The sequence below is a fragment of the Caballeronia sp. LjRoot31 genome (genome assembly GCF_964253885.1).
Taxonomy (GTDB): Bacteria; Pseudomonadota; Gammaproteobacteria; order Burkholderiales; family Burkholderiaceae; genus Caballeronia.
Genome location: NZ_CAXURX020000003.1, coordinates 516,424 through 572,968, shown reverse-complemented (window position 1 = coordinate 572,968; position 56,545 = coordinate 516,424). Strand labels below are relative to the sequence as shown.

Here is a 56,545-nt window from a genome sequence, read left to right as displayed (position 1 = left end):
TTTTTCGTCGCAGGTTCTGAAGGTGCCGCGATCGCTCCGCAGGTAATCAATAAGGAAGGAGAACACGTCGTCTTGAAACATCAAATCAATGCCTTTCGTGACACCGGTCTCAAGAACATTCTGGATGCCAACGGCATTGAAGAAGTGGTAATTGCCGGGGCAATGAGTCACATGTGTGTCGACGCCATCACCCGGGCATCTGTCGACTTTGGCTACAAGGCCACGGTCATACATGATGCCGTTGCTACGCTTGACATGGAATTCGGCGGCGTCAAAGTTCCTGCTGCACACGTGCATGCGGCCTTCATGGCAGCGCTTGCCTTCGGCTATGCAACGATGCTGTCCACGGACGAATACATCGGCGCTTAGTTCACGTCGAAAATCGGTCTCGCGTCTTGGGCGATGTTCGTTGAGTGACTCTGTTCACCAGGCACTTACTCGCCGCGCAGATGCGCGATGAGCAGGGCCGTCACTTCGTCCGGCGCTTCGCGGGGCGGAAAGTGCCCCACGCCGTCCAGTACCATCCGCCGATACCCGCCCGTGAAGTGCCCCTCCATCCCTTCCGATGAAGCCGGTTCGTCGCAGAAATCGGCGCCGCCCTGGATCATTAGCGTCGGTGTCGAAAGCTGGTCGATGGCCGCCAGTTTTTCCCGCAGCATGGCATACGCCGGATCGGACGCTTCGCCCTCACGCCAGCGCCGCCGATATCCGTTGAGCGTGATGGGCACCCAGTCGGGGTTGTCGAAGGCGGCGGCGGTCCGAGCGAATTCTGCGTCGTCGAACCAGCCGGGCGGCGACCACGTATCCCATTGCAAACGGGCGAAACCTGTGGGATCGGCGGCGACCGCTGCGGGAGCGGCATCGAGCGCCATAAACCATTGATACCAAAACTTCCGCGCCTGCGAGAAGTGGGGCAACTCGAACGCGCCTTTCGGCTGGAACTGCAGTGCGAGCCCGGCGATACGTCCAATGCGCCCGGGAAACAGCGCCGCCAGCGTATAGGCCGCGCGTGCGCCCCAGTCGTGGCCGATGACATCGAAACGATTTATTCCCAGGACATCGGCCAGATCGATCACGTCTTGCGCGAGGGCCACGCCGGAACCGTCGCGCACCGTTTCCGCCGACAGAAAGCGCGTGTTGCCGGCGCCGCGCAAGTCCGGAGCAATCGTGTGAAAACCCGCCGCGGCGAGACGCGCCGCTACGGGCGTCCAGGCTCGCGCGGCATCAGGCCAGCCATGCACCAGCATGACCGGCGGCCCATCGGCCGGTCCGGATGCGGTGTACGCAATTTCAAGTTTAGCCGTGCGTGCCAGCAGCTTCCGATCGTCCATGCGTGTTCTCCATGAGATTGGCCCATTGGCCCGCTACGTTCGACACGTAAATGCTGCCACGTATTCCTGAGCTTCGCACGCTGGTGCGTGACGCCCGTCGGCGTGTTTGCACAGCGCACCGTTTCGTGAAAAAGCAACTAACGATCTGCCCCGCCACGCCCACGCGAATTTGCCATCTGCCATCTGCCGTCGCCTGATCGAGGCGCCTTTGAAATTCATCAAAACAGGTTCCGCAGAGAAGGGGGTTTTCAGCCTTCGATATGAACCGTATGAGACGCGCCCTGCATCGCGTAAAATTTCCCCTTCGATACAAACACAAGACGAGATGCGTCGCGTATGTCGCTCACGTCACTTAACCATGCAAACGCCCGAGATCAAACCTGGCCCGAAAGAGAGCGAAGGCGTTGCCGTCATCGACCGTGCTTGCGCGATCCTGTTCGCATTCAGGCCGGACGATGAGTCGTTGACACTCGCTGAGTTGGCGGCGCGTACCGGGCTCTACAAAAGTACATTGCTTCGCCTCGCGGGCGCGCTGATCCAGCACCGCTTGCTGCTGCGTCTCGACGACGGCCGCTATCAGCTCGGCGCTGCCACCTTCATGCTCGGCGCGTTGTATCAACGCAGTTTGAATCTCGGCGATATCCTCGTTCCGTTGATGCGCGAACTCGCTGAAATCAGCGGTGAAAGCGTGTCGTTCTATGTGCGTGACGAAGCGGTGCGTGTGTGTTTGCATCGCGTGGATTCGACGCATGCCGTGCGCTATCACGTGCGCGAGGGCGATGTCTTGCCGCTGGAAAGCGGTTCGGGCGGGTTGGCGTTGCTTGCGTTCGGCGGCGCGGAAGGCGAAGTGTTCCAGCGCATTCGCGACGACTTCTACTGTGTTTCCATGGGCGAGCGCGACCGCGAGACCGCCGGTGTTTCGATGCCCGTCTTTGGCGTGCGCCAGACCGTGCGTGGCGTGTTGACGCTCGCGGGTCCGAGCTCACGAATCGATCAGGCGTTCGTGGCGCGCAACATTGGCGCGTTGTTCGATTGCGCCGCCCGTGCGACCGATGCGCTCGGCGGCGACGCGCGCGCGTTGCGCAATGCGCAACGGCACGCAGCCAACGTTCAAACCAAATGACGCTCGGGCTTGCCGGTGTATGTGTAGGCCATCTGACGCGGCATCGGACCTTTATTGCGCTCGTTGCGCCCGCGCTGTTCCCAGGCATGCGACAGGATCCCGACCGCACGCGATAAGCAGAACACCCCGCGCGCCAACTCCGGCGCGAAGCCGAGTTCCGCATAGATGACGGCTGTTGCGCCGTCGATGTTCATCGGCACGGGCTTGTTTTTCCGCTGCTTCAACAACGCTTCAATACCGCGTGCAACCGCCGCGTATCGTCCGCTGATTGCGCCTTGCTCGACGCTGGCATCGACTAAAGCCAGCAGCTTGACCGCACGCGGATCGACGGGATGAAAGCGATGCCCGAAGCCCGGCAGATACTTGCCCTTCGTTTCGATGAACGCATCCACGCCTTGCGCCACGGCGTCGCCTGGAGCTACGCCCGCGTCTCCGAGCGCGACGATCGAATCGTATAGCTCGACTGCTTGCTGGCCCGCGCCGCCGTGGACATCATCGAGCGCATTGATGGCCGACGCCATCGCGCCATTCAACGGCAAACCGCAACTCGTCGCCATGCGTGAGATCGCGATGGACGGCGCGTGTGGACCATGATCCACCGACGCCACGAGCGCCGCTTCGAACAAGCTCGCCTGCGCTTTATCCGGTAACTCGCCGCGCAGCATCAGCCAGATCATCTGCGGGAAACTGACCGCGCCGATCAGCTCCTGAATCGGAAAGCCGCGCACGTTGATCGATCCCGGATGGATATCGATGATCGACGTGCTCCAGTAATCCGCGGCGAGCGTGGCGGCGTCAAAAGCTTGCGTCATGTCAGATCACTCCTTCGGCGCGCAGTTCGTCGATCTGTGTGTCGTCGAAACCGAGCGTGGCAAGATGCTCGCGCGTGTTGGCGGACAACGCGGGCGCGGGGGTGGAGGGTGCGGTGTCCGCATCGGAGAAACGGAAACCCGCTCGGGTGACGCGCTGCCGGGTCGTGGCGTCGTTGCTGTTGAATTCGCGCACGAATTCACGCGATACCAGATGCGGATGCGCGAGGATTTCCGGCACCGACATCACGCGTCCTGCCGGCACGCCGGCCTCGGTAAACTTCGCATCCCAATTCATCGCGCTGTCCGTCGCCAACGCTGCTTCAATCTCCACCTTCAACGCCGCGCGATTCACCTTGCGCGTGTTGCGCTCGGAAAAGCGCGGGTCATCGGGGAGATCCGGGCGGCCGATCAGCGTGCACAAACTCACGAACTGCTTCGTTTCGTTTGCCGCGATGTTCAGCAAACCATCGCCCGTTTTGAACGTGCCCGAGGGAGCCGCCGTGAAGTTTTCGTTGCCCATCGGCGCGGGGGTGACGCCGGCGTTCAGGTAATTCGACACGACCCAGCCCATGGTCGAGAGCGTAGCTTCGAGCATCGATACATCGAGCATCCGGCCGCGTCCATTCGCGCGGGCATCGACCAACGCCGCGCAAATGCCGAATGCCGCAGTCAGGCCGCCGACCGTATCCGAGACCGGATAACCCACGCGTAGAGGCGCGCTGTCGGCATCTCCCGTCACACTCATTACGCCGGAAATTCCCTGGATGATCTGATCGTAAGCCGGCCGCTTGGAAAATTCGCCATCCTTACCAAAACCGGAGATCGCGCAATATACGAGCTTCGGATTGATCTCGTTCAAGGCCTCGTAACCCAGCTCCAGCCGCGTCATCACGCCGGGCCGGAAGTTCTCCACGAGGACATCCGCCGTCTTGACGAGCGAGCGCAGGATTTCCTTGCCGCGCGCATCTTTCAGGTTCAGCGTGATCGACTGCTTGCCCGCATTGACGGCCACGAACGACGTACCCATGTCGCGCGCGGACGCGTCTTTATCGGCGCCGAGACGCCTTGCCAGATCGCCGCCTTCCGGGTGCTCGACCTTGATTACTTCGGCACCGAGCAACGCGAGTTGATACGCGCAGAACGGCCCGGCCAGCACATTCGATAGATCCAGCACCCGCACGCCGGTTAACGGAAGCGTCATGTCAAAACCTCATGTTCAAAGCTAAAAAGCCGATGCAAGACGTCATTGCGAAATTTCATCGAGATTGCGATTGTTGGTACGCGGCCCGAAGATGCCGATTGCGCCCATCACCATCACCATCGACACGCTGATCAAGGCGAACACGCCGGTTACTTCGAAGTGGCGCAGCGCGAACGCGATCATGAAGCCGGAAAACATGGCTGAAAGACGCGAGATGGAATACACCAAACCCACGGCGCGGGCACGCAGGCGTGTGGGAAAAAGCTCGGTTTGATACGCGTGATACCCGACGGAAAGCAAGGTGCCGCAGAGCGTGATCAGCACGCCGAGGATCATCAACATGACCGGCGATGTCTGGGTCGCGAACAAGCTGCCGAACACCACGATTCCGAACGCCGACAGCACGATCAGCGTTTTTCGTTCAATCCGGTCCGCAATCGCCATCCCGATCAGCGGTCCAAACGGATTCGAGATCGCGATGACAAACGAATACAGCAGGCTGTGCGTGATCGTGACGCCTTTGGAGACGAGCAGCGTCGGCACCCAGGACGCGAAACCATAGAACCCGATTGCCTGGAAGAAATTGAAGACGAGCATGGTGATCGCGCGTTTGCGATACGGCGGCTGCCAGATTTCGCTGAACGCGGCCTTCGTCGTGGCCGGTTCGACCGTTGCAACGGGCGTCGGCAACGCGCGTCCATATTGCGCCGCGACCTTTGCCTCGATTGCCTGCAAAACCTTCTCCGCTTCCGCCGTGCGGCCTTGTTGCGCGAGCCAACGGGGACTTTCAGGTACGCGCCGGCGGATCGCCCAGACCACGATCGCACCCAGTGCGCCGATGATCACGACCCACCGCCATCCGTCCAGGCCGAACGGCTTTTGCGGCACCAGCCACCACGCCAGAAACGCGACCGAGGGCACCGCTGAATATTGAACGAGGTGCACGAACGCGAATGCGCGGCCGCGCAGATGTTTGGGGACGAGCTCGCTGACGTAGGTATCGATGGTGACAAGCTCCACGCCTACGCCAATGCCTGCAATCAGCCGCCACAGGTTGATTTCGGGCGCGGTGGTCTGCAGCGCCATGATCAGCGTTGCTGCCGAATACCAGAGCAGCGAGACGGTGAAGACCGTGCGGCGGCCGTATTTATCGGCGAGGCCTGCGAGGAAGAATGTGCCGATGAACAAGCCCGCAAATGACGCCGCCACGAACGCGCCGAGTCCCGAGACGCCGAAGAAGGACGCTGTCGTCGTGGAATAGAGGCCGCTTTTGACGAGGCCCGGGCCCACGTAGGCGGTGAAAAACAGGTCGTAGAATTCGAACCAGCCGCCGATGGACAGCAGGAACACCAGCATCCAGATGGACCGCGTTGCGGGTAGCCGGTCGATGCGGGCGTTGACGCCGAATGTTGTGGCGCCCGCGCTGGCGCTTGAATTAGGCGACCCGTGTGCCGCGTCGATTGGCAGGCTTGCCATTGAACCCTCCTATGGGCGTCGTGCTTTGTGTTGTTCTGTCTGATAGAACGTCGTTCTGTTTGTTGATGGCGCGAGAATAGTGCGTGAGGAGGTCGCGGGAAATCAGGGGTTTTACCTAGGCAGGGGAGAAATGCCGCGGGGGGGGGGGCGAGGTGCTGGGTTTTGGGGGTAGTGGTTGGGGTCAGTGGTTGGGTGGTCGGTTCTGGGGTTAGCGGTCGGGGTCTATGCCGGGTTGGTGCTTTCGGCCGTGGTGGTCTGCGAGAGTCGGATTTTCTCTTTATCACTATTAGCCACTGTGCGTGGCGGCACGTCATTTCTTTGTCCAAAGCGACAAAGAAACGAAGCAAAGAAAACGCTTTTAAACCACGCTACCCTAAGTGTCCACAGCGTGCAGTTTTCATTCATGGGTGCCCCAAAAGCACGGTGCTCGCCAGAGCGAAGGATGTGTGAAACCCTCCTTCTCGCGAATCCTGACACGAACACGCTTCGCCCCGTACGCTCTCGGGCAAGCACCATTGCCAAGGAACCCGCACGGCCCTACGGGTATTTACGGCTGCGGTTTTTTGATGGGTTAGCCACCTGGTCTGTGCGACCGTATTCATAGGCCACAGCTTCATGCGTGTTTGTGTTTACTGCTTTCAGTTTTTGTGAATTGGCTGCGCGTTCTGTATAGCTATTTTCGTCGGTTACGGCCTTACGCATTCTGCAGCATCGTTTCTTGGCGGGTTGGCGACGTGGTTCGAGGTGTGTACAAATTCGGTGGTTGGTCGTCCGCGGATAGCGCGGAGTGCTCCTTGGGCAGATTCAGTCACTGGTGGCGAAGCGTGTGGGTATCCGTGTTCGGAGAAAGAGGGGTTCACACATCCGTGGTTCTGGCGAGCACCGTGCTTTTGGGGCACCTATGAATACAAACTGCACGCTGTGGACACTTAGGGTAGCGTGGTTGAAAGCGTTTTCTTTGCTTCGTTTCTTTGTCGCTTTGGACAAAGAAATGACGTGCCGCCACGCACAGTGGCTAACAGTGATAAAGAGAAAATCCGACTCTCGCAGACAGCTAAGGCCGAAAGCACCAACCCGGCATTAACCCCGACCGCTAACCCAGAACCGACCACCCCGGCATAAACCCCAACCGCTAACCCCAGAACCCACCACCACAGCACCGCCCGCCCACGACCATCCCCAAAAACCGACCAATCCCGTCCACCGGCGCGAGCGAAAAACCACTTCTCATTGATCGGGCGCGCCAGCAAGAATCCACGCGATAACGGTACGCAAGTCGGCGTCGCTAATACCGGGGTTCGCCGGCATGGGGACTTCTCCCCAAACGAACGCCCCGCCGTTGCGGACTTTGGCGAACAATTTGTCGGGCGCGGTAGCGTCCCCGTGATACTTCTTCGCGATCTCCCGGTACGCCGGTCCGACGACCTGCGAATCCACGGCATGACAGGACAGACAGTTGTTCTTCTGCACGATCGACAAGGCAACCGCACCGTCCGGCGCCGCTTGCGCCACCCTTGCCGGCAGCATGAATGCCACTAATGCTACGAATGCCGCTAACAGCGCGCCGCAAGACCATCTGGCCCATGTTCGTCCGGTCATCGGTTTTATCATCGGTCAGCTCGCCACCTTGTCAGTCGCCGTCGCTGCCACGTGGCTGCGAAAATCCATCGATGCATTCGCCCTCAGCCCTTGATATCGAAGACAGGTGACGCGCAGGAACGACGCAAAATTCGTCGTTTCGCCCAGATGCTGCGTGATCTCCTCGTGCAACTTCGCGATCAGCTGGTTGGTCGTCATGTCGTTGTCGGCGGCGAGTTCGGACAAGGTCTGCCAGAACAGGTTTTCCAGCCGGATGGTTGTCGTCACGCCGCTGATGCGCACCGAGCGCGCGCGGCATTCATAGAGAATCGGGTCGGTTTGAGCGTAAATCCTGCACATGGACAACTCCTCACAATGAAGAAGGAACCACCGGGCGGCGGCTCCTGCGGCTCCCGCGTTTACTTTGGCAAGCCTCTAGATGTTACGGCGTTTCATCTGGTCCGCGATGTAATCCGATTGCCGGATCGCCAGCGTCACAATAGTCAGCGTCGGATTTTCGGCCGCGCTCGTGGTGAACTGACTGCCATCCGAGATAAACAGGTTCGGCACATCGAAGGTCTGGCCGTGCTTGTTGCAGACGCCATCACTCGCTTTCGCGCTCATCCGGCAAGTGCCCAGATTGTGCGTGGACGGGTAGGGCGGCGTGCGCAGTGTCTTCACTGCCCCAGCTGCCGCGTAGATTGCTTCGCCTTGCTTGAACGCATGATCGCGCATGGCGATGTCATTCGGGTGATCGTCGTAATGGACGTTCGCCACCGGCAACCCGACCTGATCCTTCACGTCATGATTCAGCGTGACGCGGTTGGTTTCACGCGGCATGTCCTCGCCGACAATCCACATGCCGGCGGTATTTGCGTAGTTATCCATATAGTACGTAAAGTCCGATCCCCATGCGCCCGGATCGAAGAACGCGGCGGCGAACGGCAGGCCGAGCGAGATGGTTTCCATTTCATAGCCGCCCGCAAAACCGCGCTTCGGATTGAATTCAGCTTCGTCCGTGATAATGCCTGCCATCACCGTGCCACGATAAAAATGCACGGGCTCCTTGAACACGCCGAATACCGAGCCCGTCGTGTGCCGCATGTAATTGCGGCCCACCTGGCCCGAGCTGTTCGCGAGCCCGTTCGGATGCTTCGATGATTCCGAGAGCAACAACAGGCGCGGTGTTTCTATCGAGTTTCCCGCGACGCATACCACCCGTGCGCGCTGACGCTGCTGTTTGCCGTCGGCATCCATGTAGACCACGCTGCTCGCTTTCCCGGCGGCGTTCGTCTCGATACGCATCACATGCGACTCCGGCCGCAATTCGAGCCTGCCCGTGGCTTCGCCTGCGGGAATCTCGGTATAGAGCGTCGACCATTTCGCGCCTGACTTGCAGCCCTGGAAACAGAAGCCGAGTTGCATGCAACGGCCACGCCCAGCGCGCGGCCGGCTGTTGATCGCCATGTGGCCGGTACTGCAGTTCTTGTAGCCGACCTTCGTCGCGCCGTCGTACATGATCTTGAAGTTGTTGTTGCCCGGCAGACCCGGAATGTTGTTCGTGCGCGTGACGCCCATCTTGTCTTCGGCGCGTGCGTAGTAGGGTTGGAGATCGGCGAGCGTGATCGGCCAGTCGAGCAGGTTCGCCTGATCGATGGAACCGTAAGTTGTACGCGCCTTGAACTCATGCTCGTGAATCCGCAGCGACGCGCCCGCCCAGTGCGTGGTGGTACCGCCGACCGTCTTGCAGATCCATGCGGGCAGCTCCGGGAAGTCCTTGGCAACGCGCCAGTTACCGGACGTGGTGCGTTTGTCGGTCCAGGCGAGTTGCCCGAAGGACTTCCATTCATCGTTGATGAACGTGGCTGACGACTGGCGCTTGCCGGCCTCCAGCACGACCACTTTCACCCCTTTCTGACATAACTCGTTCGCGAGCGTCCCGCCGCCCGCGCCCGAACCGACGATCACGACAACGGAGTCGTCGTTGTAGTCGAACTTAGCCATGCTTGCCTCCTCGGCAGTATCAGATGTGCGCCACTGTTCCGACTATCACGCGACCGGCGGACTTGCGTCGGCGGGCGGATTGGGCAGCCAGGTCAGGTCGTTGAAGCCGCGATACACGTAGCCACCCTTGCTGAACGCTTCACCTTCGTAACCGAAATGGGCAAACGCCATCTCGTTGTTGTAGAGCGAGGTGACGCACTGGCCCCGCACGAGCAGGACGAACGGATCGGTCTGATTGGCTTCGACAATGGCGGTTCGCTGCGCGTCCGAGAGGCTTGCGGTGTCGTTCCATTTACCGGACGCGGCATCGTTCAGTTTCGCCACGCCGATCTTGATGACATCGATGGTCTTCGGGTCGGTGGCTTTTGCGTCCACGTCCTTGACCGCAAGCGCGTAGACCGCGTCCGGCAGCGTCTTGTGCGGATAGAGCGTGCGTGCGAGCACCATGATGGCGTCGGCCTGGTTCTGATCGATATGGTTCAGTTCCACGGCCCAGGCGCGGCTTGGCGCCAGCAGGGCGATCGGGGTGCCGGCCGCGAGCAAACCAGTCAGGACGACGGAACCTTGGAGGAAGTGCCTGCGGCTCACGCGCGCAGACGATACAGCGGGGATCGTGTCGCCAGTCGATCCGGTGAAGGTCTCGGCGACGACTACGGCAATGGGGATTGCCTTGGGCATGATTTGTCTCCTTTTATATTGTGTACCGCGCCAACGTCAGTTCATACGTAGTGACCCTCCCTGGATAACACCTCGATCTTGTAGCCATCGGGATCGGTGATGAAGAAAAAGCGTGCGGCGATGGCGCCGTTGTGGGTCAGCGATTTGAGGTCGCCGGGTTGTAGGCCCTGGGTTAGCAGGCGGTCGCGGAATGCTTCGATATCGTCGACGGCGAATGCCACGTGGCCGTAGCCTGTGCCATGCGTGTAGGGCTCGGTTGTGCCTTTGTTCAGCGTGAGTTCGATCTCAGCGCCGGTGTCGGGATCGCGGAGGTAAACGAGCGTGAAGGTATCGAAGTCAAGGCGGTGCGACTCGCGCATTCCGAACGCGTTTTGATAGAACGCAATGGAGCGATCCAGCGATTCAACGCGAATCATGAGGTGAAGGAATTTGGTCATGCCGGAACTCGTGTCATAACGTCGCTTCAGTATGCAACGTTGACACAAAAGCGGGTAATAGCGGGTTATTACCGGGGCTTGGTTTCGTCGGGTTAAACACCTAGAGGGTTGGGTTTTCGCTCGCGCCGGTGGACGGGGTTTGAGGGGTTTTGCTGTGGTGGGTGGGGTCTATGCTGGGGTGGTCGGTTCTGGGGTTAGTGGGCGGGGTCAGTGCCGGGGTGGTCGGTTCCGGGGTTAGCGGTCGGAGTCTATGCCGGGTTGGTGCTTTCGGCCTTAGCGGTCTGCGAGAGTCGGATTTTCTCTTTATCACTATTAGCCACTGTGCGTGGCGGCACGTCATTTCTTTGTCCAAAGCGACAAAGAAACGAAGCAAAGAAAACGCTTTTAAACCACGCTACCCTAAGTGTCCACAGCGTGCAGTTTTGATTCATAGGTGCCCCAAAAGCACGGTGCTCGCCAGAGCGGAGGATGTGTGAAACCCTCCTTCTCGCGAATCCTGACACGAACACGCTTCGCCCCGTACGCTCTCGGGCAAGCACCATTGCTAAGGAACCCGCACGGCCTCACGGGTATTTACGGCTGCGGTTTTTTGACAGCTTAGCTACGTGGTCTGTGCGACCGTATTTGTAGGCCACAGCTTGATGCGTGTTTGTGGTTACTGCTTCAGTTTTTTGTGAATTGGCTGCGCGTTCTGTACCGCTATTTTCGTCGGTTACGGCCACCCGCATCTTCGCGACCTCGTTTCCAGCAGGGTTGGCGACGAGCTTCCAGGTGCGTACAAATTCGGTGGTTGGTCGTCCGCGGATAGCGCGGGGTGCCCCTTAGGCAGGTTCAATCACTGGTGGCGAAGCGTGTGGGTATCGGTGTTCGGAGAAGGAGGGGTTCACACATCCTTCGCTCTGGCGAGCACCGTGCTTTTGGGGCACCTATGAATGAAAACTGCACGCTGTGGACACTTAGGGTAGCGTGGTTGAAAGCGCTTTCTTTGCTTCGTTTCTTTGTCGCTTTGGACAAAGAAATGACGTGCCGCCACGCACAGTGGCTAATAGTGATAAAGAGAAAATCCGACTCTCGCAGACCACTAACGCTGAAAGCAGCAACCCGGCATCAACCCCGACCACTAACCCCAGAACCGACCACCCCGGCATCAACCCCAACCACTAACCCCCGCCTAACCCCGTTTATCTCACGCTCATTTGCCTTCGCCGACGGCATCAAGGTGTGGGCGTTTCAACTTTTAACCTGAGCCTTAATTCAAGTCCATTGCTCCAGCAATGGACCTTCGCGCCCTCCAACGGGATCGCTGCGCGGAAACGGCAACGCTTCCATTGCAGCGATTTCTTCCCCGGATAGCGCGTCACGCCGGATATCCCATTGCTGGCCCTCGGGATATGCGCCGACGACCTGAAACCGTCCCTCCGTCGCTTGCAGGCAGTGGCCGCTTCCTGCTGGAAGCAGCACGACATCGCCAGCTTCCAGTGAGACAACCAGACCGCCCGGTCCGCCAACGATCACCTCCGCTTTTCCCGATATTACCCCGAGCACTTCATGCGCCGTGGAGTGGAAGTGGTGGTAGTCGAAGATGCTGTCGCGCCACTGCGGCGGCCATTCATTGCGAGCGAACAGCGCTTCGAATGCCGGGCCGAGGTCCTTGCGGGAAGGGTCAAGCGCGCGGCGATAAATCAGTACCGGCAAGTGCCGGTTGTTCGGGACCCAGGCGTGCGGTGTCAGCCTGAAGATTTCATAGTCGAGGTCTGAAGCCTGGCGGGCGGATTGAAGATCGTGCTTCATGAAAACTCCTTGATCGGACCGGATGACGAAGGTTCTATCCACGCCAGCTTTTTGCGTGCCCGTGCCCCCGCGCACGCCAACCGCCACTCCCCGCCATTGCGTTGAAAAAACTACTGCACCACCGGACGTCCAGGCGCGGTCGTTAAATCTTCCATATTCAATACTATTAACTGTCATATAGCTTTCATTAATGAAAATTACACTTCGCCTGCACCGCGTACCCCTCGACTCATGGTTCATTCGCTCAGGCGTTTCAATGACAGGGTGCGCTGGCCCCCACCCAACAGAAAACCGGACCAGACGACATGCAAGAGCAGCCCAACGTATCGCGCCGTAAAGCCCTGAAACTGCTCGTGGGCGCACCCATGCTGCCCTTGGGCGCGTTCTCCGTTTCCACGCTTTTGGCAGGCTGCGGCGGCGATAACCCGACCGCACCGGTCACGTCGGCGTCGTTCAAGTCCGCTTCGTTCGCTTCAATGGCGGCTCCGTCGCTGGTGGACACGGCCGCCATGGCGACCACCACGGTCGGCTCGACGCTCACGGTGAGCTACAGCGACGGCACCACGCAAGCCTACAAGCTCGCCTACCAGCCGTTTTTCGTGACGGGCGACATGGTGCCGAACGGCAGCGGCGGCACGACGCTCGCCGGCGGTTATTACGACATCAACAACCAGCCGATCATCGATCAATCCGTCACCGGCAAAGAGCGCCAGTTCTTCTCCGATTGCCCGGACGGCACGTCGCTGCTGTCACTCGACAAAACCACGGTTGCCGGCATCAAGGGAAAGGCCGTCTTCGCCGTCGTGCAGTTCGAATATGCGACGCGCGACCAGAGCCTCGTGTCGGTGTATGGACAGTTGCCTTCGCCTATCGCCGTGCTTACGCTCGACCAGGATCAGACCACCGGCAAACTCACGCTCGTGAAGTATCACAACGTGGATACGTCGAAGGCGAACGGGTTGTGGATCACCTGCGGCGCGAGCCTGTCGCCGTGGAACACGCACCTGTCGAGCGAAGAATACGAGCCGGACGCAACGGTCATTTCAAGCAACAGCCAGTTCAAGGCGTTCAGCACGAGTCTCTATGGCGACGCGAACCGCGCGAACCCCTACAACTATGGCCATCTCCCGGAAATCACGGTGAACCCGGACGGCACGGGCACGATCAAGAAACACTACAACCTCGGGCGCATCTCGCACGAACTGGTGCAGGTGATGCCGGACAAGCGCACCGTCATGATGGGCGACGACGCGACCAACGGCGGCCTCTTCATGTTCATCGCGGATCGGGAGGAGGACTTGTCGTCGGGCACGCTGTATGTGGCGAAGTGGGCGCAAACATCGTCGGCCGGCGCGGGCGCGGCCAACCTGACGTGGATCAGGATTGGCAGCGCGACGAGCGCGGAGATCGAAGCAATGGCTTCGAAGCTGCAAGCGTCGGACATCATGGACGTGAGCACAACGGACCCGCGCGACGCGAGCTTCACGAAGATCAATTTCAACGGCACGTTCAACTGGATGCGCATCAAGCCGGGCATGGAGAAGGCGGCGGCGTACCTGGAGACGCATCGGTATGCGGCGTATATCGGCGGGAGCATGGGCTTTACGAAGCTCGAGGGCACGACGATCAACGCGAAGGACAAGATCGTGTACACCGCGATGTCACGCATCGAGAAGTCGATGGTCAAGGGCAACGCGGCATCAACCGATGTAGCCGTCGATAAAACCATCAACGCAGGTGCGGTCTACGCGTTGAACCTGAAAACGGGGCAGCGGGACACGAGCGGCGCCGCGATCAACAGCGAATGGGTACCGGTCGACATGGCGGCGCCGGCTGCGCTGGTGGGCGAAGACCTTTCGCCGTCCGATGCGCTTGGCAATACCGCGAACCCGGCCAAGATCGCAAACCCGGACAACGTGAAGTTCTCGGAGAAGCTGCGCACGCTCTTCATCGGCGAAGATTCGAGCATGCACGTGAACAACTTCCTGTGGGCCTACAACGTGGACACGCAGACCCTGTCGCGGGTGCTGTCGTGTCCGGCCGGCGCGGAATCGACTGGCCTTCATGCGGTTGACGAGATCAACGGCTGGACCTACATCATGAGCAACTTCCAGCACGCAGGCGACTGGGAAAGCCCGGTCCACGACAAGGTGAAAGCCGCGCTGGACCCAATCGTGCGGGCCAACTTCAAGGACCGCTTCGGCGCCACGGTCGGTTACCTGACCGCGGACGCGTCCAGCATCAAGCTCGCCAAAGGCTGATCGAGCGGGTCAGCTTCCTTTTTGATAACCATCGGTCAGGGTATGGAGGAACGCGATGATGTCCTTCATCTCCTGATCCGTCATCGCGGGCTTGTCGCCGAACTTGCGGTCGAACGGCGCGTCGGCCACGTCGATGTTCGCGTGGAACTGCGCCGGCAGATCGTCGTACTTGTTGACCTTGCCGTCGGCGCCCTTCGGGTAGAACTTCTGCGGCGCGGTATTGCGGTCGTTGTAGAACGACATGACGTCGTCGAGCGAATGATAGACGCCGTTATGGAAGAACACTTGCCGCGTCGCGGCGTTCCGCAGCGTGGGCGTGAGGAACATGCCGCAATACTGCGTCTGGTCCTTGATGTCGTCACGGAACGGGCCGCACACGCCCATGTCGTAGAACTTCGGATCGTGGTTGACAGCAAGCGCGGTGTTGCGCGGAACGCCGAGCGCTTCGTACTGGTAGTCGGTGAACATCGGCGGCACGCCGTCGGAACTGGGCTTGGACAAATGGCAGCCGGCGCAGTTGGCCTTGTAGGGATCGTTGAAGAGGCGCAAGCCGTGCAACTCCGCTTGCGACAGGCGCGCCTTGCCCTCGAGCCAGTAGTCGTACTTGCTCGAGTACGGATGAAACGACTGCTCTTCAACCTGATAGCGCGCAATCGCAAACATGGCCTCGGAAACGGTGAGGTTCGTGCTCTGGAAAATATGCGGGCCGAACAGCTTCGTGAAGTCGTCCTTGTAAGCCGTGCGCTGCAATTTCGCGGAGACATCGGCTTCGCTGGTGTTGGCCATTTCCACGGGGTTGAGCATCGGGCCAGACGCTTGAGCTTGCAGCGTATCGGCGCGGCCATCCCAGAAGAAGCCGCCTTGCGGCACCATGGCCGGCGCAGCGGGCGCGACACCCGCGTTCTTTTGCGCCTTGGCGGTGCCGGCGGCTTGCGAGGCGAGGGCGGCGAAATCGGGCGGAGCTTCGGCTTCGCCGGCATCGGGTCCAATGCTGAAGTTAGGCTGCAGATATAGATACATCAGGGAAGGCGGCGGACGGTAGCCTTCCAGCGTCATGTGCGGACCGCCCAACTGCACGGAAAGTTTGTTCGGCGGTCCGTAGGCGTGGTCCGGGCTGTGGCAGGACGCACAGGATTGTTTCCCGGATGCGGACAGCGACTCGTCGAAGAAAATCTTCTGGCCGAGTTGCGCGACCGCGCTCAACGGCGCGACCGGCGGACGGGAGAGTACGACAGGATTCGGATTGGCACCCGTCAGGTCTTCCACGATAGCGCCCACGCGGGCCGGTACTTGCGAAGGGAAAGCGACGGCCCATCCACTGAATGCGATCGCGCCGAGAACCGCCGCGGCGAGGCATCCGAGCAGGATGTTCTTCGGGCGAGGAAAGCGCGGCTTCTCGCCAGTGGCAGGCGTTACCGGGGGTGTGACGGTGTGCGACATGTTGACCAGGAAGCAAAGGCAGCATCGAAAAAACGCCGCCGGCCGATTGCTCGGCGGCGACGCAGCAAGAACACTACCGTCCGCGTCAGTCATCCGACGCGGACGTTCGGGCAACAATCAGATGGTGGGAACCGATGCGACCGGCGTACCCAGGTTCGGATCGACGAACAGCGTCGGGTTGTTACCCGGGCCGCTGAAGTTGAACATGCCGTTGATGCTGCCGGCAGTTGCGTCGAACGAACCGCCACCGAGACGCGCACCGTTGAGCCAGTTGTCTTCAATGAAGTGAACCACCGAAGCCTGGTTGATCAGCGTGTGGTCCACGTAGTTCACCTTGGCCCACGGCGAGATCACGACGAACGGAATGCGCGTGCCCGGACCGCAGCGGCCATTCACCGGCGCGCCGTTCACACCCAGCGGAGCCGTGCCTGTGCCGCACGTGCCGGCGCCGTTCACCTGGTCGGCAACTGCGTCGAACGACGACGAATTCGGGACTGCGTAAGCATGGTCGTACCAGCCGTCCGAGTCATCCCACGCCACGATCACAGCGGTGCTCGCCCAGTCCGGCTGCTGCTGGAGGAAGTTGACGATCTTTGCCGTGAAAGCCTGCTCGTCGAGCGGATCCGAATAGCCTGCGTGGCCATCCTGGAACGCCGGCGCCTTGATGAAGCTGACGGACGGATAGTTGCCGGCCTTGACGGTGGCGAAGAAGTCGTCGGTGTCGTACTGGTGATTCGCCGGTTCCGGCGTCTTGCCGTCCGCTTCAACCGACAAGCCGATCACTGCCGTCGAACTCGGGCGTGCATGCGTCGGGTTGGCCGTCGATGCGAAATACTGGAACCAGTTGTGGTGCGGGACATAGTCGGCGGTTGCCTGACCCACCACCGGCGACAGCGTGCTGCGCTTGCAACTCGTCGTGCCGTTGCTGTTCACCGTCGACAGATTGAAGCCGCCCATGAAGCCGCCCCACGAGATGTTTTGGGCGTTCAGCAAGTCGCCGATGTTCTTGCCGGTCATCAACGCGGTGTCGGTCGTGCTCGAGCAGGTGTCGTTGGCCGGATCAACGTCGTTGATCAGCGTGAAGCCGCCCTGGCCGTCGTTCACGTAGTACGAACCCGTGGCTGTCGCGCTGACCGGGCCGGTGCTGAACTTGACGCGCTGCAGGCCGTTGGTCTGACCCGATACGACTTCAAGTGCGCCCGGCGTGGACGGACCGTACGTGGCCGTATAAGCGTTGTCGCTCATCGCGAACTTCTGCGCGTAGTTCCAGAGGGCGCCGACCGTGTTGCCGTCGTAGTAGCCCATGACCTGGCCCGCGGTACCGAATGCGCCTGCGCCGCCTGCCGTGCCGCTACCCGTGAACTTCGGGAAGAGGTCGGCTGCGCCGTTGTCGTAGGCGTGTTGTTCAGGCGTGTACGAGTGATTCTGGTCGGCGGTCGAGGCTTGCGTCCGGTCCAGGCGGAACGGATTGGCTGCGGCCGTGCCGTTGGCCTGGTTCGTGAAGTTGGGGTTGGCCGTCAGCAATGTGCCGCTAAGGCCATTGATTGCCGGCGTACCTGCGGCCGGCGTGAACGCCGGCTCGCCTGCCGGATTCGCTGCGTTCGGATAGGTAGCGAAGTAGTGATCGAACGAGACGTTCTCGTTATAGATCACGACTACATGCTTGATGGGGGTAGCCGTCGCGATCCGGTTCTGGATGGATTGGGACGAACCAGGGTTGCTGTTGCTGCCACCGCAGGCATATAGGCCGATAGCCATTGCCGCGGTGGGTACGCCAACCATTAAGGCTCGACGAAACATGTGCGAAGCTCCCGATGTCGTTGTTTCAGTGCTCGTTGTGGCCGCGTGGCCTTTGGGGGACGGGTGCGGACTGTTCAAAGACCTTTCTTTCGATCCGAGCGCATTGGAACACTTACGGATGAACCCTAAAAGACGGTCTGCTTTCGCTGGCGTTACGTGCAAATAACAGGCAGAAAGAGTCGATAAGGCGGGGCGTTGAACCGCGGTATGGGTTGGCCTTCAATGCCGCTGACGCGAGCGCTGGATCGAGTGTCTGGTGGCCAATTTTTCTGACGCATGAAGGATCGTGCGATTCACCCGGCATGAGTCGCGCGCTTTCACGCGGACGTCACAGAGTGCTTCGATAATCGCTGCTGTAAACGTTTTCAGTTCATTCTTGCCAAAGCCCATGCACTCCACCATCAAGGACGTTGCCGCGCATTCAGGCGTCTCGATCGCCACTGTTTCGCGCGCGCTCAACGCACCGCAATTGCTGAATGCGGAGACGCTCGCCAAGGTGCGGGAGTCGATCGAAGCACTCGACTTCATGCCCAGTGCACGAGGCCGCCAGCTTCGCGGCGTGCGCACGCGACTGGTCGGCGTGATCGTGCCGACCCTGACCAATCCCGTCTTCGCGGAGTCGCTGCAAGGCATTGATGAAGCGGCATCCGCCAGCGACTACCGCCTGATGCTGATGACCACCGCGTACGACAGCGCGCGTGAGCGCCGCGCGATCGAGACCTTGCGCGAGCAACGTGTCGACGGCCTGATCGCGACGGTGGCCGATGCCGAATCCAATCCCTTGCTGGACGAACTCGATCGTATTGGCTTGCCGTATGTGCTGGCGCATAACGACACGGCGTATCGCGCGGCGGTATCGGTGGATAACCGGCGGGCAGCGCGTGACGGCGTGTGTGCGTTGTTGCAGCGCGGGCATCGGCGCATCCTGATGCTGGCGGGTTCGTTCGCGGAATCGGACCGTGCGCGTTTGCGATATCGCGGTTATGAAGACGCGATGCTCGACGCCGGTCTCACTCCGCATGCGCCGCTCGAACTCGATTTCAACGCGGAAGATTTGCCGCCTTCGCTGCTCGCCCATCTCTCGGACCCCGCTCGCCGGCCCACCGCGCTTTTCTGCAGCAACGACCGCCTGGCGATGATCGTGATGCGCGGTTTGCGGCATGCGGGCTTGTCCGTGCCGCACGATATTTCGGTGCTTGGCTTCGACGGCATTCCGCTTGGCGAATGGTTATCGACCGCGCTGTCCAGCGTCGCCACGCCGAACCGCGAAATTGGCCGGTGCGCATGGCTTCATCTTGCCAGGCAGCTTGGTCTGCCCGGCGACACCCCCGGCGGCCCCGTCCCGTTCAAGTTGCCTCATAGCGTAAGAACCGGCGCGACCATCGCGCCATTGATCGATCCTGCGGCCAGAACGGCCTCCCTCGTATCGGAGAATCCTGCATGAAAATCCGTCATGTCCTGGCTACGCTGCTTGCAGCGACGGCCACCTTTTGCGCGGCCGGCGCGGCTTATGCTGGCAACACCGCCGACAGCACCGCGATCTGCTACAACTGCCCGCCGGAATGGGCGGACTGGGCGAGCCAGATTGCTGCCATCCAGAAGCAGACCGGCATCCGGGTACCGTTCGATAACAAGAATTCCGGCCAGGCGATTGCGCAGATGATGGCCGAGCAAAAGAGCCCGATTGCCGACGTGGTGTATCTCGGCGTTTCATCGGCGTTCCAGGCGAAAGACAAGGGCCTGATTCAGCCGTACAAACCCGCAAACTGGAACGATATCCCTGCCGGCATGAAGGATCCCAACGGCTACTGGTTCGCGATCCATTCGGGCACGCTGGGCTTTTTCGTCAACAAGGACGCACTCGATGGCAAGCCGGTACCGCGCTCGTGGGCGGACCTGCTGAAGCCGGAATACAAGGGCATGGTGGGTTACCTTGATCCGTCGTCGGCGTTCGTGGGATACGCGGGCGCAGTGGCCGTGAATCAGGCGCTGGGTGGCACGCTCGATAACTTCAAGCCCGGTCTCGACTGGTTCGCGAAAATGAAGGCCAACGCGCCGATCGTGCCGAAGCAGACCGCGTATGCACGCGTGATGTCGGGCGAGATTCCGATCCTGCTCGACTATGACTTCGACGCATATCGTGCGAAATACAAGGATCACGCGAATGTTGAGTTCGTGATTCCGAAGGAAGGCACGATCGTCGTGCCGTACGTGATGAGCCTCGTGAAGGGCGCACCGCATCAGGCGAACGGCGAGAAGGTGCTGGATTTCGTGCTGTCGGATGAAGGCCAGCGCCTGTGGGCGAACGCGTATTTGCGACCGGTGCGTGGTGGAACGTTGCCGCCTGACGTAGCCGCCAAGTTCCTGCCGGCGTCGGAGTATGCGCGCGCCAAGGATGTTGACTTCGCGAAGATGGCGGCCAAGCAGAGCGCGTTCGGCGAAGAGTATTTGCGCGTCATGCACTGACCTTCCAACGATGCAAGATTCCACCTTCTCCACCCGCGCGCGGGTCATCCTGCTGGCGCCCGCGCTTGCCGTGTTCTGCGCGTTCTGGCTGCTGCCGCTGGTCGCGTTGCTGCAGGCAAGCGCAGTGCCGGACGCATTCACCGCGTATCGCGAGGTACTGACCAACGCGCGTTATCTGCATAGCTTGCTCGCGACGATTGCGTTGTCGCTGGCGGTGACGGCGGCGACGCTGGTGTTGTCGACCATCGCGGGGTTATTTCTTGCGCGTCGCGAGTTGCCGGCCAAGCGTTTGCTGGTCGCACTGCTGACATTTCCGCTCGCGTTTCCCGGCGTGGTGGTGGGGTTCATGGTGATCATGCTGGCCGGGCGCCAAGGGTTGATCGGCGCCATTTCCACACGGCTTACTGGGGACCGCTGGGTGTTCGCTTATTCGCTCAGCGGCTTGTTCTTAGGCTATCTGTATTTTTCGATTCCACGCGTGATCGTTACCGTCATGGCGGCTGCAACGAAGCTGGACGCTTCGCTTGAAGAAGCGGCGCGCTCGCTGGGGGCATCGCCGTGGCGGATCTTTGTGGATGTGATTATGCCGGCCCTGATGCCTGCATTGATCGCGGCCGGTGCCGTGTGTTTTGCTACCGCGATGGGTGCATTCGGCACCGCGTTCACGCTCGCTACCGACCTAGACGTGTTGCCGATGACCATCTATACCGAGTTCACGCTAAACGCGAATCTTGCGACAGCAGCGGCGTTGTCGATCGTGCTCGGTTTAGTAACCTGGGCCGTGCTGGCGGTCGCTCGCAGCCTCACCGGCGCGACTGTCGCCGCTACTGCATGAGGACGCCGATGCCTGAGTTCCTGAAACCGCGTCGTCTGCTCGTTGCCGGGCAATTGCTGCTGACACTCGCGCTGGTTGCGTTCATGGTCGTGCCCGTGGTGATGTCGGTGATGGCTGGATTGACCGTCAACTATTTTCGCGGCGTGTCGAGTGGGCTGACGCTCAAATGGCTCGATCAGGTGTGGTCGATGTATCAGGGTTCGGTCTGGTTATCGATCGAGATCGCGCTCGCGACACTTGCCATCACGCTCGCTATTGGCGTGCCCGCAGCGTATGCGCTGGCACGGAGCAATACGCGCTGGGCGCGCTTCGTCGAAGAATTGCTTGTCCTGCCTATCGCGTTGCCGGGGCTCGCCACGGCGTTGGCGTTGTTGTCCGTATATGGCGGCTGGAGCGCGTTTCGCTCAAGCATGTGGTTCATCGTCGCCGGCCACGTGGTCTTTACACTGCCGTTCATGGTGCGCTCAGTCGCCGCCGTCTGCGCGGGAACCGACCTCCGGACAATGGAAGAAGGCGCGGCGAGCCTGGGCGCGTCGTTCACGCAGCGGTTCCTGACAATCGTGCTGCCGAATGCGCGTCCCGGTATTGTTGCCGGCGCGCTCGCGGTGCTGACTTTGTCGATAGGCGAATTCAACCTGACATGGATGCTGCATACGCCCGACACCAAGACACTGCCGGTCGGACTCGCCGATGCGTACGCGTCCATGCGTCTTGAAGTCGGCAGCGCCTACACCATTCTGTTCTTGCTGATGACCTTGCCATTGCTGATTGCGATGCAGTGGCTGGGTGTCGATCCGGCTGGCGCGCAAAGTGCTCGCGCCGCGGCAAAACGCAAGCGCGCGTTGTCGCAAAGCGGCTCGACCGGGCAGTCCCTTATTCAACCGTCCCAACCTGTAGAGACTGCACGATGAGACTCGAACCTGTTCCCGTCACCCTCAGCCGTTGCGCGAAAACGTTTCGCGGGCAGCGTGTGCTCGAACCCGTCGATCTCAGCATCGAACCGGGCGAGACGCTGGTGCTGCTCGGACCGTCAGGCTGCGGCAAGACGACCACGCTGCGGCTGATCGCGGGGCTGGAAAAACCCGATGCCGGGGGCCGCGTGAGTTTCGGTGCCGATGATGTCACGGCATTGCCTATCGAGCGCCGTCAGGTCGGCATGGTGTTCCAGAACTACGCGCTGTTTCCCAATCTCACCGTGCGCGGCAACGTGGGTTATGGCTTGCGGATCCAGAAGGTCGAGGTCTCGGCGGCGCGTCGCCGCGTGGATGAATTGTTGGAGATGACCGAGCTGACCGCGCACGCGGACAAGCCGATTACCGAGTTGTCCGGCGGCCAGCGCCAGCGTGTCGCGCTGGCTCGGGCGCTCGCGCCGAGGCCGCGAGTATTGTTGCTTGATGAACCGCTGACCGCACTCGATGCCCGCCTGCGCGAAACCTTGCGCGCCGAGATGAACGCGTTGCTGCGCGAACTTCGCGTGACCAGCATCTATGTCACGCACGACCAGTCCGAAGCGATGGCGCTCGCTGACCGGATCGTGGTGATGAGCGCCGGGCGCATTGAGCAATGCGGTACGCCGCGGGAGATTTACTACCAGCCGGCGAGCCGCGCGGTGGCGCAATTCATCGGCACATTGAACCGGGTGGCGGGCGAGTGCCGCGATGATGCATTCGTCACGCTTGGCGGTACGATTAGCGTGACGGGTCTGGTCGCGCAATTGCGCGCGCGGGATGGGGCACGAGACGGCGCACGCTCAGAAATTTTCTTCCGGCCGGAAGATGCCGTGCTTGTCGATCCGCAGTCGGCGCAGTTGCGCGGCGCGGTGGAGTCGGCGCTGTTTCTGGGTGAACGCACCCGCTTGAAAATCAGGGACGCGGCGCCGGATGCGTTGATTGTCGATGTGCCCGGCCGCGTTGAACTGGCGCAGGGAACCGCCGTGGGGATATCGGTGCGCGACGAGGGCTGGGTCGCGCTGCACTGATCCCATCGCTTCAGTTCTAACAAGGAGATGCCATGCTGCTCGCTCAAATCACCGATTTACATATCAAGCTTCCCGGTGCGCTCGCGTATAAAAAAGTCGATACGGCAGCCTGTCTGCGCGCTTGTGTCGAACGTCTCAACGCATTGAGTCCGCGTCCGGATGCCGTGCTGGTGACGGGCGATCTGACGGATTTCGGAACCGCCGATGAATACCGCCATCTGGCGGCGTGTCTGAAACCGTTGGAAATGCCGGTGTATCTGATGGTCGGCAATCACGACGATCGGGCGGCGTTGCGCGAGGTTTTCGATGCGCGTTATTTGCACGAAAGCGGTACCGGTAGCGACTTCGTGCAATACGCGTTCGATCTGCGAGGTGTGCGGGTTATCGCGCTGGATTCACAGAAGCCGGGGGAGAGCCCAGGTACGTTATGCGACGCGCGTCTTGCGTGGCTTGAGCATCAGTTGGAGGCCGCTGACGGCCTCCCGGTGATTGTCGCGTTGCATCATCCGCCGTTCGCTACCGGTATCGGGCATATGGACGATATGGCGCTTGACGCGCTGGCCGCGTCGAAGCTGGAGGCGCTGATTTCGCGGTATCCGAATGTGGAGCGCGTTCTGTGCGGACATGTGCATCGGCCGGTGCATAAGCGCTTCGCTGGAACGATCGCTTCTATCGCACCGTCGACCGCGCATCAGGTGGTGCTTGATCTGCATGTGGACGCGCCGTCGGCGTTCGTGCTTGAGCCGGGGGCGTTTGCGTTGCACTATTGGACGCACGGCGTGGGGCTCGTGTCGCATCATGAATACGTCGAGCAGTTCGATGGGCCGTATCCATTTTTTGATGACGATGGGGCGTTGGTTGATTGAGGGTTTAGCCGGTTACTTTTCCCGGCGCCAGCGACCCCACTCTCACGATCAACCCACCCCCGTCCTCGCGATTGCGCACCGCGAGCGTAGCTCCATGTCGCCCTGCAATGCTCGATACAATCGCGAGTCCAAGCCCGCTGCCCGCCCCCTGCGCACCGGCACCGCGATAGAACCGGTCGAACACCCGGTCCAGTTCATCGAGCGCAATGCCTGTACCTGTATCGACCACTTCAACGCCCAGGCCTTGTGCATCGCGCGTGAGTATCACGTCGACTTTGCCACCTTCGGGCGTATGGCGAATCGCGTTATCGATCAGGTTATTCAGCAAGATACCCAGGGAATGCTCATCGCCCAGTACGACATAGTCGTCCGATGCATCGCGCAAGCGCTCCTCCAGTCCCAGGTCAATACCCTTGGCCTCCGCCAGTAACGACAGATCACTCACTGACCTCTCCGCGAGACGGCGCAGACTCATGGGCGCCACCGACGCCGTCCGGTTCGCGTCCTCACGCGCCATCGCCAATAACTGATGTGCCAGATGAATGATCCGGTTGAGGCGTCCCTCAAGACGCTCGAGCGTTTGGCCATCGTCTTGCAATGTGCCGTCACGCCGGGCCGCCTGAAGCTGCAGCTTCAACGCGGTCAGCGGCGTGCGCAATTCGTGCGCCGCGTCGGCAACAAAGATTCGCTGCGCCTGCGACGCGTCGTTCAAACGCAGCAGCAAGTCATTCAACGCATCGACCAGTGGACGGATCTCGACCGGCACACGGGCGCCAGCCTGCAACGGTTCAAGCGAGTCAAGCGAGCGCCGCGATAACGCACGCGACAACCCACCGATCGGCGCAAGCCCCCGGGCCACGACAAACAACACCAGCGCAATGGTCACCGGCACCACCAGGGCCAGCGGCCACAACGTGCGCCAGGCGAGCCGCAGCGCAAGATCTTCGCGAACGGAGAACGGTTGCGCCACCTGGATGTACCGATCCGGCTGCTGCAGGCCAAACACGCGCCATCGATATTCACCGCGTTCAATCGACTGGAATCCTTCAGCGATACGCGGCAACGCCGGCTCCTTGAGCGAGTGGTAAACAAGCTGGCCTTGCTTGTCCCAGATATCGATCGCAATCAGGTCGTCGGCTATGCCGTCGAACTCGTGGCTGCGCTGCTCAGCAGCGTCGGCAGTGGCAATATTCGCGGGCAACGACAGTGCGACGGTGCGCAGCTCGTAGTCGAATAACTCGCCCGCTTCGCGGCGCGCGGTGTGAAAGATGCCGTAGGCTGCCACTAGCGACGTGGCGGCCAGTCCGAAGATCAGCCAGCCGAGCAGCCAGCGGCGGATGGATGTCATTCGATTCCCTTGAGCCGGTAGCCTACGCCCCGGATCGTCAATATCTGCTCAGCGCCAATCTTGCGCCTGAGACTGTGGACATGCACCTCAATGGTATTGCTGCCCACTTCCTCACCCCATCCGTACAGCTTCTCTTCCAGTTCCGCGCGCCTGAATACGCGTGTGGGCTCCTCGATCAGAACCTGAAGCAACGCGAACTCGCGCGGCACCAGCGGCAACGGCACACCGGCCTTGCTCGCCTCGTGCGAGGCGGGATCGAGGGCAAGTTGGCCATGTGTATAGATGGGCTGCTTCTGGCCGGTACGACGTCGCAGCGCCGCGCGCACGCGTGCGGCGAGTTCGTCGAGATCGAAGGGTTTCATGAGGTAGTCGTCGGCGCCTGCATCGAGCCCGCGAACGCGGTCATCCACGGCATCGCGCGCGGTCAGGATGATGACGGACGCCGCACCGCCTGCCTTGCGGTACGTGTTCAACACCTGGATGCCATCGCGTTTCGGCAAGCCGAGGTCGAGCAGCACGAGGTCGTACACGCCATTGCCAAGCGACAGTTCCGCGGCGCGGCCGTCCGCCGCCCAATCGATCGCATACCCCAGCCGGCGCATGGAGTCGACCACAGTCTCGGCAATCATCTCGTCGTCTTCCACCAGTAATAGCCGCATTGTGAAGTCTCCTGGTCTTGCCTATAAGTGTCGAGCATGAATTGTCTGTGGCAGGTGCTTAAGCGTTCCTTAAGCGTCCTTTAAGCACGGGCTTCCTGGAATCCACCACTCCTTCGATGAACCTTGCCAATGAACAGTGATCCTTAACATCTCCTTATCTGGAAACGGGCAGCTTTAGCGGCGCGACCAGCGCTGGAAAGTCCTTAAGCATCGCTTAAGCCCGTGCATTCCACACTGCGTGTAACTGTGTGTAATAATTTGTCCCCGTCCTGATTATTTCGCTGACACAAAGCTGCATTAATGAATATTCAAAACGCCCGCCGCTGGGCGCCACGAGGCAAGCGAGTGTGGTTACTGAGCGCGCTGGCGCTTTGTGTCGCGAGCGGGGTAAGACTCGCCTTGCACCCGGTCCTGGGTCCCGTCATGCCGGGTGTCGCCTTCTGTATAGCGGCGGCAATGGTCGAATATTTTTTTGGTCTCATCCCCTCGCTGACGGTCATGCTGTTGGGACTAGGCATTGCGGATTACCTGTTCGTGCCACCTTACGGCCAGATTGCAGTCATCGATCGCGCCGACGTCATGCTGGCGATTTCTTACCCGCTCGTGACGCTGTCGACCATTACCCTTATTGAACGGCTGCGGCGCGCGCAATTCAGCGCCGAACTGATCGCGGCAGTGGCGCTTTCACGCTATGAAATGCTGCTGCGCGCCGATAACGACCGTGCTCTGTCGCGCCGGGCGGTGGACGAAACGCATCGGCTGGTGCGGCATCTTCCGCATTACCACGACGCCATTATCTTGCTGCAGGCGGTCGATCGCAATGCGGCGCAAGGCGCGAAGGAAATGGCGCCCGGGCGGCTTTTTGCCAATGCTCATCCTGATGATATAGAACGGCTTCAGCGTGGTTTGCAACCGGGGCGGCATCGCGTGCGCATTGGTTCGGGCGACGGCATGCATAAACTCGTGGAATGCATCTGCGAGCGTTTTACCACGCACGCCGGTGAGTTTCTGGTCTTGCGCAGGATTGACTAGCGTGACCAAGGAAACGCCCGCGTTGAACGCTTCGACCTTCTACTCCGGCAGCGACCATGCGGTCCTGATGCTGCACGGCCTGTCCAGTTCGCCGCTCGAAATGCGCCATCTCGCGCGATACCTGAACAGCGAAGGGCTCACTACGTGCGCCCCCAACCTTCACGGTTACAGCGCGGGCACGCCGGAATTACGCATGGAAGCATGGGTTGCGGCCGCCGTCAGGGAATTCGATGCGCTGAGCGAGCGTTACCCGCGTGTATCCGTGTGCGGCCTTTCCATGGGCGCGACGCTCGCACTGGCGCTCGTGCGTGAGCGGCCCAGCGCGCAGGCTATCGTGCTGCTGTCCGTCACACTTGACTACGACGGCTGGGCGATACCGTGGTATCGCTTCCTGCTCGGCTGGGCCTATTACACGCCGATGCGCAATCGCTGGCGGTACCGCGAGGAAGCGCCGTTCGGACTGCGCAACGAGGCATTGCGCGCGAAGATCGGCCGGGCAATGCAGCGTAACGACTTGAGCGAAGTCGGCCCGTCGAGCATCTCGCTCCCCGCGCTTCATGAGGCCAGCCGCCTTGCAGCGAGCGTGAAAAAATCGCTGGTGGCGCTCAAGAACGATTGCCTGCTGATCCATGCGATCGACGACGAAACATCCAGCCCGCGCAACGCGCAGTTCGTTGCTGCGAACATGGGTTCGACGGTTCTGCGCACCATCTATCTCGACGATTCGTACCACATGATCACCTCTGACAACGAGCGGGAAATCGTTGCCCGCGAGACGGCAGTTTTTCTCAAGGAAAGCGAGGCTGCCAGCAGTGCCGAAGGTGGCGCGAAGCCGGTGGTATCGAAGGCGCTGGCCCGACGCCTCCGGCAGATGGCATCCATCAGCAAATAAAGCCTGGGCGGCGACCCAGATCGGCGCCGAAGCTTTCAAAACAATTTTTCGTAACTGAACGCTCCGCGCGCGGATAAGCGTCGCTTAAGCATGTCTCGCGCACTCTATGGTCAACGTGGCGCGGTTTTCGCTCGCCTATCAGTGCCGCATTCCGCGTTGCCGGTCGATATAAACGCCGCATCGGATGGAACCGGGGTTTGTTCGAGATTGAAAGAAAATTCCGCTTGGCGCGAGCCAGAAGAGACTGTCATGCAAACCACCCTGTCGATCACATTGCGCGCCCATGCGGTGCTCTTGTCGGCGTCGGTGACGGTGCTGACGGCGGCATGCCTTTGCATCGTCTTGCTGCTGCACGTGCCGTTGGGCCATCCCGGCACATTTGGACTCAGGGCGACGATATTCGCTATCGCGGTGCTCGGCGCGCTTTATGTGCGGCATAGGGCAAGCTGCGCGTTCAGCGCAGCCTTGCAGGCGCGTCAGATCGGCTTGAGCGACATCAACGCGAACGGTATTTCCATCAGCGACGACTGCCCGCACGCGTGGCTTGTTCAAATGTACGCGGAGCTTTGTCCGGCGGCGGCGCGTCGGCAAATCGCGTCCAGGTAATGCGCATGCAACGTGCGCTGCTCGAAGACGGTGGACCGACGGCGTTACAAATCCTTCGTCAATCGACCGTCTTTTTGTTCAAGTCAGGCGCGGGGTACGCACCTGACTTGAACGGTCCAGCCTGCGCTCAAAAGTAGTGGCAGACGTAGTCGACGGTTTCAATTACTTCAATCTCGAAGCTCGTGTTGCCGGGCACGGTGATGGACTCGCCGGCGCCATATTCACGCCACGCTTCCTCTCCCGGATTGCGCACGCGGCATCGTCCGGCGTTGACATCGATCTGTTCCGGCGCTTGCGTCGAGAACGTCAGCAGCGCCGGGAAAATGACGCCTAGCGTCTTGCGCGTGCCATCGGCGAACAGGATGGTATGCGAGACACATTTGCCATCGAAGTAGATATTGGCGTGCTTGATGATCGAGACGTTGTCGAATTGTGCGGTCGTTGTCATGCGTGGAAATTCCTATGGTCCGGTTTGTTGGCCGACGGCATGGGGCTTAAGCCGCCGGCACGGTGATCTGTCGTGGTCGTATCGCCAGGCTGGGGATCGGCATGGCCGAACCTTGAAGCGTGGTTTGCCACCCCGCAAAACATAGTCATTATTCTTCAGCTTGGCAATGGCTCCGTTCATGCGCCATGCACCCGGCGGCCCAAACGCGCAAATGCTAGATGGGGAAACTGGTTGTCGACAGGATTTCCTTCAGGACCATAAAGGTCCTGACCTGGCGCACACCGGGCAAGTACAACAACTGTTCGGCATGCAGGCGGTTAAAGCTCTCGCTGTCACGCGTGCGTACCAGCATGAAGCAGTCGAACTCACCCGTCACAATGTGGCACTCCATGCATCCCGAGACCTTTTGCGCAGCTTTTTCGAACGCGGCGAAGGACTCCGGCGTCGAACGGTCAAGCACCACGCCGATGATCATCAACATGCCCGCGTTGAGCTTCTTTGGTTCCAGCAACGCTACGATTCCCCGAATCAGACCCGCTTGTTTAAGCCGTTCTACGCGGCGTAAACAAGCGGGCGCACTCAGGTTCACCTTGGCCGCGAGCGCAACATTGGAAATAGAGGCGTCGCGCTGAAGCAGCCTGAGGATCGCGCGGTCGACGCGGTCCAGCTCGGCGCCCGATTGACCGCTTACACGTGAGACAGCACGAACTTTTGTTGCGCTCATAGCTATTCCTTCACACATTAATTACGCTGACTAGACATTCATTCAGTGAGAATTAAACAAACGACAATTTAATCGCAACCCTGCTTCAGTCAAAGTTTTTTACCATACTTCTCATCGACGCAAATTAATGCGGCGACTTGGCTGCCTATCGGAGCGACACATGAACCTCAAGAAATTTCCCCGTCACACGCTCACTTTCGGGCCGACGCCGATCCAGCCGCTCGCACGGCTGTCAGAACATCTCGGCGGCAAGGTCGAGCTCTATGCGAAGCGCGAAGACTGCAACAGCGGCCTCGCATTCGGCGGCAATAAAACCCGCAAGCTCGAATACCTGATCCCCGAAGCGATCGCGCAAGGCTGCGACACGCTCGTCTCCATCGGTGGGATTCAGTCGAACCAGACGCGTCAGGTCGCGGCCGTTGCTGCTCACCTCGGCATGAAGTGCGTGCTGGTGCAGGAAAACTGGGTGAACTACTCGGACGCGGTGTATGACCGCGTTGGCAATATCCAGATGTCGCGGATCATGGGCGCGGATGTGCGCCTGGTCGCGGACGGTTTCGACATCGGCTTTCGCAAGAGCTGGGAAGACGCTTTGGAAAGTGTACGGAAGGCGGGCGGCAAGCCTTACGCGATTCCGGCGGGTTGTTCGGACCATCCGCTAGGCGGCCTGGGCTTCGTGGGTTTTGCGGAAGAAGTGCGCCAGCAGGAAGCGGAGCTTGGTTTCAAGTTCGACTACATCGTGGTCTGTTCGGTCACGGGCAGCACGCAGGCCGGCATGGTCGTGGGTTTTGCGGCGGACGGACGCGCGGATAGGGTGATCGGTATCGACGCATCGGCCAAGCCTGAAAAGACCCGTGAGCAGATCCACCGGATCGCGCGGCAAACGGCTGAGCAAGTGGAGCTGGGACGTGACATCACGTTGAACGATATCGTGCTGGATGAACGGTATGGCGGACCCGAATACGGTTTGCCGAACGAAGGCACGCTTGAGGCCATCCGCCTGTGCGCGAAGCTGGAGGGCGTGTTGACCGACCCTGTGTACGAAGGCAAGTCCATGCACGGCATGATTGATAAGGTGAAACGCGGTGAGTTCCCGGATGGCTCGAAGGTGCTGTATGCGCATCTTGGCGGCGTACCGGCGTTGAACGCTTATAGCTTCCTGTTTCGCGAAGGTTGATCGTGTGAGCGTTCAGGGCTGGGTCTCGCAGTTGACGACCCTGTCCGTTCTCGACGCACGCAGCTTTGCGTCGAACGCCCGATTCGCGGAACGCGCGGTTGGCCAATGAGACCATGAGCGCCTTGGCAACGCGCGTGGGTGCATCGTTAGCGGTGGGTGCGTCGGCCTGGTGGTTAGCCCGCTCGTGGCCGGCAAATTTCTGGCGATGACCGCAGTGCCTGAACGCTTCTGCCTGTTCCGGCCTGGGGTCAATAATGTGAGCAGTCGATGGAATAGACGCCGAACGCGAGGTGTTGTGAAAGTGCAGCCAGGACAGACCGGTGAACCGGTAATGGCTGCAATCACTCCACACTTACGGGTTTCAACATGCTTAATTCGCTTATTTCCCGTCGTCGCCTGATTGCAAGCGGAACGTTGGCGTCGGCTAGCGTCGCGCTCTCGAAGTTTGCGTTCAGCGCTTCCATGCAAGATACGTCGGCCCAATCTCCCGCCGATGCAAAAGCGACGCTCAGCGTTGTGCCCGCTTACCTGGGTTCATCGCCGCAAACGCTGCCGCCGCTGCCTTATGCGGAAAACGCGCTTGAGCCGGTGATCTCGGCGCGCACCATCGGGTTCCATTACGGCAAGCACCATCGCGCGTATTTCGATAACCTGCATAAGCTGCTGGCCGGTACGCCGCTGGCGCAGGCATCGCTTGAACAAGTGATCATGCGATCGCACGATCAACCCGCTCTCGCCGATGTCTTCAACAACGCCGCGCAAGCCTGGAATCACAACTTTTACTGGAATTCGCTGAGCCCGGTTACCACTCAGCCGAGCGACAAACTCCAGGCTGCAATCGTGCGCAAGTTTGGTTCGACCGAGGCGTTGACGAAGGCATTGGTGACGACGTCGGCATCGCAGTTCGGCAGTGGCTGGGGCTGGCTGGTACTCGATCAGGGCGAGCTAGCGGTCATCAAGACGAGCAACGCGGAAACGCCGTTCACGCGCGGACTCGCGCCGTTGTTGACGGTGGACGTGTGGGAACATGCGTATTACCTGGACTATCAGAACCGCCGTCCCGACTATCTTGTTGCTACCGTGTCGCAGCATTTGAACTGGGCGTTTGCGTCGGCTAATCTGGACCGGGTCTGAGGTGGACCGGGGGCGATATGCCCGCAGCGTGGCCGCAGGCGCACAATCCGGGCGCACAATCTATGTGTCAGCCATTTCCTTGAAGCAGGAGTTTCATGTTCATTCATCTTGACCGCGTGAGCCGGGTGGCGGCTGTGATGGCCGTCTGCGTTGCAAGCACTGCCGCGTCCGCTGCGTCCTCTATTGATCCTCCTCAGGCGGAACGCGTCGTGACGACGACCGCTTCCGGCGTGCAGGTGTATTCGTGCGAATACGATGCGCAGCATCATCTGGGTTGGGTGTTCAAGAACCCGCAGGCAACGCTCTACGATACCAGCGGCCAGGCATTGATCCGGCACTCCGCGGGGCCGTCGTGGGAGGCAGACGATGGTAGCCGGATCGTGGGTCACGTGATCGCGCAAACGCCGAGCGAAACCGCCGCGAGCGTGCCGCAGTTATTGCTCGAAACGCGTAGCACCGCGGCGAGCGGCATGCTGTCTGCTATTCGTTATGTTCAGCGTGTGAATACCGTGGGCGGCGTGATGCCGGCCTCGCCGTGTTCGACCGAACATGAGATTGGTAGCTCGCCTTACATCGCCAACTACATTTTCTACAAGTAGTGTAGGCGGCTGCGATGACTTGCGTCACAGGTGTCGACCTCTTCAAAGGACAATCATGTACGACTTCAGATTGCTGTCCCGCATTCACACGCTTCGCGCGGGTTTGCTCATTGCGTTAGCGTTGTCGATGTCGGCCTGTACGGCGCTGAGCGTGGTGACGCATTCAGTGTCGCCTGATGAAGCGAGCGTTCCTGCGGGGCGTTATCAGCTTGACGCGCATCACTGGAACGTCAGTTTTGATGTCGATCACTTCAAGTATTCGCGCTTCGTCATGCGTTTCGACAAGACTACCGCGCAGTTGAACTGGGATGCGGCAGGCATGGATCACAGTACGGTGACAGTGGATATCGATGCAACGAGTCTCGACACCAACGTGCCTATTCTCGACAAGATGGTCAAGGGTCCGGATATGCTGGACGTCGAGCATTCTCCGACCATTCATTTCGTGAGTACGGCGTTCAAGCGCACGGCGGACAACAAGGGTGAACTCACCGGTGACCTGACCATTCGGGGCACGACTCGGCCGGTTACGCTTGCAGTCACGTTTAACGGGCATGCAAAGGATCCGCTGACCAAGCAACAGACGCTGGGCTTTTCCGCCGATGGACATTTCAGTCGCGCGCAGTTCGGTTTGTCGACGTGGTATCCGGCTGTGGGGGATGACGTGCATGTGGCGATTCAGGCTGAGTTTGATGCCGGTTGATTTTCGCTCGCGCCGGTGGACGGGGTTTGGGGTTTTGGCGAGGTGGGCGGGGTCAGTGTTGGGGTGGTCGGTTCTGGGGTTAGTGGTCGGGGTCTATGCCGGGTTGGTGCTTTCGGCCGTGGTGGTCTGCAAGAGTTGGATTTTCTCTTTATCACTATTAGCCACTGTGCGTGGCGGCACGTCATTTCTTTGTCCAAAGCGACAAAGAAACGAAGCAAAGAAAGCGCTTTAACCGCTCTACCCTAAGTGTCCACAGCGTGCAGTTTTCATTCATAGGTGCCCCAAAAGCACGGTGCTCGCCAGAGCGGAGGATGTTTGAACCCCTCCTTCTCGCGAATCCTGACACGAACACGCTTCGCCCCGTACGCTCTCGGGCAAGCACAATTGCTAAGGAACCCGCACGGCCTTACAGGTATTTATGGCTGCGGTTTTTTGACAGGTTAGCTACCGGGTTTGTGCGACCGTATTCATAGGCCACAGCTTCATGCGTGTTTGTGGTTACTGCTTCAGTTTTTGTGAATTGACTGCGCGTTCTGTACAGCTATCTTCGTCGGTTACGCCCGCCCGCATCTTTGCGGCCTCGTTTCCTGGCGGGTTGGCGACGAGGTTCGAGGCGCGTACACATTTGGTGGTGGTCGTCCGCGGATAGCGCGGGGTGCTCCTTGGGCAGGTTCAATCACTGGTGGCGAAGCGTGTGGGTATCGGTGTTCGGAGAAGGAGGGTTTCACACATCCGTGGCTCTGGCGAGCACCGTGCTTTTGGGGCACCTATGAATGAAAACTGCACGCTGTGGACACTTAGGGTAGCGTGGTTGAAAGCGTTTTCTTTGCTTCGTTTCTTTGTCGCTTTGGACAAAGAAATGACGTGCCGCCACGCACAGTGGCTAATAGTGATAAAGAGAATATCCGACTCTCGCAGACCACCACGGCCGAAAGCACCAACCCGGCATCAACTCCGACCGCTAACCCTGGAACCTGCCACGCCAACCCTGACCACTAACATCGCACCCCCACAGCACTGACCAACCTCTTAACGCCCCAACCCCGCTCCCAGCGGGCCCCGCCCTACCAACCATAAAATCTCCCCCACACGACCACCTCACCCTCCTCCGAGCGCGCGTAATAAACGGGAAACTGCGCCCCGGTAGCGCATGCATGATTCGGCAAAATCAACAGCCGCGTACCAACCGGCAGATGTACGGAAACATCCCCGCCACGATGATCCACGTTCGCAAGAATGCCATGCTCCTGGTTCGCGCCCGTGAGCATATATCCATCAAGCGGTGCGCCATCGAGCATGCAAGCCTGCCCGTAACCGTAGTCGTGCGTTTGCTTCGCCGTGCCGCGATCACGACTCATCGCCATCCAGCCGGCATCGACGATAGCCCAGCCCTTGTCAACCTGATGACCAATGACCGTCGTCAACACGCTGAGCGCCAGATCGTCCGTCGCACAGACACCAACGTTGCGCATGACGAGATCGAAGAATACATACACGCCCGCCCGCACCTCCGTGACGCCTTCAAGATGCCGCGCCGCAAGCGCGGTTGGCGTGGAACCAACACTCACCACATCACACGGCAAACCCGCGTCGCGCAAGCGCCCGGCAGCACGCACGCAACCCGCACGTTCTTGTTCCGCAAGCGCCGCCAGCGCGTCGGGTGTGTTGAGATCGTAGCTCGACCCTGCATGGGTCATCACGCCACCAAGACGCGCCCCATGAGGCTCACCATTGCCATGCAGCATCCGCCCGATATCGAGCAAGCGAGACTCATCAGGCTGGACGCCGGAACGATGACCGTCGGTATCTATTTCGATCCACACCTCAAAGGTTTCACCATAAGCGCGGCCGAACTCGGCAACAGCTTGCGCAGCCTCCAGGTTATCGACGATCAGTTTGAGATCGCATCCCGCGCGCCGTAACGCCAGCGCGCGAGGCAGTTTCGACGCAACGATACCCACCGCGTACAGGATGTCGCTGAAGCCTGCCGCGAAAAACTGCTCGGCTTCCTTGAGCGTCGACACCGTGATGCCACGGGCGCCCGCATCGCGCTGCGCCCGCGCGACTTCCACACACTTCGTCGTCTTCACATGCGGACGGAACGCAACACCGAGCGTGTCCATCCGGCTTTGCATACGGGCAATGTTGCGCTCCATGCGCGGCCGGTCGATCAACGCGGCAGGGGTTTCGATCTGATCCAGAGTCATGACGTGGACGCTCCCTTCGATAAGTTGAATCCGCGTAGCCAAGGTAGCAGCGCGTCAAGCGTAGGTGCTTCGATCTCGGGCGCCTGCGCGCCTGGCACGCGCTCCAGACCCACGCGGTTATGCCAGTACGTGCGCAAGCCGGTCACGGCCGTGCCGAACATGTCATAGCTTGAACCCGCGACGAACGCCGCATCTTTCGCATCGACCTTTAGCCGGTCGAGCGCCATCTGATACGGCCGCGGGTCAGGTTTGTAGAAGCCCGCGCTTTCGGCGGTCACGATCACGTCCCAGTCGATATCGAACAGACCCGCAGCCTGCTCGCCGAGACGCTTTGAGCAGTTGGTCACGATCGCCAGCCGGCAATGCGGCGCGAGCTTGCGCAGCACTTCTTTCGCGCCGCTCCAGGGCGCAAGTTGCAGCCATTGCGCTTCCAGCACGCGGGCGGCCGATTCACGCAAGCCGACCTGCAACGCGGCCTGGCGTACGAGTTCCTCATAGGGAACGTAGGCGCCGCAGCCGTAGGTCAGCGCCAAGTATTCCGCGCGCCACGCGCGGCCCGCGGTTTCACTGCCGGCTGCACGATTCCACAGGCTCCATGAATCGAGCAGGGCGGTCAGCAGGTCGAACAGCACCGCTTTCGGATAAGTTGGGGTAGATTGATTTGGCATGATGGAAGCAACTTTACTAATGAAACCCTAAGCTGTGTTTAAAATCAGCCACATCTATCCTTAAGCAAAATTGAACGATGGAACTCGCTGACCTCAGGCTCGTCACCATGCTCGCGCGCTCGGAATCCCTGAGCGCGGCGGCGCGCGTCCTGAACGTGACGCCATCGGCGCTCTCCATGCGGCTCAAGAAGCTGGAGAAAGCGCTGGGCGTGACGCTCGCTACCCGCGATGCACGGCATATGTCGCTGACTCCGGACGGCGCAAGGCTGGCGCGCGAAGCACAAGGGTTGCTGAGCGCTATCGAGGCACTGCCGGACACCTTCCGCGATCAGACCGCGCAACTCGCCGGGCATATTCGGATTGCCGCGCCGTTCGGTTTTGGACGCGTGCATATTGCGCCGCTGCTGGCGCGGTTCGCCCGCGCGAACCCGGGGATTCGCCTGCAGCTCGACCTGCTCGAAACGCCGTGGCCCCAAAGCCATGCCGCCGATATCGTGATCCAGATCGGCACTGTCCGCGACTCGTCCTGGAGCGCGCGGCCATTGCTCGCGAACGAACGCTGGTTGTGCGCGAGCCCGGGTTATATCGCGGCACGTGGTTATCCGCGCGAGCCGCGCGAGATTCTCGAACACGACTGCATCTGTATTCGCGAGAACGATGAGGACGTGACGCTTTGGCGGGTGCGTCGGCGCAAGTCGGACGCGGGCAGGAAACTGTCGTCGCCAACCACGCTGCGCGTCACGCCGGCGTTCACCACGAACGATGGCAGCGTCGCTCGCCGTTGGGCGGAAGAGGGCCTTGGGCTCGCGTTGCGCTCGCAATGGGATGTGGCGGACGCGGTCGCGGCAGGCAAGCTGGTGAGGCTCCTGAGCGAATGGGATTTCGGCAGCGCGCCGGTCATCGCACTGGTGCCTACGCGCAAGGGGCGTTCGCTGCGCATCCAGGCGTTGTTGAGTTATCTCGCGGCGAACCTGGGCGCGGAGACTGCCGGTGAGAGAACGAAAGCGCGAAGGGTCGCCGACACAGGCGCTTGACGTTTGCGTTCCGGCGGACTTTATAATTGATTCGATCGAATTGAAATCATCGCGTGCCGAATCATTCGGCACGCTTCAGGGAGTGAGCGCATGAAGTATTCGAACCTCGTCGAGCGCCTGCAAGGCAAGCGCACGGCTGCATGGGAAATCCACCACGCCGCGCAGCAGGCTTTGCAGAACGGCGAGGACGTCATCATCCTGAGCGTTGGTGATCCAGACTTCGCTACGCCCGAAGTGATCGTCGATCGTGCGGTGGCGGCGCTGCGCGCCGGCGACACGCATTACGCGGAAGTGATCGGGCGCGAGCCGCTGCGCTCGGCCATTGCGCGGGATCACGCGCGTCAGACCGGCATGAGCGTGGATGCGAGCAATGTGATCGTGGTCGCGGGCGCGCAGAACGGGCTCTTCGCTACGTCCTTGTGCCTGTGCGAAGCAGGCGACGAGATTATCGTACCCGAGCCGATGTACCTGACCTACGAGGCCAGCGTCCGCGCATCGGGCGCCACGCTGGTACCCGTGGCCGTTGATCCTGCGAGAGCATTTCATCTGGACTGCACGGCGCTCGAGGCAGCGATCACCCCTCGCACGAAAGCAATTTTCTTCGCCACGCCCTGCAATCCGACGGGCGTGGTGATGCCGCGTGAAGATCTTGAACGTATCGCCGAACTGGCTCAGAAGCATGATCTCTGGATCGTCTCCGACGAGGTCTATGCAGACCTGACTTTTGAGCGCGAGCACGTGAGTATTGCATCGCTTGCGGGGATGGCCGAGCGCACGGTGACGCTTGGCAGTTTGTCCAAGTCGCACGCCATGCCGGGTTGGCGCGTGGGCTGGGTGATCGGACCGAAGACGCTCATCGAACATCTCGGACGGCTTGCGCTCTGCATGCTCTACGGCCTGCCGGGTTTTATTCAGGAAGCGGCGTTGACCGCACTCGAGAACCGCGCGCAGATCGTGGCGGACATGCGCGAGATTTACCGGCGGCGGCGCGACGTCGTGTTCAATCGTCTTCGCGATGTGCCGGGCCTGCATTGTTTGTTGCCCGAGGCAGGCATGTTCATGATGGTGGACGTGACCGGCACGGGCCTGGATGCTTATGAATTCAGTTGGCAGTTATTCCGTGCGCAAGGCGTTTCGCTACTCGATGCCAGCGCATTCGGCGAGACGGCGAACGGTTACGTGAGGCTGGGTTTTGTCGTCGATGAAACCCGGCTCGCGCAGGCTTGCGATCGCATAGCGGCGTTCGTCGGGGGATTGAGGCGGGCTTGACGCGAACGGCGAAGGGTTGAACCACGCTCAAGCCTTGATGACCGGTGGAGCCGGCGAAGCAACGCTCAAGCCGATCCGCTGTCAGCCTCTTCCGGGTCGTCGATCTGAATCTTCGTCTCGAACTTCGAGCAGTTCATCGCGAAGTTGCTCTTGAAGTTGCGCACGTTGTTGTTCGACGAAAACAACCGCCGCGTGAACGCGTGATACCGCTCCATGGACGCCGAGTTCACGATCAGCAGAAAATCGAACTCGCCCGACACTTCGTAGCAGGCCATCACATCGCCTTCCGCCATCATGCGGCGCTCGAACGCGCGCAATAGCGAGTCGTTCTGCTTGTCCAGTTCCACCGATACAAACACGGTCAGCGGCCTGCCGACCCGCATGCGATCAACAATAGCGACCTCCTTCAGCAACACGCCGTCCGAGCGCAACTGCGCGATCCGGCGCTGACAGGTTGCGACCGATGCATTGGCCTCGGTGGCAAGCACGCGTAGCGGCGTAGCCGCGTTCTCTTGCAGCAGGTTGAGGATTCGAACGTCCAGCCGGTCGAGTGCCATGGGGTGTCCTGGGATGAACGCAGCGTTTGTCGAATTTAAGGGCTGAAAATAGAACGGAATTATCGGTCATCGGCATCTAAATGAGATTTTTTCTCAGCAGACGGTTCCTATACTGGAGCACAGCAGGAATCGAGCGGACACGGGGAGAAACATGATGGACACAAGCAGCGCGGCCTTGGACTTCGATCGTCAATTGACGCAGTGGCGACACCGCTTTCATCGCGCGCCCGAGACCGGTTTCGAGGAACACGAGACGAGCGCCTTCGCGGCGGAGGTGCTTGAGGGCTTCGGGCTTGAGGTAACACGGGGGATCGGCGGAACGGGATTTGTCGCGAGCCTGTCTTGCGGCGACGGTCGTGATGTGATTGGTCTACGCGCGGAGATGGACGCGCTCAACATTCATGAGCAAGCACCGGAGCGCAGCCATGCATCCGTTCGCGCCGGCAAGTCCCACGCTTGCGGACACGATGGCCACATGAGCATGGTGCTCGGTGCGGCGAAGCTCTTATGCGAGCGGCGCGATTTCAACGGGACCGTGCGTTTCATCTTTCAGCCTGCCGAAGAACACGGCAAGGGCGCGAAGGCGATGATCGCCGACAAACTGTTCGAGCGCTTTCCTGTAGATGAAATCTATGGTGTTCACAACATTCCAGGCTTGCGGGCGGGCGCCATCGCAACGCGGGCCGGCGGCATCATGGCGAGTGAGGATAATTTCGTTATCCGTATTAATGGACTCGGCGGCCATGCTGCGCGGCCGCATATGACCATCGATCCAATTGTGATTGCCGCAGAGATTGTGCTGGCTTTGCAGACGGTTGTATCGAGGAGTGTCGATCCCGGTGTGCCTGCGGTGATCTCCTGCACGGAGTTGTTCACCGATGGCATTCGCAACGCGATTCCGGGACACGTGATCATCAAGGGCGATACACGCAGCTACACGCCTGACGTGCAGCGCTTGCTCGAGAGCCGGATGCGCAGCATCAGTGAGGGCATTTGCGCGGCTCACGGCGCCGAATGTTCGTTCGAATACACGTATGAGTTTGTTCCCACGGTGAATACGCCGGAATGCGTTCCAACAGCGATCACGGCCGCGACGGCGATCGTGGGCGCGGCGAATGTAGACGGCAACGTGGCCCCGATGATGATCTCGGAAGACTTCGGCGCTTTCCTTCAGGTAGTGCCTGGAAACTTTGCGTTCATCGGCAATGGCGCTGAGGGCGAGCCGGGTGCGACGCCGCTTCACAACGCCCGCTACGATTTCAACGACGCCGTCTTGCCCATTGGCGCGCGTTATTTGGCTGAGATCGTGTGCACGAAACTGCCGGTCGTCGCTGACCAGAACCCGATCCAGAGGAAAGTTTGATGCTGCAACATAACACCAGCGCGCGCCGTGGGCGTTACGACGAATCGCTTCGCGACATCCTGAACATTCAAGCCGCCGATGAAAGCCGCGCGTGGTTATCGACATGGGATGGATTGAACGCCGGTCCGACACCGTTGTGGGCTCTGCCGAATCTTGCTGCCCGACTGCGTGTTGGATCGATCAGGGTGAAGGACGAAGGCCATCGTTCTCCGCTTGGCAGCTTCAAGGCGCTGGGTGCACCCATTGCGCTGATCCGTTTGATTCGACGCCTTTGGCCTGAGAAGGACTTCGTTCCGGCGAAGTTAACCGCTGGGCATTACAAGGCGTTGATGCAGGACTTCACGGTCATCAGCGCGACCGATGGCAATCACGGCCGTGCATTGGCCGCGGCTGCGCGCAGTATTGGTTGCCGGTGCGTGATCGTGCTGCATCGCCACGTGAACGATGAACGGCGTATCACCATAGAACAGTTGGGTGCGCAGATCGTGCAGATCGACGGCAACTATGACGAGTCGGTGAAGGAGGCCGCGCGCCTGGCAGAAGAGCACGGCTGGCACGTCGTTTCTGATACCTCATACGACGGATATGAAACTATCCCGCGCGATGTGATGCAGGGATACGGGACGATCGCCGCCGAGGCAATCGAGCAAGGTGGCGAAGATCCTTATACGCACGTGTTCATTCAGGGTGGCGTGGGCGGACTGGCGGCTGGCGTCGTCAGTTATTTCGCCGAACGCTTCGGCGAGCGGCGGCCGCTTTGCGTGATTGTCGAGCCGGGCCAGGCGGATTGCCTGTTTCAAAGCGCGGTCAGAGGACGGGCAGCGCTCGCTACCGGCTCTGTCGACTCGATCATGGCTGGCCTTGCTTGCGGAGAGGCATCGCCGCTTGCGTGGCGTTTCCTGGCCGTTCTCGCCGATTTCTTCATGACCATTTCCGACGATGCCGCCGTCGATGCCATGCGGATCTTCGCCCAGGGTGCTGAGCGCGATGTGCCTGTCGTGGCGGGGGAGTCGGGCGCGGCGGGTCTTGCCGGGCTTATCCAGGCGAGCAGCAGCGCGGAAGATCGCGCTGCGCTCGGGCTCGATGAACGGTCGAGCGTGCTGCTGCTGAACACAGAGGGCGCTACTGCGCCGGCGTTATATGAGCAGTTGACGGGATTGCGCGCCGATGAAGTGCTGAAGGCGCAGCGACGCCGGCTGCCAGCCTAAGCGACTACCGAGACCGCGGGATCGGCCGCGGCGAATGCTGCTTCGCGATCGGCAGCAGGCGGATAGATCCACTCGGTGCAAATCTGCCGCTTGAGCGCTTTCGCTTCCGGGCCGACGAGCTTGATCTGGCGATCCCAGCCTTCGGTATAAACCGCCCCCCACGATCCGAGATCGAGGCACGTCACATATACCGGCTGCCGATAAGGCAAAAGCTCCACGCCGACCAGATCAGCCGCCACATTGTGGCCCCCGAACCGGCCCATGTTCATCGCGTGCTGGCATGACATGAGCGCGTGATTTCCCGCGTCGTCGGTAGCGGCGAAGGCGACATCGCCGGCGGCGAAGATGTCTTCTGTTCCCAACACACGCAGGTCCGCATCCACATGCAAGCGACCGAGCCGATCGCGCTCGGCGTCAAGCTTTTTCGTGAGCGCGTTGGCGCGCATGCCCGCTGTCCAGATCACCGTCTTTGTATCGATGCGCTCGCCGGTCGATGTGACGATCCCATCGGTATCGATGGCGCTCACTGCCGTGCCCAGACGCAGTGTTATGCCGAGTTCGGTCAATGCTTGCTCAATCACAGGACGGGGACCGAGGCCGAGATCCGGGCCGATTGCATCGGCTTGTTCTATCACGATCACATTCACGGACGCGGTGCTCCCCAGCACGGACCGCAAGCGCTCCGGAAGCTCAGTCGCTATCTCGATGCCCGTAAATCCGCCGCCCACCACGACCACCGTGTTGCGCGCGGGCGTATCAGGTTGATCGGCGAGATTGCCGAGATGCGCTTCGAGAAGCGCAGCGTCCCCGATCTGGTCGATACTGAACGCCGCCGTAGCGAGGCCCGGCACCGGAGGACGAAAGAGCGAACTTCCGCTGGCCAGCACAAGCTTGTCATACCGTACCGTGAATGTGTTTCCGTCCGCGCCGACGGCCTCAACTTCGCGGGCCGGCGCACGAATGTCACTCACGCTGCCCTGGATAAAGCGAACCCCAGTTGCCGCGAAGAGCGGCAACAAGGGCGCTTTCATGCCTAGTGGATTGGATTCGTGAAGACGCGGCCGGACGTGCAGCATTGGCTCGGGCGCAATCAAGACCACTTCGATTCGCTCTCCCGACTTGTTTGCGATGTCCAGCAGGCGAGCCGCACCCAGCGCGCTCCACATGCCGGCGAAACCGGCTCCGACTACCAATATTCTCTTGCTGTTATCAGTCATTTTTCAATTCCATTCATTGATCAGGTCATTTCACTTCGATGCCATGCGTTGTGATTTTCAGGCTCGAGATCGGAGGTCTGTTATTCGCATAACTACGACTATAGATGTCGTAGTTATGTTTGGCAAGCGCGTACTTCATCGACCCGTTTTTCAGATGATCGTGGTGCGACGGATTGGATATCCACGAAATTACGCTTTTAGAAGCGCATATAAGATAAATGTGACGAAGTGTCGAGATTGACGTTGCTCGTCACCGACTGATTGCATAGAATGTGGAAACTAGGATTTATCGAGTCGGAGATAAGATGAGCCACATCAGTTCGGGCGTCGAATATGCGCTGCACTGCCTTTTGTATTTGACCGACGCGCCCGCCGGCGTGGGCGAGGCGAGCGTACGTGACCTGGCCGAGCTGCAAGGGTTATCGGTTGATTACGTCGCCAAGCTTTTCACGAAGCTTCATAAGGCAGGATTGACCGTCGCTACGGAGGGTGCGCGTGGAGGATTCACGCTCGCGCGACCGGCCGAACGGATCACCGTGCTTGACGTTGTACAGGCTGTCGATGGTCCAAAGCCGCTTTTCGATTGCCGCGAAATTCGCGCACGCTGTGCAATCTTCGGAGATACCGCGCCCAAATGGGCGACAAGCGGCACGTGCTCTATTCACGCAGTGATGCTGGACGCCGAGAAGCGCATGAATGAAGTGCTTGAAGCGCAGACGCTGGCGAGTCTGGCGGCGCGAACGGTTGCAAAAGCGCCGCGCACTTACCACACCGATATCGTCAACTGGATCGACAATCGGGCGACCAGCCGTTAGCTCGCTGCGCAATGAGTGAGCGCGACGATTTTTCGGGCGCGGACGCTAATCGGAGAAACCGTTTTCGAAGGTCTTGCGCAGATAGGAGACAAACGCGGTCACTGCACGCGGCACGTGCGACGCGTACGGTCGGACCACATAAAGCTGTTCAGCGAACCCTCCCTTGGGCTGCCACTCCGGCAGCGCCTTGATCAACTGCCCGGCGCGCAGCGCAGCTTGCGCGCTGAAATCCGGTAGCAGCGCAATGCCGAGATCATCGAGTGCAGCGTCGCGCAGGGTCTCGCTATTGTTCGCGGAAAACGGCCCGTTGATAGGCACCGTCACGCGCTCGGCCGCGGTCTTGCGTCCCGTCGCGCGTTCGAATGTCCAGGCAGGCGCCTCTTGCGCGCGCGGATAGAACAGGCAGTCATGTGCGGCCAGATCTTGCGGCGAGGCGGGTGTGCCGCGCCGGCGCAGGTACGCGCGCGTAGCCACGATCACCGAGCGGGTTGCGCACAGTGTCCAGGCAACATGCGTTTCCGGCGCGGCGGCGCTATGGCGGATCGCGAGATCGAAACCCTCGCTGGCAAGCGAACTGATGCGGTCCGACACTTCGAGCTGCACGCGTACTTCCGGATTCGCCCGAAGAAAGGCTGACAGATGCGGCACGAGTTGCTGCCGCGCGAACGCCACCGGAGCGGTGATGCGCAACTCGCCGCGAGCGATACCCGCCGAATCGCGCACGCCCGCGAAACTTTGCGCAATCCCCTCATATTGATCGCGGGTTTGATCGACCAGACGTTGCCCCGCCTCCGTCAGCCGAACGCTGCGCGTTGTGCGCTGCACCAGCGAAACGCCTGCCGCGCGCTCCAGCTCGGCAATCCGCTGGCTCATGGCCGCCTTGCTCACGCCCAGCCGCGTGGCGGCGCGCGTATAGCTGCCTTGCTGCGCGAGAATGGTCAGCCAATAGAGATGAGTCCAGAGCGCCTCGACGCGTTGCGTTTCCATATCTTCATTGTTCACCATAGAAAACAATCATTTCAATCATAGCGCCTTTGCAGACGCGTCTGACGTTCTTACACTCTGAAGACTCCCATCTCATTCAGGTGTCACATCATGCAGAGCTTCAGCGATCGCGCGGACGTCGGCCACTTCATCCAGGGCCGCCGTGTTCCCGGCACGGGCACGCGTACCCAGCCGATTTTCAATCCCGCGACCGGTAAGGAAGCACGCACGCTGCGTCTGGGCGATGTCGCCGATGTGGACGCCGCCGTCGCCGGCGCGAAGAAAGCGTTTGTGGCCTGGAGCGAGACGCCGCCCATCCGGCGCGCGCGCGTCATGCTGCGCTTTTTGGAACTGATGAACAAGCATCGCGACGAGCTCGCCGCGATCATCACCGCCGAGCACGGCAAGGTGTTCAGCGACGCGCAGGGCGAAGTGTCGCGGGGTATCGATGTAATCGAATTCGCTTGCGGCATTCCGCAGCTTTTGAAGGGCGACTATACCGAGCAGGTATCGACGGGTATCGACAACTGGACGACGCGTCAGGCGCTTGGCGTGGTGGCAGGCATTACGCCGTTCAACTTCCCGTGCATGGTGCCGTGCTGGATGTTCCCGGTCGCTATCGCTGCGGGTAATGCGTTCGTGCTGAAGCCGAGTGAGCGTGATCCTTCGGCGGCGTTGTTCATGGCGGGGTTGTTGCAGGAAGCCGGGCTACCCGATGGCGTGTTCAGCGTGGTGCAAGGCGACAAGGTCGTGGTCGATGCGCTGCTCGTGCATCCCGATGTGAAGGCCATCAGCTTTGTGGGTTCAACGCCGATCGCGAATTACATTTATCAAACCGGTGCGCAGCATGGCAAGCGCGTGCAGGCGCTTGGCGGCGCGAAGAATCACATGGTCGTGATGCCGGATGCGGATATCGATCAGGCTATCGATGCGCTCGTTGGCGCGGGTTATGGCTCGGCGGGCGAGCGTTGCATGGCGATTTCGGTGGCTGTGCTGGTGGGTGATGTGGCCGACAAACTGATTCCGCGGCTGGCGGAGCGGGCGCGTACGCTGATCGTCAAGAATGGCATGGAGGCCGATGCCGAAATGGGCCCGATCGTCACGCGTCAGGCATTGGAACGCATTGAAGGTTACATCGCGCTGGGCGTGGAAGAGGGTGCTTCGCTGGTCGTCGATGGACGTGGTTTGAAGGTGCCGGGGCATGAAGAAGGTTTCTTCACGGGCGGTACGTTGTTTGATCACGTGACGCCTGAGATGCGCATTTACAAGGAAGAGATTTTTGGTCCGGTGTTGGCGTGTGTGCGGGTGAAGGACTTCACCGAAGCGGTTGATCTGATCAACGCGCATGAGTTTGGTAATGGGGTTGCTTGTTATACGCGTGACGGGCACATTGCGCGTGAATTTGGGCGACGGATTGAAGTGGGGATGGTCGGGATCAATGTGCCTATTCCCGTGCCGATGGCATGGCACGGGTTCGGTGGCTGGAAGCGTAGCCTGTTCGGCGATATGCACGCGTACGGCGAAGAAGGCGTGCGGTTCTATACGCGGCAAAAGTCGATCATGCAGCGGTGGCCGGAAAGCACGGAGAAGGGGGCTGAGTTTGCGATGCCTACGGCGAAGTGAAGGGCGGCGTCGAAGATGGCGACCGCTTCGGCCGTTTAAATTGAGTGGTGGTCGTAGTTCCAGAGGTCTGGTCGATTAACCGGGCAGTCGTTTGTCCGACCGAAGGTTAATCGACGCGCGATCAGGCCGGGCGTGCCCAGTCATCTCTTACGGGTGCGACTTTGCTTGCCGGCTTGACCGGCGGAGTCGTGCTTGGGCTAATGGGTTGTGCCGCGCCGGGACTTGCCGTTTGCGGTGCACGGTGCCGCGTGACGGCCTCGGCGCCGATACCAGCAACACTTAACGAGCTGTCTCGAACCTCGACCTTCACGGGATCGGTCTTCTTCCACTGTTTCTTCGGTAACGTCAACTTCCATTTCGCATCCCTTCCATCATCGCGGAAGAACGCAACGATGCCGACGTACTCTGCGTCGTCGCTCATCGGCTCACTGATGCTGGCGTTCGCGTTAGGCCGAAGCACGAGATCCGTCGATCCAAGCAGGTCAGCCTTCAGCGCATCCAGATCATTTGTCTGCAATTGCGCGTAGTCGAGTTGATCGAACGCTTGCGGTGTCTTCAACTGATAGATTCGCACTACAGTCGACAACGATTGCCCGGTGCCGTTTGTATTCGAGGACGACCGACTGACGAAGTCGAGGTTCATGGTTTTCACCTGCGTGGTGAACGCCCATTTCGCCGCGTCCACGGTTCCGGTTTTCACGGACTGGGCCACGCCGCATCCCGCGAAAGTAAGAATGGCGCACGCCGCAGCGGCGAGTTGCGTCTGTCGGATCATCGTGGGATTCATGCTGCGTTCCATTGTTTTAATGTGTTGTACGTGTGTTCGCGGTTCGACCGTCCCACGTGCCGAGTTGCACACGCGTGATTGCACCCGTTTCGTAGGGTCGCTTGACCTGCTGCAGCTGGCTTGTGTAGCCAAGGCGAACCTGATCGGAAGCGATATCCGCTCTCGGCATCAAGTCCGGCGAGACGTGCATTTCCAGATGCGCGTTCGCTTCGTAGCCAAGATAAAAGCGCAGCAGCGCCATGATTTCAGCATGTACCTCATGTCCAGGCGTCAGGCCCAACACCGATTCGGTTGTCGTTGGTGCGATCACGACCCGCGCACAATTGCCTCGATCGTAGAAGCCACGCCCCAGCACGCAGTTCTCACCCAGCGCAGTTGGCTCAAACTGGTTTAACTGAATCCATACCGGATGAAACTCCGTAACCGTAATGGTTGCGTCGGGAACAGCGTGTTGCAGCACGCCGGCAAGCCCCTCGGCCGTGCGAGTGCGCTGGCTGGCGAGTCCCAGCATTGAAAGCAGTTTGCGTGTGCCGACCGTCTGCTCGATCGCCGGATGTCCGATCCCCAATCCGACGAGACTGAGCAGGCAGCGCGAAACGTCATCGTCGCCACCTTTTTTAAACCCCGCCGGAAACCGATACTTGCGCCACGTCCGATAGAACTGCGTTGCGATCCTGTGATGGAACATGTCAAGAAACCCCGACAGCGATTCAGCGCCGTCACGGTTCTGCGCGACTTCATCGATGAAATACGACGGCATGCGGGCATCGACGCCGTATAGCCCCAGAAACGTCGTGCGGATAGCCGGTGGTTTCAACGCATCGTCGTAATCGAATTCAACCGCATCGATTTCCCTGCCTGGAAACCCGAGTCGAGCACGCGAGCGAAAACGTACCGGCTCGTTTTTTAGCGAGTCAGTCGAGCCGAGCGACGGCAGATTCGGCGCGGCGAGTTCAATCAATTCGCAAAAGCGCATGAAGTTCATGCGCGTCGCGTCGTGCAGCAAAGCGGGCAGCAGCGCACGCTCCGCACGCGCTTCACGCACCGGAAACTCTCGATGGGGCGCGTTCAAAACGGTGCGCCCTCGGCTTTGTTATCGGGCCACGTTATCCGGCGTCCACTCGGCAACGAAATGACCACCAGCTTCGTATAGATATTCATCGTCGCGTACAGCGCGAGGAAGCGATTGAGCATTTCACCGAACAACGCGAGATCACCGTCGCCCGCAAACTTGTCGCTGTTGAGCGTCACCTCGATTTCCACACCGCGGAGCAAACCGCCCTTGACGAGCTTTTGCAGGGGGCGATGCTTGACGTCGATAATTGCATCGATACGCCGCCGGTTCAGCTCGCCATCGGTCCAGTCGTAAAGCGCTAGACTGCCGCGCAGAATTTCTGCATCGAGTAGAGACAGATAGTTCGGGGCGAGATGCGAAAGCACGCGCCAATGAAAGCGGTCACCTGTCGGCGGATAAACTGGCAAGGTCGGCGCGGTGAGGTTTCTCACCGATGCCACGTTCGTAAAGCCGCCGCGCGTGCGGTTGATACTTGCTTCGCGCAGGCCCTTGCGTGGCAGCATGCCGTTGGTGCCGGTCACCGTCAGTGATAGTGTTTCCTCGGGCAGCGTGGTCTCGCCTTCCCACGCATGGCCGCCTAATACAACCCACGTGTCGAATCGTCCTGAGGGTCCCCGCCGTGAACGCGTATGGAAATATCGCTCGGGCATCTCATGGCGCAACATGCCGCCGCGATGGCGGAACGACGCAAACGGCGCGTACTCGAAACGCGTACCGTTGGACGTTTCGAAGCCGACGACGGAATCGACCGAATACGCCTCCACAAAATCACCCCGTGCCTTCACCGTATGCACCCGATACTCCGTTTCGAAATGCGAGACCGTGAGTGGGTCAGCCTGGATCGTGAACAGGTTGATGATCGGCGTGCAGAAGAGCCGGACGTTTTCTGCTGTGAAGCGCATGTCATCCGGGTAGGGCTGGGCAAGAACGATTTCTACATCGAAGTACGGGGCGGCTTGGGGAATCGATTGCACGTCGAGCCCCACGAGATCCACGAACATGAACTTCTCGGGGAACGTGAAGTATTCAAGCAGCAGTTGATAACCACCGAACGCATTATCGGCTTTGGGCCACAGGCGTTCGTCAGCCTTGAATCCGGCCGCCTCCACGCGCAGCCCTTGCATGGTTTGCGGCAGTCCCGGCCGGTCCTCGGGATAACCCGGAATGCGAACATGAACCGCGAGCGGGGCTGCGGTCAATGCGGTGTAAAGGCTGAGTGCAACCGGTCGATCCGCATTCAGGTAAAGCCGCAGACGCGGTATGTGCATCTGCGCGCGCGGTATCTGCGGCTGCAATCGCAGCCTGAGCTTGATCACCGAGCGGCCGTCTTCGCGTGAGTAAGCGTTCGCTTCAGTGAGCTTGACGGGATACAAGTCGACCGCTTGCGTGGTGCGATAGACGCACTCGACCCGCTCGTCATCGACAGGAATCGGATCGGCCAGTACTTCAAGGCCTGCTGCAAGCACTTCATGGCTTTGCAGCGAACCTTCCGTGGGCGTGACTTCGAGTATCGACAGCGACGGAATCATCCGAAGATAATGCGGCCAGAGCATGCTGACGAGACCTTCTGTGAGCTCTGGCAGTTCGTCGTCGAGTTTCTGGCGCAGGCGGCCGACGAGAAACGCAAAGCCTTCGAACAGGCGTTCGACGTGCGGATCACGGTCCCCGATCCGGTCAATGTTAAGCATCTTCGCGCGGTCAGGGAAGGCTTGCGCGAACTCCTTGCCGGCCTCGCGCAGGTAGCGCATTTCCGCTTCGTAGTAGCGCAGGACGTCGTTGTCGTTGGGACTGTTCGAGGGCTTGGTCACGGGTCTGGTCTTTGATGGGCTAGTCGAGCGCAACGGCGCGGGCGGCGTCGATGGCGGTTAATTCGCCGATCAACATGTCGATGCGTTGAGCGAGTGCCGGCTTATCCGCGTCCTTGCGCGTCATACGGACTTTAAGCAGGCGCATCAGGTGCTGCTTGGCTTCGAATGCGAGCGAGGGTTCCCATAGCGCCAACTCGAAGCGGCGCGCTGCGATATCCACGCTCGATAAAAGGTGCAGCGCCGTGTCCGGACGTTCGGCGCGCTCGGCGACCCGCGCCATGACCAACTGCCTGACGAATCGGTCACGATCGCCGTCCTGCGCGGGCAAACGTTGCAGCCAGGAGAACGCGGAATCCAGTCCCTCTTGCGTTGCAAGCGAATTGGCTTTCGCTTCGGTTTCAGCCCAGTCCGTGTTGGCCGATTGCGCGGCGACAGGGATCACGATTTCACCGCGATCGATGTCCCGAACGGTCGCGTAGCGCGCGATCCATTCGAGGGTGGAGTCGTCGGCGAATGGGGAACCATCGGAGAAAGACAGCAAGTGGAAACCGGGCAGGCGTTCGAGCATCAGCGCGCAGTCGGTTGCCGCGAGATCAGGCACGGGCGCGTATTCGCCGCCCGCCTGTTCTTGTCCAACGAATGCGTAATATTGCAGGTCAAGCCAGAAGTGATTGGCGCCCTCAGCGAATGCGAGTTCAACGCGATCGAGCAGTTCGAGCCATTGCTTTTGCATGAGCAGGCGCTTGAGTTGCGCGCGAAGTTCGGCGCGTGGGGGAACCAGGCGCGTCTTGCTCGTGGGGTCGCACGGCGGCACTTCGGTGAGCGTGTCCCATCGGATGCAGCGCATCAGGCGATAGGCGGCCAGATAGCCCTGCGGTTGTTCGCGCAGGAACGTTGCCATTTGACGGGCACGGTCGAGCAGGTCGCGCGTTGATGACACTTCAGTCGATGAGGGCGGTATCGCGGCTGTGCTTACCCCAAACGGAGAGGCTTTCGGCAAGTTGTCCGCAGCACTCGGCGATTCAATCCGCCCCTCAAAGCGCCGATACAACCCGCTGAGTTGCGGTCGCGCGTTGTCCGGCCACTCGGCGGTGCGTTCGGTGATGAGCGCGAGCGCTGAGAGCGTTCGCTCCAGCAGATCACCGGTCAGCCCCTGCACGCGATCAAGCCGGTCAGCGAAGGTCGCGCCGGCGAGCCATTCGAGCGCGGACTTGCGCGTTTCTGCTCGTGCCGGGAGCAAGTCCATATCGAAACGATCAATCAGCGCCGACAACAGTTCAAAACCTTCGGCCACACCTTGGGCGCCATCGCGGCGTATGCGGCCATAGACGTAATAAACAGCCACGCGCGCGTCCTTCGCCGAATCCTTCAGAAGCCGTTCAGCGGTGTCGATAATGAGCGTGTCGTTCACGTCCGACAGCTTCGCCACTTGCTCCTTGATCGCGAGAAACCCGTCATCGTATCCCGGGTCTTCACCGACGTGCGCGGCCTCGGTCGCGACATCGCCCGGGTGCAGTTCGATGATCGGCTGCAGCCACGCGTCCCATTGCGATTGCGAAGAGCGGGCGAGGTCGGACGGTGTACGTGTGCCGAAGAGCGCGTTGAGGAGCTTCGAGAAGGTGATCATGCGGTGCGGGCTCCTGGCGATAGGACGGTCGTGATGGCGGGAACAGCGGCCTGTGGCGATACGAAGGAATTCATAGGGCAGCGTCCCGGGCAACGTCAGGCAGCGGCGTGACGGCGTGTTTGGCAGCCTCACGGGCGGCATTCGGCAACGGCGGCGGGCTGGCGGACGCACTGATGTTCGCCACGCGTGCCGGTTTGTCGATGAACATGCGGTTCGGTAAAACAAATCCCTTCAATGCGAGCAGTTCGAGCGGTCCTTTACCAACATCCGTGCGCATCAGATAGCTCAGCGGGTAAGTCAGGTTCGCGGGTGCTGGGGTAAGCGGTTCCTGCGTGACGAGGCTATCGAGTACCGGGTGTTCGGTCGATGCGCTTTGCTCCTGCGCTGAACCGTTCCAGTCGTCAGCGGGGCGGTGTGTTGGCTTTTGCGCAGCCGGTGAAGTCGATGAAGCAGCGCCCGGTGACGCGAGAGCGGCCACGCGCATCATTCGCGTGTCGGGCGCTGCCTGCCAGGTAAGCTGGAACGTCGCGCTGTCCATCGGCTCGACTTTCGCGCGTTCGAGCATCCGCACGAGTGCCCACCGGCCGCCGAACTCGAAGTTCTTGTTCGTGCCGGCCTGTTCGGTCTGCCATTGCAAACGCGTACCTTTGGTCTCGGGGTCGTTCGATGGCCAGACCAGACCCTGCCACGTCTCGCGCTGGTTGTAGTAGTGCAGCTTCTGCGCATCGATGGTCAAAACGGTGTCAGTAATGCCCGGCGTCGGAATCGGCTTGAACTCGAAGCGATACTGCGGCTCGCCTTGTGCGAGCAGATGTCCCGCGATGCGCTGCAGCGTATTCACCGCTTTGAGGAACGCGGGATCGAACTGCAATGCGCCACCGCGCGTGTTGGTTTCCACCCACTGGTCGCCCTGCAGTTCCAGCACACCTGCAAGTTGCAAGCTCAGGAACGCCGATATCAATCCGCCTTGCGGTCTGAGAAAGCGGGCTAGCTCTGGAATGGATGCGTCGTTGTCGGTGTTATCGAATGGATAACGACCCGCAAATGACTTGTTCCAGTTCGCGACGATCGATTGTCGCCATGCATCGTTCAGACTTGCTTGTGCGGGTTGAAGGACGATCTGCGTGGCTTGCGCGACGGGGCGCACGAAGAGTGCGTCGCCCATGCCGGACCATTGCGCGCCGAGGCTCGCGGCGATGAGTTGCGCGTACGCTTGGGTATCGGCGAGTTCTGAGCCCTTGCCCTGGAAGAGCGCTTGCGCGAGTTGGCGGGCTTGGGCGTCGCCATCGGTGCCGTTGCTCAGTTGCTGGAGTTTCAGTCGAAGCGCGGTGACGCGTTCCAGGTAGCGCTGCAGGCTGACATCGCTTGGCGGTATGGCGCCTTTGGGTGTTGACGTTTCACTGACCTGTCCGATCAAGCGGAGCACCGGTCCGAACGAGGCTGAAAGCGGTCCCGCGTCGCTGGCGATTGCTGCTGCTTGCGGATCATCTTTCTTGCCAAAGATGTTCTGCGCCTTGGCGACCAACGTGTCCGACAACGATGCCTGACGCATACCCGCCGTGCCCTGATAGTCGAGTGACTTCATCAACGCGATGACGGGCGATTGACGTGCATCGGCGAGCAGTTTCATCTGTTCAATGGCAGCAGGGATATTCGGCGCGGATTGCCACTGCAGCGCGTTCATGAACGCCTGCCAGTGTTCGGCGTAATCGTTGAAATATTGCGTGGTGAGGGCGAGTTCGAGCGCATCGGTTGATGAGGCTTGCGCGGGATCAATGGGGCTCGCGGATGGGTCATTGTTGGCGAGCACCCAATCGCGCGTGATATCGCGGCTCTTGGCGGCTTCAGTGATGGCCGCTGCGACGTAACCCTCGTACGCTTGCCGCGTGTAGACGCCCGGAACGGTGACGCTCGTTCGGATGAGTCCGCGCGTATCGGTGCCGGCTGTAAGTGATGCAAGCGTCTGGTCCGGGTACTTGTTGCCGACTCCTGCCAACACGCTCTGATAAACCGTGTCCTCGGAATTACGCGTGCCGATCACCGACAACAACGTCTGACGCGATGCGTTCACCAGTTCGGCACGCGGCTGGATGCGCCATGCGTCGTGGGTTTTCAGGTGTTGCGCATAGAACCCCGCCAGTCGTTCAGAGATATCGAGCTTCGCACCGACGGAAACGTTTGCGTTCGTGGACCAATAACGTATGAGTTGCGGCGTGATGAAACCTGCATCGGCACGGCTCGGATCGGCGAGCATCAGGTAGGTTTTAAGCGCCTTGTGACCATCGAGTGCCGCGGCGTTGGCCTGGTCATCGAGTGAATCAGTTTGCATCTGGCTGAGGTCGACCAGCGTCGCTTCGAGGTTTTGCTGGATGGGTGTGACCAAGATCGATTGGCTCGCACTGGCATAAGACGTCCAGAGCGCTGCAAGAATCGCGGCATCCTGATTCAGGCCAAAGCGACTCCACAACGGTGGCTGATGGGTCACACGTGGCTCAGAGCGACCGATCTGCTGCTGCAACGCGAGCAAGGCTTGCAACCGCGCCGCCGGATCTGGCGCAGTCTTGAGCGTTTGAATCGTCTGCCGCGCTTCGGAGAGGCTGCGTCCGTTCGTCATGCCGGAGATCAGCATGCCTGCGGTCCATAGGCCGATGACGGTCAGTGCGATGGTCGAGAACACAGTGACCGGATGCCAGCCCATACGTCGGCCGCGTTGCTTGCGTACGATTGTCGCCAGGTGGTTCCATAGCGGCAGATCGGCGCTGGTGAGCGCGTTTGAATCGACGACCATGCCTGCATCAACGGCAACCGGAAAAGGCGCGAAGAAGGCACCGCTCACCGATTGGTGCCGCCCCTTGCGATTTGCCAATGACGCGATCAACGCGGCGAGCGGGGCGCTACGTGTATCGAGTCGTTGCGACAGCTGATTACTGTACCGGTCTTTAAAGCTCCGGATCAATTGCCCGACACTCATATTCCCGATACGGCTGCGTAGCTCAAGCAAGCTCGATTCGATCGAACGCTCGTTAGCGTCGGGCGCGAATTCACAACCGAGCACCGCCGTGCGACCGTTGTTGAAAGCATCCGTTTTAGCGACATCGAGCACGTACACCGGAGCAGACCAACGCAGTACGTTGGCGATGCGCGCCAGGGTCACGCTGTATGAGCTCGCGCCGCGTCTTTGCGCAGATAAATCGGCGGTACCGTCGAGCGTCAGGATCACGGCGTCTACGGGGCGGTTGCGACGGAGCGTACAGAGCTGCTGAAGCCATGCTTCGTCAGGTCGGCCGTCCTTGTCTGTCTTACTCCATAACAGCACCGCACCTTGCGTGGCAAGCCAGCCGTGAGCGACGAGATCCGGCAACGCTTGTTCGATCGTCGCGTCGTCGCCGGCGAGCACAAGCCACGATTGGCGGTAGCGCCAGCGAATGCCGTTCTCCGCGCGCAAGTGCTCACGCAGCGTACTCAGACCATTCCGACCGTCCTTAACCGGCTTTGTGGCGTTCATCTGGGCCAGCGCACCTTGCGTGGTGCCTGCCATCTCGGGCGCCCGAATATGCAGCCATCTTGCCAGGTTTCTCGCGGCGCTCCCGAGTCTCGCGCGATTGTCGAATGCGAGGAGGAAAGCGAGAGCCATCGCACACATGGCGACGCCTGCGATCCAGTTGCTGCGGGCTTCGGGCGTTGCAATGCCGGCCTCCTTGCCCCACACGAGGATGAAAAGACCTACGATAAGAGCGAGTGCTGTTATTCCAAGTACATCTAGGGACAGCTTTTTCATGTGCGATGGTTTCTTTGTGCTTAGTCTGAGCGAACCTCCCATGCGTAGGTGGTGCCGCGAACCGGTGACGATGGAGCGCATGTGCGCCTGCGCGTCACACTTCCATATACGACGTGTACTGAGAGGGAAGAAAATGTGAACTTGGAATACAGATGCACAAACAAATGTCGTCGCTTAATGCCGCTTCACGGCCATCTGGTGATGTCATCGAAAGACGTGGTCCAACGCACACGATTCGTCCTATGGTCTTGCATACCGGACACGCAACAGGATCGCCTTCGTACGCTTGCTCGCGATCGCCGAGCATGTCAGTCGAATCTCCATTCAGGATTGTCGCCCCGGTAGGGGTCTTGTCACCCTTCATGAGGTCATAGCGCTTTGTCATTATTTGGCTCCTATGTGATAGCTCGAAGCGGGCTCACACGTGCTCGCCGCTGGCGTTTATCTAGATTCAGATTGATGTTTCGTGTACGGTCGAAGGCGGCCCATCCTTCGCCGCAGAACAGATCAGTACGGCGCCGTCGAATGTGTCCGCTGCGCGGACAAAGACCATTTGACTCGGTTTGTCATCGGATAACGACTGGGCGGCGCACGCCGCCGCAAGCCAAGGCGCGGCGACACCTGCGTAACCGATGGACTGATCCATCTTGATGACATTCTTCGTTACGCCAAGCGACGCGTCTTGTGTACAAACTTGACCCCACGAGATCGCGTCGAAACCGGCTTGCCAACCACCCTTGATGTAAGACGCGTCCGTTCCCGCCCATTTCAATGCAGGCTGCAAAGCGTCGTTTGCTTGTGCAATCACAGCGCGAACAGGTCGATGAAGCGCTACCTTCGACACCAAGTTGTACCTTGCCGCCGTGGTTTGGGGCATGAGAAGCAGCGCGGCTGCCGCTTCGGCAGATCCAGGGGGTGGCGAGGCGCTTTGCAAGACATTCATTTGAATGGCAACGACCAACCGAGCCTTGTTCTCGGGCGTCGCTATGGTCCGATCCAACCAACGGTCAAGCGATATGAGGTCAACATCGTCGTCACCAACGGCGATGTCAATGTGCCGCAGACCAAACTTTTGCCATTGTTCGTTCCACAAGCGATCCCGATCTTCAGTTGACAGCAGGCTCGA

General features: G+C 60.3%; 50 protein-coding genes (2 of these 50 running past the window's edge). 22 read left to right on the top strand and 28 right to left on the bottom strand.

Annotated elements, in window-relative coordinates; all coding sequences use genetic code 11:
- Nucleotides 1–369, top strand: partial view of a cysteine hydrolase family protein gene (locus tag ACSQ8V_RS31325; RefSeq protein WP_436208373.1) — the 3' portion only. It extends 180 nt beyond the left edge of the window; only the last 369 of its 549 coding nucleotides appear in the window; its start codon lies off the left edge, out of view; the stop codon is at nt 367–369.
- 65 nt (nt 370–434) lie between these two features.
- On the opposite strand, the gene ACSQ8V_RS31320 is transcribed toward ACSQ8V_RS31325, so the two are convergent.
- Nucleotides 435–1,331 (bottom strand): alpha/beta fold hydrolase, encoded by an 897-nt coding sequence (locus tag ACSQ8V_RS31320; protein WP_436208372.1) that lies wholly within the window; start codon nt 1,329–1,331, stop codon nt 435–437.
- Nucleotides 1,332–1,689: 358 nt separating this feature from the next.
- On the opposite strand from ACSQ8V_RS31320, the gene ACSQ8V_RS31315 reads away from it, so the two are divergent.
- On the top strand, nt 1,690–2,454 hold the full coding sequence (locus ACSQ8V_RS31315) for an IclR family transcriptional regulator (RefSeq protein WP_436208371.1): 765 nt from the start codon (nt 1,690–1,692) through the stop codon (nt 2,452–2,454).
- Here the strand turns inward: ACSQ8V_RS31315 and ACSQ8V_RS31310 are convergent.
- The 9 genes from ACSQ8V_RS31310 to ACSQ8V_RS31270 all read right to left on the bottom strand — a co-directional run bounded on the left by ACSQ8V_RS31310 (nt 2,442) and on the right by ACSQ8V_RS31270 (nt 12,431).
- Entirely contained in the window at nt 2,442–3,266 is an 825-nt protein-coding gene (locus ACSQ8V_RS31310; RefSeq protein WP_436208370.1) for a citryl-CoA lyase, read from the bottom strand. The two genes, ACSQ8V_RS31315 and ACSQ8V_RS31310, sit on opposite strands and share 13 nt — an antisense overlap.
- Before the next feature lies 1 nt (nt 3,267).
- Complete coding sequence (locus ACSQ8V_RS31305) at nt 3,268–4,467, bottom strand: CaiB/BaiF CoA transferase family protein (protein ID WP_436208369.1); 1,200 nt, start codon at nt 4,465–4,467, stop codon at nt 3,268–3,270.
- A gap of 42 nt (nt 4,468–4,509) precedes the next feature.
- The gene (locus ACSQ8V_RS31300; RefSeq protein WP_436208368.1) at nt 4,510–5,943 is read right to left on the bottom strand and encodes an MFS transporter; all 1,434 of its coding nucleotides are present in this window, start codon (nt 5,941–5,943) and stop codon (nt 4,510–4,512) included.
- 1,227 nt (nt 5,944–7,170) lie between these two features.
- The gene (locus ACSQ8V_RS31295) at nt 7,171–7,542 is read right to left on the bottom strand and encodes a c-type cytochrome (protein WP_436208367.1); all 372 of its coding nucleotides are present in this window, start codon (nt 7,540–7,542) and stop codon (nt 7,171–7,173) included.
- A 15-nt stretch (nt 7,543–7,557) separates the two neighbouring features.
- Nucleotides 7,558–7,881 (bottom strand): ribbon-helix-helix domain-containing protein, encoded by a 324-nt coding sequence (locus tag ACSQ8V_RS31290; RefSeq protein ID WP_213767568.1) that lies wholly within the window; start codon nt 7,879–7,881, stop codon nt 7,558–7,560.
- A 75-nt stretch (nt 7,882–7,956) separates the two neighbouring features.
- Nucleotides 7,957–9,525: a GMC family oxidoreductase gene (locus tag ACSQ8V_RS31285; RefSeq protein ID WP_213767569.1), complete on the bottom strand. Its 1,569-nt coding sequence runs from the start codon at nt 9,523–9,525 to the stop codon at nt 7,957–7,959.
- A 45-nt stretch (nt 9,526–9,570) separates the two neighbouring features.
- Nucleotides 9,571–10,203 carry a twin-arginine translocation signal domain-containing protein gene (locus tag ACSQ8V_RS31280; protein ID WP_436208366.1) on the bottom strand — a complete coding sequence of 211 codons (633 nt, stop codon included), beginning with the start codon at nt 10,201–10,203 and terminating at the stop codon, nt 9,571–9,573.
- A gap of 41 nt (nt 10,204–10,244) precedes the next feature.
- Nucleotides 10,245–10,640, bottom strand: a complete 396-nt coding sequence (locus ACSQ8V_RS31275) for a VOC family protein (RefSeq protein WP_436185586.1) — start codon at nt 10,638–10,640, stop codon at nt 10,245–10,247.
- A gap of 1,254 nt (nt 10,641–11,894) precedes the next feature.
- The gene (locus tag ACSQ8V_RS31270) at nt 11,895–12,431 is read right to left on the bottom strand and encodes a cupin domain-containing protein (RefSeq protein WP_213769076.1); all 537 of its coding nucleotides are present in this window, start codon (nt 12,429–12,431) and stop codon (nt 11,895–11,897) included.
- Between the two features lie 305 nt (nt 12,432–12,736).
- On the opposite strand from ACSQ8V_RS31270, the gene ACSQ8V_RS31265 reads away from it, so the two are divergent.
- Nucleotides 12,737–14,692 (top strand): PhoX family protein, encoded by a 1,956-nt coding sequence (locus ACSQ8V_RS31265; protein ID WP_436208365.1) that lies wholly within the window; start codon nt 12,737–12,739, stop codon nt 14,690–14,692.
- A gap of 9 nt (nt 14,693–14,701) precedes the next feature.
- On the opposite strand, the gene ACSQ8V_RS31260 is transcribed toward ACSQ8V_RS31265, so the two are convergent.
- Entirely contained in the window at nt 14,702–16,132 is a 1,431-nt protein-coding gene (locus ACSQ8V_RS31260) for a cytochrome c peroxidase (protein ID WP_436208364.1), read from the bottom strand.
- A gap of 117 nt (nt 16,133–16,249) precedes the next feature.
- On the bottom strand, nt 16,250–17,932 hold the full coding sequence (locus ACSQ8V_RS31255) for a phospholipase C (protein ID WP_436208363.1): 1,683 nt from the start codon (nt 17,930–17,932) through the stop codon (nt 16,250–16,252).
- 388 nt (nt 17,933–18,320) lie between these two features.
- On the opposite strand from ACSQ8V_RS31255, the gene ACSQ8V_RS31250 reads away from it, so the two are divergent.
- Genes ACSQ8V_RS31250 through ACSQ8V_RS31225 form a run of 6 tightly spaced genes read left to right on the top strand, consistent with a single transcriptional unit; the run spans nt 18,321 to nt 24,077 of the window.
- The gene (locus ACSQ8V_RS31250) at nt 18,321–19,376 is read left to right on the top strand and encodes a LacI family DNA-binding transcriptional regulator (RefSeq protein ID WP_436208362.1); all 1,056 of its coding nucleotides are present in this window, start codon (nt 18,321–18,323) and stop codon (nt 19,374–19,376) included.
- Entirely contained in the window at nt 19,373–20,398 is a 1,026-nt protein-coding gene (locus ACSQ8V_RS31245) for an ABC transporter substrate-binding protein (protein WP_436208361.1), read from the top strand. The genes ACSQ8V_RS31250 and ACSQ8V_RS31245 overlap by 4 nt, the downstream gene beginning before the upstream one ends.
- A gap of 10 nt (nt 20,399–20,408) precedes the next feature.
- Nucleotides 20,409–21,233: an ABC transporter permease gene (locus tag ACSQ8V_RS31240; protein WP_436208360.1), complete on the top strand. Its 825-nt coding sequence runs from the start codon at nt 20,409–20,411 to the stop codon at nt 21,231–21,233.
- Complete coding sequence (locus ACSQ8V_RS31235; RefSeq protein ID WP_436208359.1) at nt 21,230–22,144, top strand: ABC transporter permease; 915 nt, start codon at nt 21,230–21,232, stop codon at nt 22,142–22,144. Before ACSQ8V_RS31240 ends, ACSQ8V_RS31235 begins: the two co-directional genes overlap by 4 nt.
- Nucleotides 22,141–23,211 carry an ABC transporter ATP-binding protein gene (locus ACSQ8V_RS31230; RefSeq protein ID WP_436208358.1) on the top strand — a complete coding sequence of 357 codons (1,071 nt, stop codon included), beginning with the start codon at nt 22,141–22,143 and terminating at the stop codon, nt 23,209–23,211. The genes ACSQ8V_RS31235 and ACSQ8V_RS31230 overlap by 4 nt, the downstream gene beginning before the upstream one ends.
- Nucleotides 23,212–23,243: 32 nt before the next feature.
- Entirely contained in the window at nt 23,244–24,077 is an 834-nt protein-coding gene (locus tag ACSQ8V_RS31225; protein WP_436208357.1) for a phosphodiesterase, read from the top strand.
- A gap of 4 nt (nt 24,078–24,081) precedes the next feature.
- Here ACSQ8V_RS31225 and ACSQ8V_RS31220 read toward each other — a convergent pair whose 3' ends face one another.
- A complete protein-coding gene (locus tag ACSQ8V_RS31220; RefSeq protein ID WP_436208356.1) occupies nt 24,082–25,425 on the bottom strand; it encodes an ATP-binding protein in 1,344 nt (447 codons plus the stop codon).
- A complete protein-coding gene (locus ACSQ8V_RS31215) occupies nt 25,422–26,084 on the bottom strand; it encodes a response regulator (RefSeq protein WP_436207440.1) in 663 nt (220 codons plus the stop codon). Before ACSQ8V_RS31215 ends, ACSQ8V_RS31220 begins: the two co-directional genes overlap by 4 nt.
- A gap of 300 nt (nt 26,085–26,384) precedes the next feature.
- On the opposite strand from ACSQ8V_RS31215, the gene ACSQ8V_RS31210 reads away from it, so the two are divergent.
- The 3 genes from ACSQ8V_RS31210 (at nt 26,385) to ACSQ8V_RS31200 (ending at nt 28,614) form a co-directional block, all read left to right on the top strand.
- Complete coding sequence (locus tag ACSQ8V_RS31210) at nt 26,385–27,116, top strand: DUF4118 domain-containing protein (RefSeq protein ID WP_213769088.1); 732 nt, start codon at nt 26,385–26,387, stop codon at nt 27,114–27,116.
- A 1-nt stretch (nt 27,117) separates the two neighbouring features.
- Nucleotides 27,118–28,008: an alpha/beta hydrolase gene (locus ACSQ8V_RS31205; protein ID WP_436208355.1), complete on the top strand. Its 891-nt coding sequence runs from the start codon at nt 27,118–27,120 to the stop codon at nt 28,006–28,008.
- A gap of 249 nt (nt 28,009–28,257) precedes the next feature.
- Nucleotides 28,258–28,614: a hypothetical protein gene (locus tag ACSQ8V_RS31200; protein WP_436208354.1), complete on the top strand. Its 357-nt coding sequence runs from the start codon at nt 28,258–28,260 to the stop codon at nt 28,612–28,614.
- Nucleotides 28,615–28,741: 127 nt separating this feature from the next.
- On the opposite strand, the gene ACSQ8V_RS31195 is transcribed toward ACSQ8V_RS31200, so the two are convergent.
- Nucleotides 28,742–29,062: a pyrimidine/purine nucleoside phosphorylase gene (locus ACSQ8V_RS31195; RefSeq protein WP_158937956.1), complete on the bottom strand. Its 321-nt coding sequence runs from the start codon at nt 29,060–29,062 to the stop codon at nt 28,742–28,744.
- A 214-nt stretch (nt 29,063–29,276) separates the two neighbouring features.
- Nucleotides 29,277–29,786 carry an Lrp/AsnC family transcriptional regulator gene (locus ACSQ8V_RS31190; RefSeq protein WP_436185573.1) on the bottom strand — a complete coding sequence of 170 codons (510 nt, stop codon included), beginning with the start codon at nt 29,784–29,786 and terminating at the stop codon, nt 29,277–29,279.
- A 160-nt stretch (nt 29,787–29,946) separates the two neighbouring features.
- On the opposite strand from ACSQ8V_RS31190, the gene ACSQ8V_RS31185 reads away from it, so the two are divergent.
- The 4 genes from ACSQ8V_RS31185 to ACSQ8V_RS31170 all read left to right on the top strand — a co-directional run bounded on the left by ACSQ8V_RS31185 (nt 29,947) and on the right by ACSQ8V_RS31170 (nt 33,399).
- Nucleotides 29,947–30,963: a 1-aminocyclopropane-1-carboxylate deaminase gene (locus ACSQ8V_RS31185; RefSeq protein WP_436185572.1), complete on the top strand. Its 1,017-nt coding sequence runs from the start codon at nt 29,947–29,949 to the stop codon at nt 30,961–30,963.
- Between the two features lie 528 nt (nt 30,964–31,491).
- Complete coding sequence (locus ACSQ8V_RS31180) at nt 31,492–32,097, top strand: superoxide dismutase (protein WP_255631858.1); 606 nt, start codon at nt 31,492–31,494, stop codon at nt 32,095–32,097.
- Between the two features lie 95 nt (nt 32,098–32,192).
- Nucleotides 32,193–32,696 (top strand): DUF3455 domain-containing protein, encoded by a 504-nt coding sequence (locus ACSQ8V_RS31175; RefSeq protein WP_255631852.1) that lies wholly within the window; start codon nt 32,193–32,195, stop codon nt 32,694–32,696.
- Between the two features lie 55 nt (nt 32,697–32,751).
- Nucleotides 32,752–33,399 (top strand): YceI family protein, encoded by a 648-nt coding sequence (locus ACSQ8V_RS31170; RefSeq protein WP_436208353.1) that lies wholly within the window; start codon nt 32,752–32,754, stop codon nt 33,397–33,399.
- A 1,064-nt stretch (nt 33,400–34,463) separates the two neighbouring features.
- Here ACSQ8V_RS31170 and ACSQ8V_RS31165 read toward each other — a convergent pair.
- Nucleotides 34,464–35,606 carry a DSD1 family PLP-dependent enzyme gene (locus ACSQ8V_RS31165; RefSeq protein ID WP_436208352.1) on the bottom strand — a complete coding sequence of 381 codons (1,143 nt, stop codon included), beginning with the start codon at nt 35,604–35,606 and terminating at the stop codon, nt 34,464–34,466.
- Nucleotides 35,603–36,274: an HAD-IA family hydrolase gene (locus ACSQ8V_RS31160; protein WP_213765288.1), complete on the bottom strand. Its 672-nt coding sequence runs from the start codon at nt 36,272–36,274 to the stop codon at nt 35,603–35,605. The genes ACSQ8V_RS31165 and ACSQ8V_RS31160 overlap by 4 nt, the downstream gene beginning before the upstream one ends.
- A 77-nt stretch (nt 36,275–36,351) precedes the next feature.
- Between ACSQ8V_RS31160 and ACSQ8V_RS31155 the strand changes: the two genes are divergently transcribed.
- Nucleotides 36,352–37,308: a LysR family transcriptional regulator gene (locus tag ACSQ8V_RS31155; protein ID WP_436208351.1), complete on the top strand. Its 957-nt coding sequence runs from the start codon at nt 36,352–36,354 to the stop codon at nt 37,306–37,308.
- A 90-nt stretch (nt 37,309–37,398) separates the two neighbouring features.
- The gene (locus tag ACSQ8V_RS31150) at nt 37,399–38,577 is read left to right on the top strand and encodes a pyridoxal phosphate-dependent aminotransferase (RefSeq protein ID WP_436208350.1); all 1,179 of its coding nucleotides are present in this window, start codon (nt 37,399–37,401) and stop codon (nt 38,575–38,577) included.
- Between the two features lie 65 nt (nt 38,578–38,642).
- Here the strand turns inward: ACSQ8V_RS31150 and ACSQ8V_RS31145 are convergent, their stop codons facing one another.
- Nucleotides 38,643–39,134, bottom strand: a complete 492-nt coding sequence (locus tag ACSQ8V_RS31145) for an Lrp/AsnC family transcriptional regulator (protein WP_436185567.1) — start codon at nt 39,132–39,134, stop codon at nt 38,643–38,645.
- Between the two features lie 151 nt (nt 39,135–39,285).
- On the opposite strand from ACSQ8V_RS31145, the gene ACSQ8V_RS31140 reads away from it, so the two are divergent.
- Both ACSQ8V_RS31140 and ACSQ8V_RS31135 read left to right on the top strand, forming a co-directional pair.
- Nucleotides 39,286–40,497, top strand: a complete 1,212-nt coding sequence (locus ACSQ8V_RS31140) for a M20 aminoacylase family protein (RefSeq protein ID WP_436208349.1) — start codon at nt 39,286–39,288, stop codon at nt 40,495–40,497.
- Nucleotides 40,497–41,705, top strand: a complete 1,209-nt coding sequence (locus ACSQ8V_RS31135; protein ID WP_436208348.1) for a diaminopropionate ammonia-lyase — start codon at nt 40,497–40,499, stop codon at nt 41,703–41,705. The genes ACSQ8V_RS31140 and ACSQ8V_RS31135 overlap by 1 nt, the downstream gene beginning before the upstream one ends.
- On the opposite strand, the gene ACSQ8V_RS31130 is transcribed toward ACSQ8V_RS31135, so the two are convergent.
- The gene (locus ACSQ8V_RS31130) at nt 41,702–42,922 is read right to left on the bottom strand and encodes an NAD(P)/FAD-dependent oxidoreductase (RefSeq protein ID WP_436208347.1); all 1,221 of its coding nucleotides are present in this window, start codon (nt 42,920–42,922) and stop codon (nt 41,702–41,704) included. The two genes, ACSQ8V_RS31135 and ACSQ8V_RS31130, sit on opposite strands and share 4 nt — an antisense overlap.
- A 305-nt stretch (nt 42,923–43,227) precedes the next feature.
- Between ACSQ8V_RS31130 and ACSQ8V_RS31125 the strand changes: the two genes are divergently transcribed.
- Complete coding sequence (locus ACSQ8V_RS31125; protein WP_436208346.1) at nt 43,228–43,737, top strand: RrF2 family transcriptional regulator; 510 nt, start codon at nt 43,228–43,230, stop codon at nt 43,735–43,737.
- Between the two features lie 45 nt (nt 43,738–43,782).
- Here ACSQ8V_RS31125 and ACSQ8V_RS31120 read toward each other — a convergent pair whose 3' ends face one another.
- Nucleotides 43,783–44,724 carry a LysR family transcriptional regulator gene (locus ACSQ8V_RS31120; protein ID WP_436208345.1) on the bottom strand — a complete coding sequence of 314 codons (942 nt, stop codon included), beginning with the start codon at nt 44,722–44,724 and terminating at the stop codon, nt 43,783–43,785.
- Between the two features lie 108 nt (nt 44,725–44,832).
- Between ACSQ8V_RS31120 and ACSQ8V_RS31115 the strand changes: the two genes are divergently transcribed.
- Nucleotides 44,833–46,344 carry a CoA-acylating methylmalonate-semialdehyde dehydrogenase gene (locus tag ACSQ8V_RS31115; RefSeq protein ID WP_089164015.1) on the top strand — a complete coding sequence of 504 codons (1,512 nt, stop codon included), beginning with the start codon at nt 44,833–44,835 and terminating at the stop codon, nt 46,342–46,344.
- A gap of 121 nt (nt 46,345–46,465) precedes the next feature.
- On the opposite strand, the gene tssJ is transcribed toward ACSQ8V_RS31115, so the two are convergent.
- The 7 genes from tssJ to ACSQ8V_RS31080 form a co-directional block, all read right to left on the bottom strand.
- Complete coding sequence (gene tssJ, locus ACSQ8V_RS31110) at nt 46,466–47,131, bottom strand: type VI secretion system lipoprotein TssJ (protein WP_436208344.1); 666 nt, start codon at nt 47,129–47,131, stop codon at nt 46,466–46,468.
- Between the two features lie 16 nt (nt 47,132–47,147).
- Complete coding sequence (gene tssG / locus ACSQ8V_RS31105) at nt 47,148–48,116, bottom strand: type VI secretion system baseplate subunit TssG (protein ID WP_213765303.1); 969 nt, start codon at nt 48,114–48,116, stop codon at nt 47,148–47,150.
- A gap of 83 nt (nt 48,117–48,199) precedes the next feature.
- Complete coding sequence (gene tssF, locus ACSQ8V_RS31100) at nt 48,200–50,014, bottom strand: type VI secretion system baseplate subunit TssF (protein ID WP_436208343.1); 1,815 nt, start codon at nt 50,012–50,014, stop codon at nt 48,200–48,202.
- A 19-nt stretch (nt 50,015–50,033) separates the two neighbouring features.
- A complete protein-coding gene (gene tssA, locus ACSQ8V_RS31095; protein WP_436208342.1) occupies nt 50,034–51,641 on the bottom strand; it encodes a type VI secretion system protein TssA in 1,608 nt (535 codons plus the stop codon).
- Between the two features lie 70 nt (nt 51,642–51,711).
- On the bottom strand, nt 51,712–55,419 hold the full coding sequence (locus tag ACSQ8V_RS31090) for an ImcF-related family protein (RefSeq protein ID WP_436208341.1): 3,708 nt from the start codon (nt 55,417–55,419) through the stop codon (nt 51,712–51,714).
- Nucleotides 55,420–55,513: 94 nt separating this feature from the next.
- Nucleotides 55,514–55,783 carry a PAAR domain-containing protein gene (locus tag ACSQ8V_RS31085; RefSeq protein ID WP_436209219.1) on the bottom strand — a complete coding sequence of 90 codons (270 nt, stop codon included), beginning with the start codon at nt 55,781–55,783 and terminating at the stop codon, nt 55,514–55,516.
- Nucleotides 55,784–55,870: 87 nt separating this feature from the next.
- Nucleotides 55,871–56,545: the 3' portion of a hypothetical protein gene (locus ACSQ8V_RS31080; protein WP_436208340.1), read on the bottom strand. Its footprint extends 672 nt past the window's final position; only the last 675 of its 1,347 coding nucleotides appear in the window; the start codon falls outside the window, past its right edge; its stop codon occupies nt 55,871–55,873.

What these genes read in the sequence shown, in the direction of transcription:
- ACSQ8V_RS31295 (WP_436208367.1), bottom strand. Translation starts at nt 7,542, where the DNA reads ATGACCGGACGAACATGGGCCAGATGGTCTTGCGGCGCGCTGTTAGCG.
- ACSQ8V_RS31265 (WP_436208365.1), top strand. Translation starts at nt 12,737, where the DNA reads ATGCAAGAGCAGCCCAACGTATCGCGCCGTAAAGCCCTGAAACTGCTC.
- ACSQ8V_RS31145 (WP_436185567.1), bottom strand. Translation starts at nt 39,134, where the DNA reads ATGGCACTCGACCGGCTGGACGTTCGAATCCTCAACCTGCTGCAAGAG.
- ACSQ8V_RS31305 (WP_436208369.1), bottom strand. Translation starts at nt 4,467, where the DNA reads ATGACGCTTCCGTTAACCGGCGTGCGGGTGCTGGATCTATCGAATGTG.
- ACSQ8V_RS31230 (WP_436208358.1), top strand. Translation starts at nt 22,141, where the DNA reads ATGAGACTCGAACCTGTTCCCGTCACCCTCAGCCGTTGCGCGAAAACG.
- ACSQ8V_RS31285 (WP_213767569.1), bottom strand. Translation starts at nt 9,525, where the DNA reads ATGGCTAAGTTCGACTACAACGACGACTCCGTTGTCGTGATCGTCGGT.
- ACSQ8V_RS31255 (WP_436208363.1), bottom strand. Translation starts at nt 17,932, where the DNA reads ATGTTTCGTCGAGCCTTAATGGTTGGCGTACCCACCGCGGCAATGGCT.
- tssJ (WP_436208344.1), bottom strand. Translation starts at nt 47,131, where the DNA reads ATGAATCCCACGATGATCCGACAGACGCAACTCGCCGCTGCGGCGTGC.
- ACSQ8V_RS31215 (WP_436207440.1), bottom strand. Translation starts at nt 26,084, where the DNA reads ATGCGGCTATTACTGGTGGAAGACGACGAGATGATTGCCGAGACTGTG.
- ACSQ8V_RS31320 (WP_436208372.1), bottom strand. Translation starts at nt 1,331, where the DNA reads ATGGACGATCGGAAGCTGCTGGCACGCACGGCTAAACTTGAAATTGCG.
- ACSQ8V_RS31240 (WP_436208360.1), top strand. Translation starts at nt 20,409, where the DNA reads ATGCAAGATTCCACCTTCTCCACCCGCGCGCGGGTCATCCTGCTGGCG.
- ACSQ8V_RS31150 (WP_436208350.1), top strand. Translation starts at nt 37,399, where the DNA reads ATGAAGTATTCGAACCTCGTCGAGCGCCTGCAAGGCAAGCGCACGGCT.
- ACSQ8V_RS31185 (WP_436185572.1), top strand. Translation starts at nt 29,947, where the DNA reads ATGAACCTCAAGAAATTTCCCCGTCACACGCTCACTTTCGGGCCGACG.
- ACSQ8V_RS31210 (WP_213769088.1), top strand. Translation starts at nt 26,385, where the DNA reads ATGAATATTCAAAACGCCCGCCGCTGGGCGCCACGAGGCAAGCGAGTG.
- ACSQ8V_RS31225 (WP_436208357.1), top strand. Translation starts at nt 23,244, where the DNA reads ATGCTGCTCGCTCAAATCACCGATTTACATATCAAGCTTCCCGGTGCG.
- ACSQ8V_RS31275 (WP_436185586.1), bottom strand. Translation starts at nt 10,640, where the DNA reads ATGACCAAATTCCTTCACCTCATGATTCGCGTTGAATCGCTGGATCGC.
- ACSQ8V_RS31165 (WP_436208352.1), bottom strand. Translation starts at nt 35,606, where the DNA reads ATGACTCTGGATCAGATCGAAACCCCTGCCGCGTTGATCGACCGGCCG.
- ACSQ8V_RS31260 (WP_436208364.1), bottom strand. Translation starts at nt 16,132, where the DNA reads ATGTCGCACACCGTCACACCCCCGGTAACGCCTGCCACTGGCGAGAAG.
- ACSQ8V_RS31155 (WP_436208351.1), top strand. Translation starts at nt 36,352, where the DNA reads ATGGAACTCGCTGACCTCAGGCTCGTCACCATGCTCGCGCGCTCGGAA.
- ACSQ8V_RS31115 (WP_089164015.1), top strand. Translation starts at nt 44,833, where the DNA reads ATGCAGAGCTTCAGCGATCGCGCGGACGTCGGCCACTTCATCCAGGGC.
- tssA (WP_436208342.1), bottom strand. Translation starts at nt 51,641, where the DNA reads ATGATCACCTTCTCGAAGCTCCTCAACGCGCTCTTCGGCACACGTACA.
- ACSQ8V_RS31130 (WP_436208347.1), bottom strand. Translation starts at nt 42,922, where the DNA reads ATGACTGATAACAGCAAGAGAATATTGGTAGTCGGAGCCGGTTTCGCC.
- ACSQ8V_RS31270 (WP_213769076.1), bottom strand. Translation starts at nt 12,431, where the DNA reads ATGAAGCACGATCTTCAATCCGCCCGCCAGGCTTCAGACCTCGACTAT.
- ACSQ8V_RS31160 (WP_213765288.1), bottom strand. Translation starts at nt 36,274, where the DNA reads ATGCCAAATCAATCTACCCCAACTTATCCGAAAGCGGTGCTGTTCGAC.
- ACSQ8V_RS31200 (WP_436208354.1), top strand. Translation starts at nt 28,258, where the DNA reads ATGCAAACCACCCTGTCGATCACATTGCGCGCCCATGCGGTGCTCTTG.
- ACSQ8V_RS31120 (WP_436208345.1), bottom strand. Translation starts at nt 44,724, where the DNA reads ATGGAAACGCAACGCGTCGAGGCGCTCTGGACTCATCTCTATTGGCTG.
- ACSQ8V_RS31280 (WP_436208366.1), bottom strand. Translation starts at nt 10,203, where the DNA reads ATGCCCAAGGCAATCCCCATTGCCGTAGTCGTCGCCGAGACCTTCACC.
- ACSQ8V_RS31250 (WP_436208362.1), top strand. Translation starts at nt 18,321, where the DNA reads ATGCACTCCACCATCAAGGACGTTGCCGCGCATTCAGGCGTCTCGATC.
- ACSQ8V_RS31085 (WP_436209219.1), bottom strand. Translation starts at nt 55,783, where the DNA reads ATGAAGGGTGACAAGACCCCTACCGGGGCGACAATCCTGAATGGAGAT.
- ACSQ8V_RS31170 (WP_436208353.1), top strand. Translation starts at nt 32,752, where the DNA reads ATGTACGACTTCAGATTGCTGTCCCGCATTCACACGCTTCGCGCGGGT.
- ACSQ8V_RS31290 (WP_213767568.1), bottom strand. Translation starts at nt 7,881, where the DNA reads ATGTGCAGGATTTACGCTCAAACCGACCCGATTCTCTATGAATGCCGC.
- ACSQ8V_RS31140 (WP_436208349.1), top strand. Translation starts at nt 39,286, where the DNA reads ATGATGGACACAAGCAGCGCGGCCTTGGACTTCGATCGTCAATTGACG.
- ACSQ8V_RS31315 (WP_436208371.1), top strand. Translation starts at nt 1,690, where the DNA reads ATGCAAACGCCCGAGATCAAACCTGGCCCGAAAGAGAGCGAAGGCGTT.
- ACSQ8V_RS31190 (WP_436185573.1), bottom strand. Translation starts at nt 29,786, where the DNA reads ATGAGCGCAACAAAAGTTCGTGCTGTCTCACGTGTAAGCGGTCAATCG.
- ACSQ8V_RS31090 (WP_436208341.1), bottom strand. Translation starts at nt 55,419, where the DNA reads ATGAAAAAGCTGTCCCTAGATGTACTTGGAATAACAGCACTCGCTCTT.
- ACSQ8V_RS31195 (WP_158937956.1), bottom strand. Translation starts at nt 29,062, where the DNA reads ATGACAACGACCGCACAATTCGACAACGTCTCGATCATCAAGCACGCC.
- ACSQ8V_RS31310 (WP_436208370.1), bottom strand. Translation starts at nt 3,266, where the DNA reads ATGACGCAAGCTTTTGACGCCGCCACGCTCGCCGCGGATTACTGGAGC.
- ACSQ8V_RS31245 (WP_436208361.1), top strand. Translation starts at nt 19,373, where the DNA reads ATGAAAATCCGTCATGTCCTGGCTACGCTGCTTGCAGCGACGGCCACC.
- ACSQ8V_RS31300 (WP_436208368.1), bottom strand. Translation starts at nt 5,943, where the DNA reads ATGGCAAGCCTGCCAATCGACGCGGCACACGGGTCGCCTAATTCAAGC.
- ACSQ8V_RS31135 (WP_436208348.1), top strand. Translation starts at nt 40,497, where the DNA reads ATGCTGCAACATAACACCAGCGCGCGCCGTGGGCGTTACGACGAATCG.
- ACSQ8V_RS31175 (WP_255631852.1), top strand. Translation starts at nt 32,193, where the DNA reads ATGTTCATTCATCTTGACCGCGTGAGCCGGGTGGCGGCTGTGATGGCC.
- ACSQ8V_RS31235 (WP_436208359.1), top strand. Translation starts at nt 21,230, where the DNA reads ATGAGGACGCCGATGCCTGAGTTCCTGAAACCGCGTCGTCTGCTCGTT.
- ACSQ8V_RS31220 (WP_436208356.1), bottom strand. Translation starts at nt 25,425, where the DNA reads ATGACATCCATCCGCCGCTGGCTGCTCGGCTGGCTGATCTTCGGACTG.
- ACSQ8V_RS31125 (WP_436208346.1), top strand. Translation starts at nt 43,228, where the DNA reads ATGAGCCACATCAGTTCGGGCGTCGAATATGCGCTGCACTGCCTTTTG.
- tssG (WP_213765303.1), bottom strand. Translation starts at nt 48,116, where the DNA reads ATGAACTTCATGCGCTTTTGCGAATTGATTGAACTCGCCGCGCCGAAT.